Raw genomic sequence first — 56,982 nt, forward strand, 5'->3', positions numbered from 1 at the left:
GGGCAGCACCGACAACGTCTTCGACGCCCCGCAGCAGGACTACACCAAGGCACTGCTCAACGCGATTCCCGGAGCGAGCCTGATGCTGCCGCCCGCGGTGGCCTGACACTGGTCGTGTCCAACGGCAAGCGGGGCTTCTTTCGCCGACGATCCAGCCGCCAACGACCAGTCTTAACGGAGGTGCTGTAAAAAATCCAGGTGTTCATATTCTTGGTCCAGTAGAGAAATTCATTGTCCTCGCGATGCCCGCTCCGGCTGCCTGACACCGTCGCGGGCTGCGGTCTGCCCGATGCCTCATTCATGGCCAAACGACTCACGGACGCTGCTTCGAACGACCTGATCAAGGACGGTTAGCATGGTCGATGCCCGCGACCTAATGAGGGGCGGTCTCCGTTATCCGAAAACTGCGTTGTGGAATCTGGAGCAACCCCTAACGACCGGATCTATGTGTCGACAACGGGCCTGCGGACCCAAAACCTGCGCGCTACAACGGGGTGGGCCCTGGTAGCGGCCGTTCTTAGCGGCCCGTCGGTCAAAGGGTTCTGAACATGCACGGCAGCCCCACGGCTACCAGTCGCCGACTCCATCCGGTCCGCATCGGCTTCCCCGTTTAATGAATTAAGGATTGATTAAGCCCGTCGCGCGACCCTAGGTACGCAAGCCCAATACGCACAATTCGAAAGGAACATGGACATGTTGCAAATGAAGACTGGCCGAATGATCGCTGCAGGACTAGGTGTCGCGAGCCTCCTCATCGCGGCCCCGCCCGCCCACGCTGCATGTAATTTACAGGGCTGCACAGGTGACGGTTATGTCTCGACACCGCCTATGATCGGCACAGCGACGTCGGGAGTGCCAGGAGGTCCGATTACCGCGACCGCGACTTGGAGCGCCCACCCATATAACGGCGCTCACGTGACCGGCTACCGGGTACGCGCGGAACGTTTGGTGCCCCTTTTTGATACCTCCACCCAAACGACGAAGTGGATCATCGCGGAAACCTCAACGTCTGATGTGCAGCCAGCCGAGGCCCGGAACCTATCAATGACGCTCTCGCAGACCGGCACCTACTCATTCGCAGTCCAAGAGCGAGATGGCACGTACTGGACGTCGTACTCGGCTTCTTCCAACCTTGTTAAGGGGCAATAACCGGGTCCTTCAGCTCGTCTGTGCAACACCCGGCGCTCGGGACGACCCACGAGGCAGCCGGGTCGTTGCGCATTCGGAGAAGAACCACGTCAAGAATCGATGCGCGAAGTTAGGGAAGGGACATCTAAGGAGCCGGCAAGGCTGGGCCTGAAAAATCATATTGAGACGTTGTTCGCTCGCGTCACCATCCAGAAAGGCTAGAGGGGCATGAAACAGGCAGATGCGGCCCGTAAAAAGTTGACAGACCGCATAGAAGCACAAGAAACGTCTATCGGCGACTATCTAAAACGAGCGCGGCCACGCAGAAACAGGCTCATGAACCTGAGTGTATGGGGTAGCGTCCTGGCTGCAATCTTGACAGCTGGACCGGCCTTCGGCGGGACAAAATTCACGGCGGCCGTCCAAGGCGTCTTCTTCCTACCGGAGTCATCTGTCGTGTGGCAGATTCTCTGCCTGTCGGCGGTCCTCTCATCAGGCGTTGCCGCATTGGCCACAAATCTTGCCAGTTCCCACTCCGTTCAAGCAAAGGTCACTGCGGCCGAAACATCCAATGCACAACTGGAGTCGCTGAAGGTGGCCATCGAGCTTGGTTGCCTCGAGCTTGAGGATGCAGTGACGCTGTTTCAGCAGTATGTCGCCCAGGTCCCGTTCATTGAGTTCAAGTTTGGCGAGGCCCAACGAGACTATCGGTGAGAGCACGTGGACCCAGTCAGAGCAGCGGAGTCAGTGCCCAACTGAAGAGGAGTGGCGATGCCCCTCCCAAAATGACGTCACGACCAGAAGGGAAGAGCAGGATTTGGGTCGTCCTCATCAATGGGATCTGCCATAGTATTTGTTTCCCGTCGTTCTTTCGATTCGGCGCGGGTCACCTTCCTCGTTGATCAGTTCGGTGTCCCTGTGGCTTCGACGCGGCCCATTCCCCAGCCTGCCAGGTCGCCGGGGACAATCGCCTGTGTCCTTCCAGGATTCCGTCATGTCACCGAACGGCATCGCCCGGCGTGGATGACCGTTCCTGTCGTCGGTCATTCCCCTTCGCTCCCCTAATACGATGAAATGGTTGAAAGGAGGGACGACCGCGCCATGGCATCCATCGAATTTGACCAAGTTTCCTTGTGCTTCGATCGGCCTTCGGTCGCCGTTGGGATTTGGCCCGCTAGGGCGCGATCGTTGACACCTGGCCGTCGGGATCGGATTCAGCCCGGGCTGACAACGAACTGCCGCGCTTTCAAAGGCGCGACGGTCGTTCGCTTCGAGGAGCAGAGGGCAAAAAAGAGGGTGTGCACAGTAATGATGGAATTGGCTGTGTTGCGGTGTGGCTCCAAGTGTGCCTGACGCCCGTATGCAGGGTTTGTCCTGACAATGATCTGTCCACCCCAACACGGCTGCAGTAAACGCGGCGGCCAGGTGGGCATGACCTCATAGGAGCCTGTTCCGAAGAGTCCCATTACTGTCTTGTCTGCCCACCCGACCGGCGTGCCCCCTTCTCATCGGATTAACGCAAGGCAGGGCAGTTTTCATCATGGCAAAGGAACATCTGAAAGTCATCGCCGGGATCGATACCCACGCCGATACCCACCACGTCGCCGTCATCACCGGAACCGGCCAACACCTGGCAGACCGGGAATTCCCCGCCACGGGTTCCGGCTACCGGGGGATCATCGACTTCGTGACCGGCTTCGGTGCGGTCCTCGCCCTGGGGGTGGAAGGGACCGGCAGCTACGGCGCTGAACTCTCACGCGTGCTCACCCGTGAGGGCATGCACGTCGTGGAAGTGACGCGTCCGAACCGGCAGGCGCGCCGGCTGCAGGGAAAACCCGACCCGCTGGACGCATACCAGGCTGCTGATTCCGTACTCGCCGGCCGAGCCGGCGCCACCCCGAAATCCCGCGCCGGCGCGGTGGAATCCCCGCGCGTACTGCGCGCTGAACGTGCCACCGCGATGCGGGCCCGGGTCGCCGTGATGGCCCAGGCCAAGGCCATCCTGGTCACAGCCCCGGAGACCATCCGCGCCAGATACCGCGGTCTGAGAAGCCCGGCCTTGATGGCCGCCCTGGTCAACACACGGCCCGCCGGAGCGCCGTCCGAGCCGCTGACCAGCACCGCAACAGTGCTCAAACGCCTCGCTGTCCGCTACCGGCACCCGACCCTGGAGCTGGCCCTGATCGATGCCGAACTCGACGCCATCCTCACCCTCCACGCACCGATGCTGCGCGACCTTCCCGGCGTGGGCACCGAGGTGGCCAGTCAACTGCTGGTCACCGTGGGCGACAATCCCGAACGCGTCACCACCGAGGCGAAGTTCGCAGCCCTGGTCGGCGTCGCCCCGATACCCGCCTCGTCGGGAAAGACGACGCGGCACCGGCTCAGCCGGGCCGGGGACCGACAAGCGAACAAGGCCATCCACCATGTCGTGCTTGTGCGGATGAGATGGGACAGCAGGACAATGACCTATGTGGCCAGGCGACGCCAGGAGGGCAAAAGCACCAAGGAAATCATCCGTTGCCTCAAACGCTACGTCGCCCGGGAACTCTACGAACAGCTCCTTCACCCGCACCCCGCCCCGGACGCCGGACCACTGCGGACGGCGCGGGCAGCCAAGCACCTGACCCTTCAGCAAGCCGCCGACGCCCTGCACCTCTGGCCGACCACCCTGTCCCGTCTCGAACTCGGACTCAGCCACGACAACGACATCCACCACCGCTACGAAACCTGGCTCAACGCCCAATCCCCTCAAACCGCGAAGACCCGATACCCCGCGTCGGCCTAGCAGCGCGCACCATGGGGGTGGACTTGGCGCGCCCCGCGCCCCCTGCCTGCCAACCGGGACGGCACAGGCTCCGGGGTCAAGGGCGGCCCAAGGCCGTCGCCCAGCGATCGGCAGACCCTTGAGGCCGGACAGGCCGGCCCCGGTACCCTGTCCAGCGCGGAGCTCAAAGACCATTGACAACAATAGGAGCATCAATGTGCACACCCTTGCCGTCGGACTCGGCCCCCGGACTGGGCCGTACTCGGCATGTTTTGGGGAGTTCCCAGTGTTTCCGCGGCTTGGAACCCGGTTCGAGTCCCACCTCGGGCACAGTGTTTCCGCAGGTCAGGGCCCCTTTGGGGCCTCTGAGAGTGAACAAATCAGCTTTTTATTGGCCCCTTCGGGGCCATTTTTGTTTGGTGGCCGTGGTTGTGGCCGGGTGCCTCCTTCCTTCGGTTGGGCGAGGGTCCTGTGTTCTTGCTCTCTCATGGTGCGGTCGGGGCTCGGCTACATGACGTGGTTGTGGTCTGGGGTCGCCGCGGCTAGAGCATGACGACGGGGGGTGATTCTGCTCGTTTGTCGCGAACCAGCCGGAGGGGGGCCGGTACGGACCAGTTCTTCCGGATGTCCGAGCCCTTTCGATACTCGCGAGGCGACATCGCGCGACAATGTCGGAGTCATCCTGGTTGATGCCGCCGGACCGGCCTTCTGCATTGCCGGCGATCTGGTCGCCACGGCCATCGACTCCGGCGAGGCGGCGACGGCGTTCGCCGAACTCATCCACACGAGATCCGCTCTGCTGGCCTCGAAGATCCCGGTCGTCGCGGCGGAGCACGCGACGGCGGACTCTGCGTCGTCTTCGCCGGCGACTGCGCGGTGCTGGTAGAGGACGCACGCATCGGAAGTCGCTACGCGAACATGGGACTCATGCCGGATCTCTCGGTCACCGCGTGCTGGGTCGTGCGATCGGCGAGCGCAGGGCGATAGAGCTGGTACTGCGCGACAGGATGCGGACAGCGGGCGAGGCAGTCCAATGGGGCCTGGTCGCCGAAGGCGTGCTGGCAGGCGAGGTGGCGGCCCGAGCACGTGAAATCGCGGCAGCATGGCTGTCACTGTCGTCGGGCGCATCCGGACAGGCCAAGCGACTGGTGCGGCCAGCACGGCAGCGATCGCTGTTCGCCGGACGCCACCCCGCGCATCCAGGCGCTCAGCCGCATGTCGAAGGGGGCCTCCCCTCAAGAGGAGAGACCCCCTTCGCACCTAGCCGGATCAGACCAGGACGGGTGGGTTCACCACGATAGCGAAGGCACGCTCCGCCAGACTGGCCGAGCGGTTGATCGAGATGTACTTCTGCTCGGTGTATTCGTCGAGCGAGTCGGGGCCGCCCTCGCGCCCCAGGCCGCTCTGCTTGTAGCCGCCGAAGGGGTAGGCAGGGTGGATGACGTGCCAGTCGTTCACGTAGACCATGCCCGCTTCCAGCTGGCGTGCGACATCGAGGGTCCGTGCTTCGTCCTCGCCCCAGACCCCTGCGGACAGGCCATAGTTCGTGTCGTTCGCGATAGCGATCGCCTCGTCGACCGTATCGTAGGTGAGCACGACGAGCACCGGCCCGAAGACCTCGTCGCGGGCGATCGGGTCCAGATTGGTCACATCGGCGATGATGGTGGGTTCGACCCAATTGCCCTTGGTGAACTGTTCGCCGGAGGGGATGCCGCCGCCGAGAGCGATGCGCGCGCCGGCCGCCTTCGCGTCGGCGATGTAGCGGAGCACGCGCTGCTGCTGCTCCCTGGTGATAAGCGGCCCGACCGTGGTCGCGACGTCCGTCGGGTCGCCGACGACTAGCGTGCGGCCACGGTCGACGAGGCGTTCGATGATCTCCTCCTTGCGCGCCGCAGGGATGATCAGCCGGGTACCTGCCTCACAGGCCTCGCCGTTGTTGGCGTAGCAGGCGAAGAGCGCGCCGTCGACGGCGACGTCCAGATCGGCGTCGTCGAGGATGATGTTGGGGCCCTTGCCGCCGAGCTCCAGGGTGACGCGCTTGAGCGTGTCCGCCGAGGATCCGAGGATGCTCTTACCCACCACCGTCGATCCGGTGAAGGCGACTTTGCGCACATCCGGATGCGAGGCGAGGTGCGCGCCGACGGGCTCGCCGTCGCCCACGATGACGTTGAGGACGCCGGCTGGCAGCCCGGCCTCGTGGAGGGCTCTGGCCAGTTCCAGCGGAAGAAGCGGTGCATGCTCGTCGGGCTTGAGGACAACGGTGTTTCCGGCGGCCAGCGCCGGCGCGATTTTCCACACGGTCGTCAGCAGGGGGATGTTCCACGGCACAATCGCGGCCACGACGCCCAACGGCTCACGACGCAGCACACCGTCTGCCGGGATCGGCCCTATCTCGGGCCCGTCCGACTCGAACTCGTATTCGCGGGCGAGCTGCGCGACGTACTGCAGCTGCGCGATCCCTAGTCCGAGGTGCAGGGCGCTCGTGATGCGGAGCGTGGCGCCGTTCTCGCGGCTTTGCAGGAACGCGAGTTCGTCGGCGCGCGCCGCCAGGCTGGCCGCCGCGGCATCCAGTACCGCGGCCCGGTCGGCGGGCGAGGAATTGCGCCATGTCCCGGCGGCGTGAGCGGCCTTGGCCGCTGCCACAGCACGGTCGACGTCGGCGACGCCCGCCTTGGCGACGGTGGCGACGACCTCGTCTGTCGCAGGGGAGTGGATCGTATACGTCTCGCCGGTGTCGTGCCATTGGCCGTCGATGAGTTGCGAGTAGTGCGGAACAGCCATTGTTCTCTCCTGAGGTTTGTGCGGATGTGGTGGGTGGATCAGCTGACCTGGCGGGCGCGCCCGGCCCAGAACGGCTCACGGAGCGATTTCTTGTCGACCTTGCCGGCGGGGTTCACCGGGAGCGCGTCGATGACGTCGAGCGTCTTCGGGGCGGGGATGCTGCCGAGCTCGGCCTTGACGTAGTCAATGAGCTCTTGCTTGGATGCCTCGGCTCCCGCCTTGAAGACCACGAACGCGTGCACGGCCTCTCCCCACTTCTCGTGCGGTATGCCGATGACGGCGCTTTGCGCGATCGCGGGATGCGTGGCGAGGACGTCCTCGACCTGCCGCGGGAAGACATTGAAGCCGCCCGAGACGACCATGTCCTTCTTGCGGTCGATGATGTAGAGGAACCCGTCCTCGTCGAGACGGCCGATGTCGCCGGTGTGCACCCAACCGTCTCGGAGCGCCTCGCTGTTGCGCGCGGGATCCACGTAGGTCAGCATCTGGCCGAGCTGCCTGGTTGTGACCTCGCCCGACTCACCGACGGGCAGCACCCGGTCGAACTCATCCTGGATCGTGACCTGGACGAAGGGGAGAGGACGTCCCGCCGATGCCAGCCGTTCGATGGCTTTCGGACTGTCCATGCGGTGATCCGTCTTGCGCAGGGCTGAGACGTATCCCGGCTCGGTGCCGGCGTAGGTCTGGATGAAGATCGGTCCGAGGATCTCGAGAGCCTGCTTGAGGCGCTCCGGCACGATCGGCGCGCCGGCGTAGATCATCGTGTTCAACGTGGAGAGGTCGTAATCCTCACGATGGGGGTGGTCCAGCAACAGATACACGATCGTCGGCACGACCGCGGTCGCGGTGACCCCGTACTTCTGAATCGATGACAGCAGCACGTCGACGTCGAGTCCGGGCAGCATCACGTTGGTGCCTCCACGGATGAAGGTGGGCATGACAAAGATCTGCGTGTAATGGGTGAGCGGTGCGCCGTGCGCGAAGACCTCGCCCCACCGGATGTCTCCGATCTCCATTCCGGCAGTGATGCTGTAATGCGCCCAGGTGAAATGCGTGTTCAGCACACCCTTGGGCTCTCCCGTGCTCCCGGAGGTGAAGAGCACGTACGCCTCATCGGATTCCTCCAGCGCTACCTCCGGCCGGGACCCGGCGTCAGCACCTGTGATGAAGTCCTCGAACGCGAGTACGCTCTGCAGCGCCTCTGCCGCCGGAGCACCTTCACCGCCGATGCGTATGATGCGCACGAGCTCAGGGAGGTCAGGAGCAATCGCGGCCACGACGTCGTCGAACTGCGCCTGATAGATCAGAGTGGTCGCGTGCGTCTGAGTCAGCGTCGCTCGGAACTGATTCGCGGTCTGGCGCGTAGGCATCTGCACGAGCACACCGCCGGCGGCCCAGATGCCGTGCTGCACCGGGATGAACTCGAGGACGTTCGACAGCAGCAGGCCGACGCGTTCACCCTTGCGGAGTCCCGCGTCGACGAGCGCTCCCGCGATGCGGTTGCGCAGGGCACCGAGCTCGGCATAGGTGAGCCGGCGGTCGCCCTCGACGATGGCAAGGGAATTACGGTTCTCAAGAATCGTGCGGTCGAGAACATCAGGAAGGGTACCCCACATGTGTCGCTTCTCCTCGTTGAATAGCGGTGTCGGAACTGCGGGTTCAGCAGCGGTTCCTTCGGGTAGATCCGACGCTATGCGCTTTTCGCGGCGAAGACGACCCTCGAACGGGTGAATCGCCTCACCCGCTGGGGGGAGAGGGGTGCGCATCTGCCCCTCCCGGTGGCGTCGCCGACAGCCACCGAGCGCTGGACAGTCTCCCCCCGAGGACTCACCCGTTCGCGTTGTGGATTCCCCCCGAAGGGTGATTTCGGCGGCGCCGGCCCTTACTACCTTTGGGAAGACGAGTTCGCATGACACCGACGTCGTGCAGAAAGAGAGAGCGAACCATGAGCAATCAGTTCTATACGGCAGTCAAGTGGCTGAAGGCGTTCCGCTCCAGTCCAGAGGACGTCGTCGCGATGTACGCGGAACCTTTCGTGTTCACCGACCCGATCCTCGATCAGCACGCCATCACCTCGCGTGAAGATCTGCTGCGCGTGTTCGGGCCTTATGCGAACGTCGACACGACGAACGGGATCGGAATCAACAACTTCCGCATCGACGAGGTCATCGGCGATGAGCAGGCGGCGGTGTACCGCTGGACGTGGGAGGCGAGGAAGGCTCAGGCGTTCCTGGGCATCCCGACCCCGGACCGGACCCCTGGCTCGCGCGGTCTGACCCTGCACTTCTACGATCGGGAAGGCCGGATCACCCGTGACGAGAGCTACTGGGACGCGGTGAGCGCTCTCGCGCCGTTCGTGCCGCAGATCGATCGTGCCAACAAGTTCAAGCCCGTCTCCTAGCCGACCCGATACGACAAGGATCTGACATGACCATCACTACTGACACCCGGACCGCAATCGCAGACGTTCATGCAGCGAAGTGGGCCGCCGCGCTTACCGAGAGCATCGACGCGGCACTCGCGCTCTATGCCGACGAGTTTGTGTTCGACGACACCGCGGACGACGATCACGTGACCGACACCGCCATCACGAAGGACGAGCTGCGTCCGAAGCTGGCCCCCTTCTCGAACAAGGACCGCGCCAATGGTTCAGGCATCCATCGTTTCGAGATCCGCGAGGCCTTCGACCTGACCGGCGACGACGGCCTCCCCGCCGCCGCGATCCTCTGGACCTGGACGGGTAAGGACCTCGAGACGTACCACGGTCTGCCCGTCGGCGGGCGGACCCTCTCCACGATCGGCCTCACCTGGCAGCAGCTCGACGCCGACGGCCGGATCACCCGCGAGTCGACCTACTGGGTCGACACGCCCCTGCTCGGCGAGCTCGGTGTGCCGGTGCAGACGGTGCATTACTGGAAGGAGGGCTTCGGTGCGTGACTCCTCGCCCCAGCCCTCGCGGGCGGGGGCGACCGGGCCCCAGCCGGCAAGCAGGAAGGGATTGACATGAGCGTGAATGCCGTGAGAAACGGTGATGCAGCCCCCGCCGTGGGCGAACATCCACGGAGAATCGCCGGGGGCCTGACCCCGGACGAGTTCAAAGGAGCGTTCCGCAACCATCCGGCCGGTGTCGCCGTGGTCACCGCCGACGCGGGCGCCGGACCGGTGGGGCTGACGGCGACGTCCGTGTTCTCGGTCAGTACCGAGCCGCCGCTGCTGGTGTTCTCCGTGTCGGAGCTCTCCTCGAGCAGGCCGACCATCCTTATGGCAGACACGCTCGTCGTGCACCTGGTCGGTTCGACGCAGCTCCACCTTGCCCAGCTCTGCGCGACGAGCGGGATCGACCGCTTCGCCGACACGACGCTGTGGGGCCGTCTGGACAGCGGCGAGCCGTACTTCCCATCTGCCAGCGTCTGGATCCGCGGCCGCGTTGTCGACCGGCTGGACGCCGGCACCTCGACGCTGATCGTCGTGCACGCGTTGGAGACCCAAGCCCCGGTCGCGGGCAGCGACGCAGCCAGCGCCGCCGAAAGTCAACCGCTCGTCTATCACAACCGTGCCTGGCATGCACTGGGCGAGAACTCTCTTATACCCCCAACAGAAGGACATTGACTCATGGGCAAGCACGATAATGTACTGACCCCGTCCGAACGCGACGAGATCGTCGGGCGGGCAACGAAGCTAGCCGCCGATTTCGCTGCGGCCGGCGCCGCCGCGGACTCCAACAACAGGTTCCCGCTGGAGCTCGTTCCGCTCTACAAAGCGTCGGGGCTGCCGAAGATCGCGGTCCCCAAGCAATACGGCGGCGATGGCGCGGACATCTGGACGACCGCGCTCGTGTCCCGGGAGCTCGCGAAGGGCGATCCCGCTATCGCGCTCTCCTTCAACATGCATCAGACGATGATCGGAATCTTCCGGGGCCTGCTCGACGAGGACAGCAGGAAGCGCGTCTTCGGCAGGATTGTGGAGGAAAACCTGCTGGTCTCCGGGCCCTTCAGCGAGGACCGTGCGGGGCTGTCGGGTCTCGCCGACACGATCGCTGTCCCGGACGGCAGTGGCGGCTGGCGCGTCAGCGGCAAGAAGTCGTGGGCCACCCTCATCGAGGCGGCCGACCTCGTCGCCTTCAACGCGACGATCACCGACGAATCGGGGCACCTGCCGGACAGCTTCGTCGAGCACGCCTCGCGGGAGGCCGTCTTCGTCATTCCCGCAAGCAGCCCGGGTCTGAACGTCGTCCGCACCTGGGACACGCTCGGCATGCGGGCCACCGGCACACAGACGCTCGTTTTCGACGAAGTGAGCGTCCCTGCTGAGGCCTATGGCGGGAACTTCCGCGAGGGTCTGTTCGACCAGTTCGAGTGGGCGTCAATGAGCTTCGCCAGCGTGTATCAGGGACTCGCGGAGAAGGCGTATGAGGAGGCCAAGGCGATCCTTCGCAAGAAGACACTCGGCGCCACCCAGGAGGGCCAGGACGTCGCCCTGAAGAACGTAGGCTTCGTGCAGTACAACCTGGGCAAGCTTAAGACGGATGTCGAGGCCTCCGCCCGCGTCCTGGAGGCGACGGCGCAGATCCTCGTTGACGGGCGGGACGAGCAGTGGAACCCTGCATCGCGGGTCGCTTTCCTCGATGTGGGCAAGGTGACGGCGACCGAGACGGCCATCCGCGTTGCCGATGGCGCCCTACGCCTGGTCGGGGGCCAGGCGTTCCGGCGCGGTCACGTCCTGGAACGGTTGTACCGGGATGCCCGCGGCGGCCCCTTCCACCCGCTCACGACGGATGCGGCGTACGACCTCATCGGGCGCAGCGAGCTGGGCCTGTTCGACCCGCCTGCGGAATCGGCGTCGGTGGCCGAGGAGCCTGCGGAGGCCGTCGCTGTGTCGTAGCCTTCCGTCGTCGAACTGGGAAGCGAGACGCAACGTCCTGGACGGATGCTGCGTCTCGCCCTCGGCTCGCGACGCGCGCCTCGGCCGATGGCCGGGTGAGGGTGGCCCTCGCTCCGGCGCCGTCAGGCACTGAGATACCGAGCCACCGCCTGGGATCGATTGCTCGTGCCGAGCTTGCGGAGGATGTGCTTGACATGCGACTTGATCGTGTCCGGCGCGATGACGAGGCGGTCGGCGATCGCCGCATTCGTTAGCCCCTCAGCCATAAGCCGCAGCACCTCCGCCTCGCGTCTGGTGAGCTCGTCGAGCCCAGCTCGTTCGCCTATGACACGCACGGCGTCGAGTGGGGCGTGCGCAGCGTCGCCTGCGGCGCTCCGCTCGGTGAACGCCATGATGCTCTCCGCCGCGTCGATGAGGATGTCCCGCGTCTGCTGTCGCTGCTGCCGGAGCGCTTCCTGCAGGGCGGATCGCTCGCTGAGGAAGCCCACGCCGCTCGCGAACGCCCACAGCACGTCGCGGTCGGTCTCGGTCACCCGCGCGCCCGGCATGAGATGGTCCGCGTGCAGGAAACCGACGACCGCCCCCCTGGACACCAGCGGCGCGACGACGTACGAGCGCGAATGGCCGGAGTCCACGATGATCGGCCGATGAACGGCGGCTGCCTCGGTATCGAGCACGAGCACCGGCTGACGAGTCGTCAGCAGCTGGTGCTCGGGCGCGCGCACATCGATGGTGATGGCCGATCCCACCCAGCCGGGGAACCACTTCCCGAGCTCGTCGTTCGCCGTAGAGTCCGCGATCCAAGGCTTCCAGACGGCGCCGCTCACGCGGGAGAGCACCGCGCGGCCGAACCCGCACTGGCGGACGAGCTCGGCGCAGACCCTCTCGAGCGGGTCGCCGATTCCGTTACCGGCCCGCAGGGTGGCGAGTGCACGGGAGGCGCCGTTGAGACGGACCGATAGGACGTTCATGGCGTGCAACTGCAAGTCAAACGACACCCGCTGGAGCTCTCCGAGGATACGCGTCAGCCGACCGCGCGCATCCTCCGAGCTCTCCCCGGCCAGCCGCGACATGGTCCGATCGGTGAGCTCTGCGACGGCCTCGGCGGCGTCGAGGACGATGCCGCCGCGCAGATCCGGAAGCGTAATCGATGAGCCAGTCTCGCTCTCCCATGCGATGACGACCGCGCCGATCCGGGCGAGCAGGCCGGAGGTCTCGCCGCCCCGATCGGTCGATTCTCCTGAAGCGAGGCGAATCCCTTGCCTTCCTGTCACGATGCCCGCAGTTCCTGCCATCGAGTGTGACGCCATGCGTGCGCGATGGACTCCGATCGCGTGCTGGCTCCCTGCTTCCTGAAGATTTGCTTGACGTGGGACTTGACGGTGCTCTCCGAGACGAAGAGACGATCGGCGATGCCGCGGTTCGTCAGCCCTTCGGCCATCAGTGCGAGAACCTCGGCCTCGCGATCCGAGAGCCCCCACGGATGGGACGCCGGCTGGAGCGCGTGCGGTGCCGGCGTCGGGGCGTTCAGCACGACGCTCAGTGAGGGGGTGCCCTTCTGACTCAGGACGGACTCGGCGCGCGCCAGCGCCGAGCGGACTTGCTCCCGCTCCGCGGCGATCCGTGCATCGAGCGCGATGGACTCGAGCGCGAGTCCGAGCAGATCGGCGAAGTGCCGCACGATGTCGTGGTCGGCCTCGGAGACGGGGTGCCGATTCGCACCGTGATCGGCATGGATCAGCGCGACCGCCTCCTCACCGACGATGACGGGCGCCACGATGTACGAGCAAGTGCGGATCGCATCGACAAATGGTTGATGCATGCGTGAATCGGTCTGCGCGTGCTCCACGCGCTGCGAAGTCCTGCGACGCACGACCTGAGTCTCCACCATCGTGGAGCAAAGCGGCACGCGCAATGCGGCCAGCAGGGACTCCAGCCCGCGTTCCCGTTCGTGCTCCAGTTCGGAGGAGTGCCAGTGCCGGGGGACCCACAGTGATCCTTCGATGCGCGAAAGGAGGACCCTGGCGAAGTGACCAGCGGGTGCGAACGTCCTCGCCGCGGCCGCCAGGGCGTCGTCCACGCTGCCCAGATCGCGCAATTGGGAGATGGCATCGTGCACGTCGCCAAGACGAGCGGGACGGACCTCTGCCGGGTCCGCGTTGTATCGTCCAGGATCGCTGAGCGGATTCGGCGCGAGCCGACCGGTCCGCAGTTCATATTTTGTCGTTGACATCATTGTCTTCCGGAGCAAAGGGAAACGGAACCATCCACGATCTGTGGTTACGCTTGATTCACTTACCGGCAATTCTCACCCGAGGATCACGAAGTGTCAATGCTTTCGGGCCTTTCGGGATGCCCCGCAAGAAGCGGGTGCTTTGCCGCTCGAGTCGCGTCTTCTGAGACACGATCCTCCACGAAAGCAGTCCTTAGTTTTCCAGCACGCTGACGGCCAGGTCTACGATGTTGCGGACGACGCCGGGGTGGCTGCTGAGCCGGGTTGTGCGGACGGCGTCGTTCACGATGGCGAGGGCGGCGTGCACGCGGAAGCGCGTCACGGCTCGGTCCTGCTCCGGCCGGGCAGCCGCCTGCAGGGCGAACCACTCCGAGACGTACTCCCGCTGCGCGGCGCGAAGCCTGCGGCGGTCCGGCTCCGGGATGTTCGGCAGCTCGGTCACGAGCACTCCCAGCAGGTCGCGGTGACGCGTGGCGAAGGAGACGTATGCCGTCACGGTCGCGCGAAGAGCCTCACGCGGGGATGCCGCACCCGCCAGCGCATCGGCGAGTCCGACGTGCAGAGCTTCCGTCGCGCGCGTCATGATCGCGGTGAGGAGGTCGCCCTTGGTGGGGAAGTGACGGTAGAGACTCGCGCTCGTGGCGCCGACGGCGGCTCCGATGTCCTGCATGGTCACGGTCTGGTAGCCCCTGACGCTGAATAGGCGGGTCGCCGCAGCCATGATCGCACTGGGTCGCGATGACGACGTCACCCCATCCGGCTCGGGCTGGGGCCGGGCGCTGTCGTGGCCGGTGAGCGGCGTGGCCACCGCGATCATGCTCAACTCGATCAGCAGCGCGATCATGCGATCTGGCGGCAGGGTCGTCTGGTGGTAGGCGGGACTGGTGAGCACGGCGATGACGGCCATTGCCGTCAGCTCGGGGTCGCCGCCCGGCGTGCGCTCGCGGATGAGTCCTTCCAGCGTGCCGCGCACCTCGAAAAAGGGCCTGCGGATGCGCTGCTTAGCCGGATCGTCGAGATGGCGGGACTCCCTGCTCCACAGCAGACCCATCCGCGGCCGCCCGCCGAAGGCGCGGGCGAGCACTGCGATCGCCGAGTCAATGTCGCGCGGCGCGGCCTCAGCGAGCGCGGAGCTCACCGCCTGGAACTCGCTCGCCAAGGCCAACTCGAGCAGCTCGTGCTTGTTTCTGAAATGACGGTAGAGCGCGCTCGCGCCGATGCCGGCCGCGGCGGCGATGTCCTCGGTGTTGACGTTGTGGTAGCCGTGCGCGGCGAAAAGATCCGCGGCCGCGCGCAGGATCATCTCGCGACGATTGCGCGGCCGGGTGCGCGGCCGGGTGGGTGTAAGAGATGCCACGGGCAGTCCTCTCTCGGATCCAGGATCCGATTCTTGCTGGTTGGTTACTATAAATTCACTTAATCACAATTATGTTATATCGTAGCGATCGAAGACGGATACATCGAGCATCCGCGACAGCATCGACGACGATGAGGAGCACCTGTGAGTCTGCCACCGCCTTTGAAAGCGCGTCTCACGCTTCCCGTGATCGCCGCTCCAATGACCGCCGTCTCGGGATTCGAGCTTGTCGCCGCCTCATGCGAAGCCGGTGTGATCGGTTCGTTCCCTGTGCACAACGCACGGCGCGAAGGGACGTCCGGAAGTCTCGACGCCTGGCTCACCGCATTGGATCGCCGCCTCTCGGAGCGCGACGAGCCGGCGGCACCCTTCGCGCCGAACCTGATCATGCATCGATCCAACCACCATCGCGATGAGGAACTTGCGACTCTGGTCGCCCATCGGGTCCCGCTCGTGATCACCAGCGTCGGCTCGCCGGAAGCCGCCGTCGGGCCTCTGCACGACGCGGGCAGTCTGATCTTCGCCGACGTCGCCACACTCGCGCACGTCGATCGCTGTCTGGACGCAGGTGTCGACGGCCTGGTCCTGTTGACAGCCGGTGCCGGCGGGCAGACCGGATGGATGAATCCCTTCGCCTTCGTACGGGCGGTGCGCGCACGATTCGACGGGACAATCGTGTTGGCCGGCGGGATCGGAGACGGCGCCGCCGTCCTCGCGGCACAGGCGCTCGGGGCGGACCTCGCCTACCTCGGCACCCGCTTCATCGCTGCGCAGGAGAGCCTCGCCGACGACGCCTATCGGGCGGCGCTGGTCTCCGCATCCTTGGACGACGTCGTCCTCTCGACAGCGGTCGGCGGGTTGCCGGCGAATCTGCTGCGCGAATGGATCGGACGCAACGTCGCCGACGTTGCGGAGGGCGACTACCGGCAGGACCGACTTCTCGGATGGAACGACGTCTGGAGTGCGGGGCACAGTGTCTCCTCGGTGCAGGAAGTGCTGCCCGTGCGGGAGCTGGTGGACCAACTGCTTCATGAATACGACCAGGCCCGCTCTGCGTGGCAATCACAGGCCGATGGGGCCGGGAAGGAATGACGATGGCGGAGGCATACATCTACGAGGCGATCCGCACTCCGCGAGGTCGCGGAAAACGCGGGTCGCTGCACAGCACGAAGCCGATCGACCTGGTCGTGGGGCTCATCGACGAGCTGCGTCGGCGGCTGCCCGACCTGGACATGGCAGCCGTGGACGATCTGGTGCTGGGAGTGGTCTCCGCAGTGGGCGATCAAGGCGGGGACATCGCCAAGGCCGCGGCGATCGCGGCCGGGCTGCCGGACACGGTGGGTGGGACCCAGCTCAACCGTTTCTGCGGATCGGGACTGGAAGCTGTCAACATCGCCGCGCAGAAAGTGCGTTCCGGCTGGGAGCAGCTCGTGTTCGCCGGTGGCGTCGAGTCGATGTCCCGGGTACCCCTAGGAACAGACGCCGGTCCTCTCTTCAACGACCCGACCACCACCTATGACGCGTACTTCGCGCCGCAGGGGATCGGAGCCGACCTGATCGCGACGATAGAGGGCTTCACCCGCGACGATGTCGACGCCTACGCGGTCCGCTCCCAACAGCGCGCCGAGGCGGCTTGGCGTGAGGGCAGGTTCGACCGTTCGGTTGTGCCCGTCTGCGACATCACAGGGAAGGTCCTGCTCGACAAGGATGAGCACCGCCGCCCCGGCACGACAGCGGAGGCGCTGGCCGCCCTCAAGCCCGCGTTCGATGGGCTGGGACGAGCAGGTTTCGACGCAGCCGCGCTGCAGCGGTATGTGGATGTGGAGAGGATCACCCATGTGCACCACGGCGGGAATTCCTCGGGAATCGTCGACGGGGCGGCCCTCGTCGCGGTCGGCAGCGGGAGTGCGGGCGAGCGGTTCGGGCTGGCCCCGCGGGCACGGGTGGTCGCGACCGCTGTGAGCGGCGCAGACCCCACGATCATGCTGACCGGTCCCACGCCTGCCACACGCAAGGTGCTGGAGGTCGCCGGACTAACGTGCGATGACATTGACCTGTTCGAGATCAATGAGGCCTTCGCGGCAGTTGTCCTGAAGTGGGTCAAGGACCTCAAACTCCCCTGGGACAAGGTGAACGTCAACGGCGGCGCCATCGCGATGGGCCATCCGCTGGGTGCGACCGGAGCGATGCTCGTGGGCACGGTCCTGGACGAATTGGAACGCCGCGACGCGAAGCGCGGACTGATCACCCTGTGCATCGGCGGCGGCATGGCTGTCGCCACGATTATCGAGCGAGTCTGACGGCCGTGCCGGTCAGCGGACAGAGAGGACGAAAACCATGAGCGAGAGCAGCACCATCACCTGGCAGCAAGGGGACGACGGCATCGTCGTTCTCACGCTCGACGATCCGTCATCGTCGGCGAACACGATGAACGAGGCGTACGTGGCCTCGATGGAGGCGAGCCTCGACCGGCTCTCCGCGGAGATCGACCGTGTTACGGGCATCATCCTGGCATCGGCGAAGAAGACCTTCTTCGCCGGCGGGAACCTCGAGGACATCCTCTCCTACACAGCGGAGGACAACGAGCGGATAGCCCACGACTCCGACACGGTCAAGAGACAGCTGCGCCGGCTCGAGACGCTGGGGCGCCCCGTCGTCTCCGTGATCGCAGGTGCCGCCCTGGGCGGCGGGCTCGAGATCGCCCTCGCCACCCACCGTCGGATCGTCGCGGACGTGCGCGGCGCGGTGGTCGGTCTCCCCGAAGTGGGCCTAGGGCTGCTGCCGGGCGGCGGCGGCGTCGTTCGGACCGTGCGACTGCTCGGCGTCGTGCCGGCCGTGCGCGACGTGCTGCTGACCGGCAGGCGCTTCTCACCGCTGGAGGCGCTCGAGTTCGGTCTCGTCGACGAACTCGTGGCCGATTCTGAGGCGCTCCTTCCCGCAGCGCGCGCCTGGATCCTCGCAAACCCACACGCCGTGCAGCCTTGGGATGTCCCCGGCTACCGGGTGCCGGGCAGTGACCTTTTCTGGCCCGCTTCAGGAGGCGAACTGGGCATGCTCTCGGCGGCGCTGCGCAAGCAGACCAGGGGAGCACCGGCGCCCGCATCGCGGGCCATCGTCGCGGCGGCAGTCGAGGGCGCGCTGCTCGACATCGACACCGCGGGCGACATCGAGACGCGCTACTTCGTGAGCATCGCCAGCGGCCGGATCGCGAAGAACCTCATCCAGTCCACGTTCTTCGACCTGCAGGCAGTCAACGCGGGCCGGAGCCGCCCCGTGGGCATCCCGCAGCGGACAGCACAGCGCGTCGCGGTCCTCGGTGCCGGGATGATGGGAGCGGGCATCGCCTATGTCAGCGCGAAGGCGGGTATCGACGTCGTGCTCAAGGACATGACCCCTGAGGCGGCCGAGCGCGGCAAGCAGGTTGCTGAGAAGATCGTCGCAGGGCAAGTCGAGCGCGGACGCATCACCCGTGAGCGCGGCGATGAACTGCTCGCGCGGATCACGCCCACGGACGACGACGCAGACCTGGCCGGGGCGGACGTCGTCGTCGAGGCGGTGTTCGAGTCCGTCTCGGTAAAGCAGGGCGTGTTCCAGGCGGCTGAGGCAGTGGTGGCACCGGATGCCCTGCTCGCATCGAACACCTCGACACTGCCGATCACGTCTCTGGCTGAAGGCGTGTCGCGTCCGGCGGACTTCATCGGCATCCACTTCTTCTCGCCGGTGGACCGGATGCCCTTGGTGGAGATCATCGTGGGGGAGAAGACCGGGGACGAGGCGCTCGCCCGCGCCTTCGATTTCGCCCGCCAGCTCGGCAAGACCCCAATCGTGGTGAACGACAGCCGTGGCTTCTTCACGAGCCGGACGATCATCACATTTCTCAACGAGGCCGTTGCCGCCGTCGGCGAAGGCGTCGAGCCGCAGCGCGTCGAGCAGGCGGCGCTGCAGGCGGGCTATCCCGCCGGTCCGTTGCAGCTGATCGACGAGCTCACACTGACATTGCCGCAGAAGATCCGCAAGGAGGCGGAAGCAGCCGCCGCGCACGAGCGCGCAGCCACGGTCGAGCACGGCTCCGCAGCCGTCATCGACGAGCTCGTCGACGTGCTCGGCCGCCCCGGTCGTGCCGGTGGCGGCGGGTTCTACGACTACGACGCCGACGGCCGGCGGCTCGGGCTCTGGCCAGGTTTGCGAGAGGCGTTCGGTTCCGGACGCACGGACATCGCGTTCGCCGACCTGCAGGAACGGATGCTGTTCGCCGAGGCGCTCGAGGCCGTGCACTGTCTCGACGAGGGTGTGCTGCGCTCCGTGCGGGATGCGAACATCGGCTCGCTCCTCGGTATCGGCTTTCCGTCATGGACCGGTGGCGTACTGCAGTACATCAGCTCCTACGAGGGCGGGCCTGCCGGTTTCGTCGCCCGCGCCGACGAGCTCGCCGATCGCTATGGGGATCACCTGCGTCCGCCGACATCACTTCGTGAGCGTGCGGACCGTGGCGAAGCATACGCGGATGCGGACGTCGCATGAGCGTCATCGTCAGCCGCGTCGACACCGCGAGCGAAGAGTACCTCGCTAATCGTGAAGCGGGGCTCGCACTGATCGCCGACCTCGAAGCAGAGAACGCCAAGGTCGTGATGGGTGGGGGAGAGCGTTCCCTCGAACGCCATCGCGCTCGAGGTCGGCTCACCGTGCGCGAACGGATCGAGCTGCTGGTCGACGCGGACTCGGCCTTCCTCGAACTGTCCACGCTGGCCGGTTGGGGCACGGGGTTCACCGTCGGCGGCGTTATCGTCACCGGTGTCGGTGTCGTCTCAGGCGTCGAATGCATGATCATCGCCCACGAGCCGACGGTGCGCGGCGGGACCATGAATCCGTACACGCTGCGCAAGAACCTCCGGGCTCTCGAGATCGCGAGGGTCAACCGGCTTCCGGTGCTGTACCTCGTCGAGTCCGGCGGGGCGGACCTGCCCACCCAGGCTGATCTCTTCATCCCCGCCGGCCGGATCTTCCACGAGCTGACCGCACTGTCCGCCGCCGGCATCCCCTCGGTCTCGCTCGTGTTCGGCAACTCGACGGCGGGGGGCGCGTACGTCCCCGGGATGAGTGACTACGCAGTGCTCGTCGATAAACAGGCCCAGGTATTCCTCGGTGGCCCTCCCCTGGTGAAGATGGCCACCGGCGAGGATGCGGACGGCGAAGAGCTGGGCGGCGCAGCCATGCACTCACGCACTTCCGGTGTGAGCGACTACTTCGCTGTGGACGAGCGGGACGCGATCCGCATCGGACGGCAGATCGTCTCCCGTCTGAATTGGCGCAAACATGGTCCGGATGCCCGGACCGTGCCGCGTCCGCCGCGCTACAGCGCGGAAGAGCTTTTGGGCATCATCTCCCGCGACCAGCGTGTGCCGTTCGATCCGCGCGAGGTGCTCGCCCGCATCGTTGACGACTCCGACTTCGACGAGTACAAGGAGCTCTACGGCACGAGCCTCGTCACGGGCTGGGCAAGCCTGCACGGCTACCCGATCGGTGTGCTCGCCAATCATCGCGGCGTCCTCTTCGGCGACGAGGCGAAGAAGGCGGCGGAGTTCATCCTGCTCGCCAACCAGACTCATACCCCGCTGATCTTCCTGCAGAACACCACCGGGTATATGGTCGGAACGGCATATGAGCAGGCCGGGATCATCAAGGACGGTGCGAAGATGATCAACGCCGTCACCAACAGCACGGTCCCGCACATCACCGTGAACATGGCGGCTTCATTCGGCGCAGGCAACTACGGCATGAGCGGTCGGGCCTTCGACCCGCGATTCCTGTTCAGCTGGCCGAACATGCGCCAGGCCGTCATGGGCGCCACGCAGCTAGCAGGTGTGCTCTCCATCGTCGGTCGCGGCTCCGCGGAGCGGGCGGGCCGTGCATTCGACGAGGACGCCGACGCCCAGCAGCGAGCGCAGATCGAACAGCAGATCGAGGCCGAGTCGCAGTCGTACTTCATGTCCGGCCGTCTCTACGACGACGGCATCGTCGACCCCCGCCAGACGAGAGACGCACTCGGCATCGCGCTCTCCGCTACCCACTCCGCAACCGTGGCCGGTCGGCCCGGCTTCGGCGTCTTCCGAATGTGAGCACGAAATGACACTGACCGACACCACCGCCCGGCAGCGCATCAGGACCCTCCTCGTCGCCAACCGCGGCGAGATCGCCGTACGCGTCATCCGCAGCGCACGCGAGATGGGAATCGAGACCGTCGCGGTCTACTCGGACGCCGACGCCGATGCACTCTTCGTGCGAGAAGCGGATCGCGCGGTGCATCTGCCGGGAGTCGCACCCGCGGACACCTACCTTCGAGGGGATCTGATCCTCGACGCGGCGCGGAAGACCGGCGCCGATGCCATCCACCCCGGATATGGCTTCCTCTCTGAGAACGCCGAGTTTGCCGCGTCCGTCGGCGCCGCGGGAATCACCTTCGTCGGGCCGACCCCGGATGCGATGTCAGCCATGGGATCGAAGCTCCGGGCGAAGTCGCTGATGGCGGAATCTGGCGTCCCCGTCCTCCCCGGCGGAACGGTCACCAACGACTTCAACGACGAGGACCTGGCGTTGCTGGGCAAGCGGATCGGGTATCCGGTCCTCGTCAAGGCGTCGGCCGGGGGCGGGGGGCGTGGCATGCGAATCGTCGTGGACCCGTCGGCTCTCGGCGAGGCTGTCGCCTCGGCGCGTCGCGAGGCAGGCTCCGCGTTTGGCGATGACACCGTCTTCCTGGAGCGGTATGTCACTGCCCCCCGCCACATCGAAGTGCAGATCTTCGGCGATACCACGGGACGGGTGATCAGTCTCTTCGAGCGAGACTGCTCGATCCAGCGGCGCTACCAGAAGATCATCGAGGAGTCGCCATCGCCCGTGGTGACGCCGCAGCTGCGGGCCCGTCTCGGCGATGCAGCCATCGCCGCAGGCGAGGCCATCGGCTATGTCGGCGCCGGCACGGTCGAGTTCATCCTCGACCAGAGCGGCGACTTCTTCTTCCTCGAGGTGAACACGCGGCTCCAGGTGGAGCACCCGGTGACTGAATCGGTCACCGGGCTCGACCTAGTGCGGCTGCAGCTGCTGGTCGCCCAGGGCGAGGAGCTGCCGGAAGAGGCGCGGACGGCCTCAATGACCGGCCACGCCATCGAGGCGCGCCTTTACGCCGAAGACCCGGCCGCCGGATTCCTGCCCACCTCGGGAGTACTCCGCGAATTCTCGCTCGGGGCCGGCGTCCGTGCCGACACCGGCTTCGCCGCCGGAGATGCGGTGAGCATCCATTACGATCCGATGCTGGCGAAGCTCATTGCCCACGCACCGACCAGGGCCGAGGCCGCTCTCGCCCTCGCGAGAGCTCTGCACACTAGCCGTATCCACGGCGTTTGTACCAATAGAGAGGTGCTCGTCGGGATTCTACGCGAATCCGAGTTCCTCGCCGGAATCACCGACACGGCGTATCTGGAACGCCACTCGGTGGGCGAGCTCGCCGTCGTCCCGAGCGGCGCAGAGCGGGATCTCGCCGCGGCCGGCGCAGTGCTGGCTCTACGGGCGCATCGCCGTTCCGAGGCGAAGGTCCAGCGCGCAGTGACCCCTGGTTTTCGCAACCTCCCCTCACAGCTGGCGCTCGTCCGGTTCGGGGATGGCGGTGCGGAGCGGGACGTGCGATATCGGGTCACGGAGAAGATCGCGGAAATCTCGGTCGACGACCTGTCGCTCGGCCGGATCTCGTTTTCGGTCGAGGGCATCGGCCCGGATGTCTACTCGGTAAATCTTGTGGTGAACGGGGTGCGCGAGAGCCTGCAGGTCGCGATCCACGGAACCCGGATCGATATCGACGGGCGTTTCGGGGGAGTCGAGCTGACAGAGCTCGGCCTGCTACCCGAACCGGGCACGCAGGCGGCCGCCGGTTCGCTCGCGGCACCTATGCCCGGTTCCGTGGTGCGTCTCGAGGTGTCGGCAGGGGAGCGGGTCGCAGCCGGGCAGATCGTGCTCGTCCTGGAAGCAATGAAGATGGAGCACGTCGTTCGCGCTCCCGTCGACGGTACGGTCTCTGAGATCCTCGTCGAACAGGGCCAGCAGGTGGACCTGGGTCAAATCCTCGCCGTGGTCGACGATGCCGGGGAGGATGGCGATGAGTGACGAGGTGCTGTACGAGCGCCGTGGCGCCGCCGCCTGGGTGACGATCAACCGTCCGGAGGCGCGCAACGCGCTCAATCGCGCTGTGCGGGAGCGGCTGTTCGCGGCAACTCGACGGTTCAACGAGGATCAGGATGCGGCCGTCATGGTCCTCACGGGAGCCGGCGACGCGGCGTTCTGCGCCGGCGGCGATCTGAAGGAGATGGCGGAGACGGAGCTCACGGTTCCGCCGCCGGACTTCGTTCCGCAGTTTCAGCGCAACATCCAGGTCGACAAGCCAATCATCGCCGCAGTCAACGGCGTCGCGTTCGCCGGGGGCTTCCTGCTGGTGCAGAACGCGGACTTGGTCATCGCATCCGAGCAGGCGCGCTTCGCCGTGACCGAGGTGAAGGTGGGGCGAGGCTCGCCGTGGTCGGCGCCTCTGCCCTGGTGGATACCGCCGAAGGTGGCGCTGGAACTCGTGCTCACCGGCGACGCCATCTCGGCCCAGCGCGCATACGAGATCGGCTTCGTGAATCATGTCGTGCCGGCCGCGGACCTGCACGATCGCGCCCAGGCGCTCGCCGACCGGATCGCCGCAAACGCGCCGCTGTCGGTGCGGGCGGCGAAGGCAGTCGTCTACGCCTCGCGCGAGCGGCACCTGTCCGATGCGCTCGACGAATCCGAGCGCATCTTCGCGTCTGTCTATCTCTCGGATGATGCACAGGAGGGGCCGCGGGCATTCCGCGAGAAGCGAACTCCCGAATGGAAAGGTCGATGATGATGTCGGATCAGGCGGGCCGGCCTCTCAGAGCTGTTCGAATCGGAAACGTGTCCGGCTTCTACGGCGACCGCCTCCGCGCGGCGGCGGACATGGTCTCCGGGGGCGATGTCGACATCATCACCGGCGACTACCTGGCAGAGCTGACGATGTATATCCTTCACAAGGCACGTCAGCGCGATCCGGATGGCGGCTATGCGACCACGTTCCTCACGCAGATGGAGCAGGTGCTCGGCACATGCCTCGATCGTGGCATCCGGATCGTCGCCAACGCCGGAGGGCTGAACCCCGCGGGGTTGGCTACACGACTGGGCGCGCTATCCGAACGTCTCGGCCTGCATCCGCGAATCGCATTCGCGGACGGCGATGATGTGCTCGACATCCTTCCTGAGCTGCAGCGTGCGGGACACGAGATCCGTCATCTCGACAATGGACGGCCACTCGCCGATCTGGAGGTCGAGCCCATCACAGCGAACGCCTATCTCGGGGCGTGGCCGATCGCCCGGGCGCTCCAAGCGGGCAGCGACGTGGTCGTGACCGGCCGGGTGACGGATGCTTCGCTCGTCGTGGGGCCTGCGGCATGGTGGCATGGCTGGGGCGACGAGGACTGGGATCGTCTGGCCGGAGGGGTGATCGCGGGGCATCTCCTGGAATGCGGCACGCAGGTCACCGGGGGCAACTTCAGCTTTCTCGGTGACATCACCGACCGCCGCTATCCCGGATACCCGATCGCCGAGATCTCGGAAGATGGCTCGAGCGTGATCACCAAGCCGGGCGACACCGGCGGCCTCGTCTCCGTCGACACGGTGACCGCGCAACTGCTCTACGAGATCGGCGCCCCCGCATACGGAGGGCCGGATGTGACCACCTGGTTCGATACGGTCTCCGTCACACCTGTTGGGCCGAACCGTGTACGGGTCGCAGGCGCGCGAGGCACGGCGCCGACCGGCCAGGTCAAGGTCGCGATCAACTACTCGGGCGGATATCGCAACACCATGGCGCTCGCTCTGACCGCCCCCGACATCGAGCAGAAAGCGGCTCACGCCGAATCGCTGCTTTGGGAGAGGGTGGGCGGCAAGGAATCGTTCGACGCAGCGGAGGCGCTGCTCGTTCGCAGCGATCATCCCGATCCGGCGACGCAGGCGGACGCAACGTCGCACCTGGTGTTCACGGTCAAGGACACCGATCCCAAGAAGGTCGGCCGTTCCTTCTCCAACGCCGTGCTCGAGCTCGTCCTGGGCAGCTATGCAGGTGTCTACGCAACGACACCGCCCTCCTCGGAGTCCGCATACGGCGTGTATTGGCCCGCGCTCATCCCCGCACTGGCGGTGACGCCGCGGCTGGTGCTGGATGACGGGAGTGTGGAGTTGATGCCCCTTCCTCGAGGGGACGCGGCGGCTGCGGCGGCCCCACCCGTGCACCCAGCCGTGGTGCCGGCTCCGCCGGAAGCGGGCGAGGTCGTGATCGTGCCGCTGGGCGAGGTGGCGGGGACGCGCTCCGGAGACAAAGGCGGGAATGCCAACATCGGCGTGTGGACCCGCACGGACGCGGAATACGAGTGGCTGTACGGGTATCTGACCGCCGGGCGACTGCGCGAGCTACTGCCGGAGATCGCGCAGCTGGAGGTTCGCCGCTACGAACTGCCGAATGTGCGCGCGCTGAACTTCATCGTCGTGGGAATCCTCGGTGACGGGGTCGCATCCTCGACGAGACCGGATGCGCAGGCCAAGGGTCTCGGCGAGTTCCTTAGGTCACGACCCGTGCCGCTGCCGGCCGCCTTGTTGCGAGAGTCGACTGCGGCAGGAGATCATGGCGAATGACCTCCCCGACCGCATTCCTCCACACACTGACGGTCCGCGGGCGTGCACGACGGGAGCAGATCCTCGCGTCGGCGGCTGCGCTGATGGCAGAGCGGGGTTATCCCGCGGTGAGCCTCCCGGCCGGGCAGCTCGTCGAGCAACTCGCAGGCATGGGATCCGCCGCCATGCGCGAGGGTCTCGGCCTGGGCGCGGAACGATCGGGATGAGGACGGGCATGGGCGCGTTGTTTCTCTCGGTCGCGATCGTCTGCGAGGTCGCGGCGACAATGATTCTCAGGCTCACGACGGGCGAGACCCCGAGATGGTGGGCGCTGCCCATCGCCGTCGTCGGATACGTGCTCGCCTTTGCCGCTCTGCAGCGCTGCCTGGACGGCGGATTCCCGCTCGGCATCGCCTACGCCATCTGGGGCGGTGTAGGAGTGATCGCCGTAGCTGCGCTCAGCTTCCTGCTCTACCGGGAGTCGATGACGCCGGTCCAGATCATTGGAATCGCGCTGGTGATCGTCGGCATCCTGTGCCTGGAACTGGGGAAAGCACCCGACGCCCACGCCGCGGCCTCGCCCGCCGCCGCGGAACTCAGGGAGGGACTGGAACCGTCAGCCGGTCGTTGACGGCTGTCAGCGATCTGCGCGCAGCAGGACCCCCTCATGCGCTCGACGATGCGCTCCTGGTCCGCCCGGCTGCGCTCGCTCTTGGTTGGGGCTCCTGCCGAAGTACGGCCGGTTGCCGGCTCATTCGTCATAGCGGGAGTCTACGGCCGGCCCCGCGCGCCGCGGTTGAGTTGAGCGCGCGGCATCCAGCGCCCCCTGGGCCGCCTCTGCCGCGGCGTACTTAGCGACGTTCGAGGCCTCGCCTGCGGGTTGCCCGTTGTCGTGCAGCCAGGCGGCCCTGCGGGTCATGAGAGTGGCGGGCTCCGTCTGGATGTGAGCTTTGGCGAGCGGGCGGGAGAGATGCCCTGATGGGAGCCGGTGGGGGCGTCCCAGACCTGTCGTTCGTTCGCGTAACGCACCGCCTTTCCGAGGACGTGACGGGCGATGCCCAGGCACAGGGATGCTCCGGCCCCCCGCCGGTCTTCGCCACAACGAGCACGGTTGCGGCTTCGTCCGCGCCGGAGATGTAGTACTTTCCGCCCTACAGTACCCACCCGTCGTCGTCTCGTCGCGCCGTCGTGGTGATGCCCCGGGTGTTGGATCTCTTCGCAGACGATCTGGAGCTCGACCATTCCCGCACCGCCCCCGCCGTACTCCTCGGGGATATTCACCCCGATGAAGCCATACTGGCCGAGGGCGTCCCAAACCTCGACGCAGGGCTGGTTGGAGAACGCGTGCTCCACGTAACAGCCACCGCCGCAACCGGAAACGATGTCGGTGACGTGGCTGCGCAGCTCGCGCATCTCGTCGGTCGGAAAAATCCACGATACCTCCTAAGTGGTGATTGTGAATTCACTTGAGTGGCTCGGGCAAGAAGAGGCCCCATCGTGTTCTGTCCCAAAAACACCAAGTTCTGTAGCAAAAACGTTGACATCTCGACAAACCATGGCCACGATGGACGCATGAGTTATGATGAATCTTCATTCACATCTACCCGAGATGCGTTGAAGGTCGCGACCTATCGCTGGATGAGCGATGCGCCACGTGTCGTCGTGCAGATCGCGCACGGGGTCGCGGAGTACGCGACCCGCTACGACCGCCTTGCGAACGCCCTCACCGCAGCGGGCTTCGAAGTGTACGCGAACGACCACCGCGGTCACGGGTCCTCCGTCGGCGGCGACGTCTCCCTCGGCTCCTTCGGCGAGGCGGGGTGGAGTGCGCTGGTCGCCGACGTCGTCACCCTCGGCGAGTCCATCGCGGCACAGCATCCGGGCCTTCCAGTCTTCCTGCTCGGCCACTCGATGGGATCCTTCGCATCGCAGGAGCTGATCCTGGACCGCTCGGATCTGTACGCCGGGGTGGTGCTCACCGGATCGACGTCACTCGATGCCCTCGCGGCCGGCCTCGCAGAAGCAGGCGACCTCGGCAATGATTTGACCTTCCTCAACACGGGCTTCGAGGGCGACACCGGATACGAGTGGCTCTCCCGAGACGAGGCGGAGGTCGCGGCCTACGTCGCCGACCCGCGCTGCGGGTTCGACTTGGCGCCGGACACCATCCCGCAGCTCTTCGGCACGGCCCCGAGGCTGGCCGATCCGGAGCAGCTCGCCGGGATCCGGTCGGATCTGCCTGTGCTCATCGTGTCCGGAGACACAGACCCGCTCGGCAGCGGCGGTCAGCTCGTCGAGCTGCTGGGCGCGCGCTATCGGGACGCCGGAATCACCGACGTGACCGTTCGCCTGTTCCCTGAGGCGCGCCATGAGGTGTTCAACGAGACCAACCGTGACGAGATCACCGCCGACGTGGTCACCTGGCTGAAGCGGCACGTGTGACTTACGTCTCGCCGTTCGCACCGGATGCACTCGCCGGGCGGAGCATTCTCATCACGGGAGGCGGCTCCGGTCTCGGCCTCGGGATGGCCCGCGCATTCGTCGCACACGGCGCGCGTGTGCATCTCTGGGGTCGTCGCCCTGCAGTGCTGCAGGCGGCGGTCGACGAGCTCAACCGGGAACGTGCCGACGCGGCTCGCTTCGACGCCATCGACATCCGCGAGGACGTCGCTGTAGACGAGACGGTGGGGCGCATCTGGTCCGAGCATGGTCCGCTCACGAGTCTGGTCAACAATGCGGCAGGCAACTTCATCGCGCCGACCGAGTCGATCAGCATGAAGGCGTTCGACGCGGTGACCGGCACGGTCATGCGTGGCTCTTTCGCCACGAGTCTAGCTGTCGGGCGGAGGTGGATCGAGGAGGGCCGGGGTGGCGCGATACTTTCCACCCTGACGAGCTGGGTGTGGACGGGGTCGGCTTTCGTTGTGCCATCCGCCATGGCGAAGGCGGCCGTCAACGCCATGACCCTCTCCCTGGCGGTGGAGTGGGCAGGCCACGGCATCCGGGTCAACGCTCTGGCACCGGGTCCGATCCGGACGGACTTCGCCTGGGAGGCGCTCAGTCCGACCGCCGCCGCCTCTGTGGGCGCTACACAGGCAGATGGAGTGCCGCAAGGCAGGCTGGGCACTTCTGAGGAACTCGCCGCGCTCGCCGTCTTCCTGTTGTCCGATGCCTGCGACTACCTCACCGGTGAGACGATCGCCGTCGACGGTGGTCAGCGACTGGCGGGCCCAGCGACCTTCGCGGGCCTATCCAGACTGAGCGCAGAGGACTGGGCCGAGGCGAGGGAGCGGTCGCTTGCGGCCACCGCGGAGAGCAAGGCGCAGCGCGCGGAAGGGCTCGGATGAGCACGGACGCGTCCCCGGACGACGAACCCGTGCAGTCGCCGACACCGTCCTAGGCTTCCTGGACGGGCGATGGCCCGCAGGCAGTCAGCACTGACTTGATAATTCAGAGGTCGGCTCGACCGACCATCGTCTCGAAGAGGAGAACGAAATGTATCCCGGAGCCCACGCCGCCCTGACCCCGAACAAGCCCGCGTTCATCTTGGTCGAAAGCGGTGAGACACTCACCTACCAACAACTGGAGGATCGCTCCGCACGTCTGGCGCAGGTGCTCTTCGCCGCCGGCCTGCGGCCGGGCGATACGGTCGCCATGCTCGCGCACAACTCGCCGCTGTACTACGAGGTGTACTGGGCCGCGATGCGCAGCGGGCTCTACATGACGCCCGTCAACGCGCAGCTCTCCTCCACCGAGATCGCCTACATCGTGAACGATTGCGACGCGAAGGCATTCGTCGTGGCCGCGGACTTCGCCGCAGTCATCGCCGAGGTCCTTCCGCTGATCCAAGTACCGCTACTGCTCGCCTCCGGTGGCGCGATCGACGGTTTCGACGACTTCGAAGAGGCCCTCGCCGCAGCACCCGAAGGCCCGCTCGATCACGAGCCTCGTGGACGCGAGATGGTCTACTCCTCAGGCACGACCGGTCTTCCCAAGGGCGTGCAGGCGCCGCGGCCGCCGTATCTCGCCAGCGAAGGCTCCGACCCGCTGCTCGGCGTCTTCGGGCCGATGTTCGGCTGGGACTCGGATTCGATCTACCTCAACCCTGCGCCTCTGTATCACGGCGCACCGCTGCGTTTCGGAGGCATGATCCACTCCGTCGGCGGCACGGTCGTCTCGCTGCGCAAGTTCGACGCGGAGACGGCGTTGCAGACGATCGAGAGGTACGCCGTCACGCACAGCCAATGGGTGCCGACGATGTTCGTGCGACTTCTGAAGCTGCCGGCCGAGGTCCGTGCGAAGTACGATCTGTCCTCGCACCGGGTCGCGGTGCACGCCGCGGCGCCCTGCGCCGTGGAGGTCAAAGCAGGCATCATCGAGTGGTGGGGGCCGATCCTGTTCGAGTATTATTCCTCGACCGAGGCCATCGGCATCACCTTCACCGACTCCGCGACCTGGGCCGCTCATCCCGGCACCGTGGGCAAGGCCGGGCTGGGAATCCTGCACATCTGCGACGACGAGGGCAACGAGCTCGATGCCTTCGAGGACGGAATCGTCTACTTCGAACGCGACGTCATGCCCTTCGCCTATCACAACGCCCCGGACAAGACGCGAGCCGCGCAGCATCCGGCACACGAGAACTGGTCCACGGTCGGCGATATTGGCCATGTCGACGACGAAGGCTTCCTTTTCCTCACCGACAGGGTGTCCTTCATGATCATCGCGGGTGGCGTGAACATCTACCCGCAGGAGGTGGAGAACGCCCTCGCGCTGCACGACGCCGTATTCGACGTCGCCGTCATCGGGGTGCCGGATGCGGAGATGGGACAGCGCGTGCACGGCGTCGTGCAGCTGGAGCCTGACCATGCGGCATCTCCCGAGCTGGAGCGGGAACTGATCGAGTTCCTGCGCGCAAGAATCGCCCACTACAAAGTGCCCCAGAGAATCGATTTCTGGGACACGCTTCCTCGTAACGCCATGGGCAAGATGCTCAAACGGGAGGTCCTGGCCACCTACATCAAGCGCACGGTAGCTGAATGACATCCAACATCCATGCGGATGCGCGCGGCCGGCTCGGGGTCATCACCCTCGATCGCCCGCATGGGCCGAAGACCCTCAATCACAGCATGATCACGGCAACGGCCGACTCGTTCGCGGTCGGCCTGTCCGAGTCCCATGTGCCCAGCACGGCGCTGCCCGAACCCGCGGCGGCGCTGGAGAGCGAGCAGTCGGAGGTCGCGTTCGCCGCCGATACTGTGCCCGAGTTGCTCGCAGATATGGGTGCCGCGAATGCGGACGGCATAACCGACTCGATCGCGCAGAAGTCGCCCATCGCGGCGGGGGTCACCCTCGAATCGCGGCGCCGAGCCCGAGACCTGGCCGCTCCCGAACACGACCTCATCCAGGAGTACCTGACGTTCCCGGCGTCGACATGATCGATATATCCGAGCAGGACGGCGTTGCGACCGTCCGCATCAGCCACGGCAAGGTCAATGCGCTGGATCTCGAGCTGGCCCGAGGTCTGCGCGACGCGTTCGAGTCGTTCTCGTCGTATCGCGCCGTGGTCCTCACCGGCAACGGACGCGCCTTCTCCGCAGGCGCCGATCTGCGGCGTCTGCTCGACGAGGGCGAGCCGTATGCGGTTGAGTTCCTCACCGCGCTCGAAGAGCTGTACACCACCGCCTTCGCCTGTCCGATGCCTGTCGTCGCCGCCATCGAGGGGCATGCGATCGCCGGCGGTTGCGTGCTCGCAGCCACCGCCGACGTCCGCCTCATGTCGGGTGGAACGATCGGGCTGCCGGAGCTGGTCGTCGGGGTTCCGTTCCCGACCGTGACAGTGGAGATCATGAGGCATGTCCTCGGGCACCGGCTCGCCTCCGTCGTCTACGGCGCCAAAGCATACGCGCCGGACGACGCGCTGCGCGCAGGCCTCATTGACGAGGTGGTCGCTGCGGAGGTGCTTCTCGCCTCGGCGCGAGAACGCGCCGAGGCCCTCGCTGCATCGCCGCCATCGACGTTCACCCGTGTGAAGGGGAGCCTGCGCGCACCTGCCGCTGAACGTATCGGCGCCGCGCGCGGCGAGGGCGCGCTGATGGCGAGATTGTGGACTCTCCCCGAGGTCAGCGCGGCCCTGTCGCGCGTGCTGGCCCGCTGATCGCCAAGTGCTTGGATGCGGCCGTCTGTGGGAGATCTTGAAGCAACCATCATCAGACTGAGCCGTAGTAATCTGCCGTACTTCCGGGTGATCGGCAGAACCACTCGTCGACTGTCGGGAGCCTGATTTCCTGATTTATGACCCACGCGTGCGTAGTCCTTCGAGCAAATGTCACCTGCCACAATGGCCTGCCCTGCTGGGATCAGGCCACGAGACGCGTGTGGCACGCCAGTCACCGAGGCTGCAAGGACGCTTCGGGGCCTTGTCTGAGGTTGATGCAGGCGTGGGGGTTAGCGGGCGCCAGGGATTTGGAGGTTGAAAACGCCCGCATCGAAGTGGTTGTAGGCCTCGTAGTCCACGAGGTCGTATAGACGGGTGCGGGTAAGCATCGCCGGGACCCGGACCTCTTGGGTGCCCAACTTCTTGATGGTCTCGAGGGTTGATTCTGCTGCGCCCATAGCAATGCGGAGCAGGGTGACGGGGTAGATCACCATGTTCACGCCGACGCGCTGGAGCTGTTCGGTGGTGAAGAGATCGCTTTTGCCGAACTCGGTCATGTTGGCCAGGATCGGCACGTCCACGGCTTCGCGGATGGCTTGGAACTCGGACAGGTCCTTCATGGCTTCGGGGAAGATGGCGTCGGCGCCGGCGTCGACGAGTGCCCGGGCGCGTTCCTGGGCTGCCTGGATGCCGTCGACGGCGCGGATGTCGGTGCGGGCCATGATGAGGAAGTTCGCATCGCGCCGGGCGTCGGCTGCGGCGCGGATGCGTTTGGCTGCGGTGTCGGTGTCGACGACGTTCTTGCCGTCCAGGTGCCCGCAGCGCTTGGGGTTGAATTGGTCCTCGATGTGGCAGCCGGCGAGTCCGGCGTTTTCGAGTTCCTGGATGGTGCGGGCGACGTTCATGGGTTCGCCGAAGCCGGTGTCTGCGTCCACGAGGCAGGGGAGTTCGGTCATGCGGGCGATCTGCCCGGCCCGGGTCGCGACCTCCGTCAGCGTGGTGAGGCCGATGTCGGGCAGGCCGAGGTCGTTGGCGAGGACGGCGCCGGAGATGTAGACCCCGGGGAAGCCCTTCTCTTCGATGAGGCGTGCCGAGAGCGGGTTGAACGCGCCCGGGAAACTGGGCGATGGTCCCGGAGTTCAACAGTTCCCGGAGCTTCAGCCGTTTCTGCTCCGGGGTGGTGGTGGAGTAGAGCATCTAGAACAGCCCTTTCGGTGCGTTGCTGAGGTCGATGACGCCCGGGGCGGCGGCAATGTTCAGCTGGTCCAGCTCGCCCGGTCCCAGTTCGGGGAGGCGCTCGACGGCGGCGAGGTCGCCGGGGTGGGAGTAGTCCGCGGTCAGGCACGTGGCGTGGTAGTCGAGTTCGCGGACGGCGACGCCGTCGGCCCAGGCGGCCCACTCGGGGGAGCCCCTGCCGATGGTGGTCGGCACGCGGGTCAAGGACTGCGCCCGGGCAGTGATGATCGGGGTCCGGTTCAATGACGCGACAGCAACGGAGGCATTGTCGATCACGCGGTTGATGATCATCTCCGCAACCAGGGGAGTCACTTCGACGGGGTCGGCGGCGACCGTGGCAATCTTGTGCGCCAACTGCTCCTCACGGTCAAGGTTCTCTTCGCTCTTGTAGACGGGCGCCGTATGAATGGCCGTCATTTTGTATCCCCTTTCCGGAGACTTGAAAGGTTAGTCAGTGGTTCTTTTCTTGCAGCCACTGTTCGACTGGGGTATCGCAGGCTTTTGTTCAGGTGGACTGCATATCCGAAACTTTGTCAAAAGCTTGCATGGCACTGTAGATATCTGCGCTTCCATAGTTCCTCGCCAGATGCTGCGCGACCTGGTGAAGCGCCGAGAACAGGTGAATGCCTCCGAGAGCCGACCAACCGCGAGACCATCTCACTCGCTGTGCTACCTCCCACACCGAGGCCGTCGTGTTCGATGCTGCCGCCACCTCTCGTCCTCGACGCAGGTGGTGTGTGCGGATCGCTTCCGTCCGCTCTGGGAGATCGGCGATGGGCGGACCGTGTCCCGGCAGGCCAAGACGCACATTCTCAGCATCCAGCGCGCTGAGAGCGCGGAGATAATCGACCATGGGATTGCGCTCCGAGATGCCACCCAATCCGACGCCCGGGTTCTCTTCCGGCAGCACATGGTCGCCTACAAATGCGATGGAATGTTCACGGTCGATCACGCACATGTGGCCGGGCGTGTGCCCGGGGGTGGCGAGGGCGATGAGGGTCCGACCGGCGATTCCGAGATCTTCGCCGTCGCGGAGCGGCATGATGTCAACGGATGATCCCTGGGGGATCCGCGAGGAGCTCACAGAGATCAGCTCAGCGAGCCGGTCGGAGGGGACTCCCCAGCCGCGCAAGAGTCGCTCGGGGTCCTTGCCGCCGTAGCTACGGCCCAGTGTCATCAGCTTGAGATCGGCTTCGTGGACGCGGATCACCCCACCCGAGGCTCCGCTAATCCGAGCGGCCATGCCGGAGTGATCGAAGTGACCATGGGTGACAGTCACGCTGGCTACATTCGCGACGCCCGCACCACGGCGTGCCAGAGTCGACTCGAGCCGTGCCCAATTGGCGTCGGTGTCCGGTCCGCAGTCGATCAGGTGATATTCGTATCGACTGCCTTCGACGAGATACGCGTTCGACGTGCGATTGCTCAAGCCAGGGAAGCCCATCTTTATTACCTCAGCCGGAAAAGCGTCACTCGATGCAGAACTCATCAGGGTAATCTCCTCGTTCTGTCGCCCGTGCCACCCAGGCAACTCAGTTGTCCCGCTTCCGTGTGGAGATAACTCTACCGATAGTAGTTAGCTAGGTAAAGTAGTTGTATGATCTGAATCATCTCTCCTTATAATGACGAAAGGATTCTGTGATGACTCTCGACGATGTGATCGCACAGCAGGAAATTCGGAATGTGCTGCTCCGTTATTTTCGAGCCATGGACCGCGTGGACAATGAGATCGGTTACTCGATCTTTCACGATGACGGGGTTGGAGATTACGGGCCTGGTATCTTCTCGGGGCCTGGCCGCGAGCTCATCGAATGGCTGAATGTTTACAACCGCACACTTATTGCGAGCCATCATCAGATGTCGAACTCGATGATTGAGGTGAATGGCGACCGTGCTGCGAGTGAGACCTACGTCAACGCCACTCTCATTCGCCAGGAGGCCGGGGACTACATCGTGCGCATCGTCTATGGCCGCTACATCGACAAGCTTTCGAAGCGCGATCGTCGCTGGGCTATCGACAGTCGCTTCTACCGTCGCGACTTCTTCTACGAACAGAAGGTGGCTGACATCACTATCGGTGAGAGCAGCCCTCGTACCGCAGGCGATCCGTCGTATGCGGTATTCGCCGAGTTGCGGTCTTAGCTGGGGTGCAGTTTGCGGGGTCTCGCGGTCGGCGCGAGATCTTGCGCCCGAGCGAAGCCAGCCACCGCAGGGTGTCTGGCCGCAGTCCGACCCAGGCGGCAGCTATGACCACGATTGATCCCGCGAGGATCGCGAAGCCCCACCAACTCTGATCGTCGCGAACCGCCCACATGTGGTTGAAATTTGCGATCGCGCCCGTTGCAAACGCGAGCGTCACATGCACAACGATGAACGCGACGAAGAACACCATCACGGCGAAATGCAGGCGCCTGGCGACAGCAACGGGAAACCCCCGAAGAGGCCGCATTCGGGAAGATGTCCCACGACTGCGGAGTTGCGCGCTGCCACTGCCGCGTCGTAACCGGGCGTGGCAGCGCAATCTGCTGACTTCGCCTTACTTGCGTATCGCGGGTGGCACTGACGAGATTCAGCGCAACATCATTGCCGAACGGATTCTCGGGTTGCCCGCCGACAAGGGCGACAATCGCCGGCTGCCATTCAATCAGTTGGTGCGCGGATGATTGGCAATCTCACTCTGGAAGTATTAGTTAGCTATGTGTAGTATTTGTCTATCGCTCCACCGAGCGTGCGCTTTTCACAGGAGGAAGCAATGTCATCAAAGCCGATGCTGAAGCTTTATCACACCGGAATCATCGTCGACAGTCTGCAGAACGCGATGGACACGATGGGACCGGCACTCGATCTGATGTGGGCGCCGCCGCGCACGTCGACGGTCCCGATGCTCTGCCCTGATGGCGTGGTCGGGCGTGAGGTGCGGTTCACTTATTCGCTGCAGGGCCCGCATTACATCGAGCTTCTCGAGCAGATCGACGCGACGCCCTACCTCAATCTCACGGGTGGTCGGCGCGTTCACCACCTCGGCTATTTCACCGATGACCTGGTGGGTGCGGCAGCGGATCTCGAGCGCCGCGGATACCGTCGCGAGCTGTCGGGCGTCGACGAGAACGGCGGAATCGCCAGGGCGACATTCCACTACAACGCCGAAGCGCCCGGTATGTGGATCGAGCTCGTTTCCCACGAGATCGCCGCAGAGATCGGCGACTGGATCCGCGAGGCAGCCGAGGCGAACGGCGTTCCCTTCCAAGATCCGTTTGCGTTGCCCGCGAAGACGGCATGAGGTTCTGGCGATGACACCCAAGTCAGGGATGACTCCCAAGTCAGGTCTGCCGCTTCTAGAGCGAGTGCAGTTGCTCCTGGCCGGCGACTCCGAAATGCTCGCCGACCCCTTTCCCACCTGGAACCAACTTCGTGAGCAGCACCCGGTCTGGCGACTTCACGATGCGGTGGTCTTGAGTCGGTACAAGGATGTGCGTGAGCTGCTGGGTGACGACAACGTGCTCTACAGCAGGGCGGCGACCAAGCACTCGCGACGGTACGAAGAGGCTCGCGAGCGGTTTTCGCCAGAGGGGCGTGAAGCATTCGACTACGTGCTCGACCAGGAGTTCCAGCAGTTGGTACGACTCGACCCGCCCGATCATCCGCGCATCAAGTCGCTCGTTCAGCCTCCGTTTGCGATTCGTTCGCTGAAGGCTGAGATGGACGAGAAAGTAATGGCGCGTGTCACGCAGGGTCTCGACGAACTCGCTGTTGTCGATGGCGCCGTCGACTTCAAACGATTTGCGTATACGCTGCCCCTCACCGTGCTTGGCGACCTGCTGGGCATCCCGCTCGGCGATCTTGAGCAGATCCATGAGTGGGCGAAGCGGATCGCGGAGAACAAGTTCAACGCCGATTCGGAAGAGTCGGCGATCGAGGGGGCCCAGGCGTATGCCGGGCTGATGGATTACATCGAGTTACTGCTCGAACGCCAAAGGGAATCCGGGGCAACCACCGGTCTCATCGCGGCGCTGATCGATTCCGAGCGTTCGGGTCTGATGACCCACGACGAGTCGAAGGCGATGGTCGCGTTGATGATCTTCGCCGGCCACGAAACAACCAGCAATCTGCTGACAATCGGCATGCTCAGCCTGCTGACCCACCGCGACCAGTGGGATGGCCTCGTCGCAGAACCGGACCTGGCGGCGAAGGCAGTCGAAGAGCTCACCCGGTTCGTCACACCCGCCCACTTCCTGCCGTACGTTGCTGCGCAGTCGAGGGTCATCGACGGGGTGCAGATCGAGGTCGGCGATACGGTCATTGGAGTGCTCGCAGCAGCGAACCGCGATCCCTCTGTGTTCACTGACCCGGATTCGCTCGACATCCAGCGAAAAGAGAGCCGGATGCACATCGGGTTCGGTATGGGAACGCACTCTTGCCTTGGGGCGGGTCTGGCCCGCATGGAGGCCGTCGCATTGTTCCGCCAGATGGCGGAGCGGTTCCCAGAGGCGACGCTGGCCGAAGACTCGTTCGAATGGGGCGGTCGATCGCTGAGGACGCCGCTGACGCTGCCGCTGGTGCTGAACGCCAAATGAGGATTATGCGGGTCTTCGGACTTTGGCCTGGTCGGATGAATTTCGAGGACCCCGCCGTGGCGGGGATTTGAGGGAGGAGCCGGGGGTCTTCAGGATGAAAACGACATAGCATTACTTTCACCGAAAGCCTAGACATGTCGCATGTTCTTTGCGGCAGCAGCGTGAGTGCTTGCGCTGCTGCGTGTGCGTTGTTCAACCCGTCCCGCCCGGACTCCAGGTCGTGGCCATTGAAAGTGCCGATCCGGCCGTCCTGGTGCTGACCGTCGAAGCCGAACCGGAGGCGCCGGTTGCCAAGAGTGCAACCCGCCGCACCTGTCAGTGATGGTCGAAAACTGAGCCGTTTCGTGGGCCGGCACAATGGCTCAGTTTTCAACCGTCACCGACAACGCCGCCGAACAGGCAGTGGATGCCCTGGAGTTGGATGACACGACGGTTTCGGCCTGGACGCGCAGGCTCGGCGTGGACTGGCACGCAGCCTGGGCCGGCACCAAGGTTGAAGCCGGCAGCTGGGTCGCGGATTCGAAGCGCCTGGAGGAATCAGGACCTGGGAGTGGACGAGCACATCTTGAAGCCGTCGCGCATCCGCACACCGACCGTCCGTGACTTCCTAAAGATCACACCGGGCAGCGGGACCATGCCTAATTCCGAAGAGCCAGATATGCCGTCTTCGGGCTAATCGTCAGAGGAGGGCGGGGAACTCAGCTGAAGTGTCGTCAGTTTTTCCAGGGCAGGGAGAGCCTGGATGAGTTTGTCGACCTCGTCAGGCGTGAGTTGATTGATGTGTTCGGTGAGCCAGATCTCGCGCTTCTCGAGCAGCTCGATGCGTTTGGCTTCGCCCAGGGCTGCCAAGCGGATCGACTGCGCGCGGCGGTCGGCGGCCTGCTCCTCGCGTGAGATGAGGCCGAGTTCGAAGAGGCGATTGAGGGAGCGCGTGACGGCGGGTGGCGTGACACCTTCGCTTTCGGCGAGTTCTTTCGCCGTGACCGGTTCGAGGCGGTGAATGGTCATGATCAGCGAGATGAGGGCGTAGGGTAGCCCGTCGTTGTTCTGCTGGCGTAGCAGTCTGCCGAGACGCCCGAGGGCCATACGCAGGCGAATCAGGTTCGTCTGCGAGATGGGGTTAGCACTGGTCCGAGCGCTTGATGTCATTGGATCGCGCCATAGTTCATAGGGTGTTTTACTCACTGTTGTGCCCGCGTGGCCGCGCAGCTACGGCAACAATATACGAAGATGTCCATCGGCTGTCCAATCCCTAAAGGTCGAGCTTCAGCGGGCATCCCGCGATCGAACGCGACACACAGATGAACATCGATTTGTTGGCGGCCTTTTCGCTGTCGGTCAGAATCGAGTCGCGATGGTCTGGCAACCCGGCCAAAACAACGGTTTCGCAGGTGCCGCAGGTGCCTTCGCTGCACGACGAGATCACCGGCAGGTCATTCGCTTCGGCGATTTCCAGAATCGACTTTCCGGCGGGTATGGTCAGTTTCAGATGGCTGTCGGCGAATTCAACTTCGAAGTCGACGTCGTCTGACTCGTCGATGTTCTTGCTCACGAAGCGCTCGGTGTGCAGGCTATCGACCGGCCAGTGGGCTGTCGCGGCCTCAAGGTCTGTGAGAAGTGACTCAGGGCCGCAGGCATACACCAGGGTGTCTGGTTGCACCTCGGCGAAGTAGGCGGCGAAGTCCATCCGGCCGTCGGTGTCTCCAGTCACGACTTTTACTCGGTCGCCGTGGTGGGCGAGCTCTTCGACGAAGGCCATCGAGGAACGTGAACGGCCCGCGTAGACGAGGTTCCAGTCTAAGGCGTTCTGCTCGGCCGCTTCGATCATCGGAACGATCGGCGTGATGCCAATGCCGCCGGCGACGAAGACATAGTTCTTTGAGGGATGCAAGACGAAGTGGTTGCGCGGCAGGCTGACCGTCACCGGCGAGCCCACGGCGATGCGTTCGTGCACGGCGTGAGAACCCCCGCGTCCTTCAGCCTCCTTGAGGATGCTCACCCGCCACTTCTCGGTGTCGGCCGAACTCGACGAAAGCGAATACTGCCGAATCAAGTCGTCGCCGAGGTGCAGATCGATGTGCGACCCCGGCGTCCACGGCGGCAGGGCGCCCCCGTCGGGGTCGACGAGGGTGAGCGAGACGACGCCGTCTGCTTCGACCGTTCGGGCGGTTACGACGAGCGAGAGTCGGGCGTTGGGGTCGTTCGGGACCTCTCGCTCTGTGATGTGTTCTGCCAGAGTTGGCATCATTCCTACTTCCTATGTGACGGGATGCTTGTGGTGAGTTCAGCGCTGGGCGTAGACCACGGTGACCGGGTCCATCGCGCTGCCGCTTTCGTATTGCCGATTGAAGACGCCGATCGCCTCGACCGCCAGGGTCGAGGCGATGTCTACCCAGATGTTTGATCCGTCCTCCGTCTCGAGAGTCAAAGTGGCCAAGGCTATGCGCTTTCCTGATGCGGGATCGCGGTCGGGATCAGGAATGGTCAGGGCCGCGCCATCGAGACCGATTTCGATCCAAGGGTCGGTGATAGTGACGCTCATCATGCCGAAATGGCCTCTCGCGTGCGCGGTGCCGCTGAACTTGAGAACGCCAAATCCAGTTTTGGGATCGAGCTGTGAACCGGGCTGCGCGGGGAACGAAAAACGGCCTAGCCCGCAAACAGTGGCCGGCTCCGCGGCGGTGATCTCGCCGTCGTCGAGGCCCGAGACGTATTCGATGAACGTGCGCTTGATGCCCCAGTCCAGCGACGCCGGTGAAACGCCGCTCATGAGGTCAGCACCGTTCGACGCCCGAGTCGGTTTTCGAAGGCCATCAGGGCGGTGGCAATGTCGCTGAGCCTGAACACGGAGGGTTCGCCGAGGTTCAGGCTTCCGTCGGCCAGGTAGCCGAGAAGCGTGGCGAGGTTCGTGCCCGACTCCGGCACGATCACGGTCACGCCAATCGCCCCGTTCGCTCCGACGCTCTCGGGCAGTGTGCCGGGAACGCAGGTCACGTAGGTTCCGCCGGGCCGAAGGGCGTAGGCGGCGTCGATTCCGGCCGCATCGATAATCGCGCCGAATGAGGATGCCGGAGCTTCGCCTGTGTAGACCGCCGAAACCGGCCCGACCGAAGCGAGCGCGTCGCCCTGGGCATGGGTTCGAACCAGAGCATGAACCTCGACGCCGAGCCTCGCCAACAATTGAACGACACAACTGCCGACCGCTCCGGCCGCGCCGACGACGAGAACAGCCTGATCCGGTATGGGGCCGAGCTCGTCGACCGCCTTCAGCGCGGTGAGACCAGCCAAGGGCAGCTGAGCGAGCACGGTGGGCTCAATTCCTGCCGGTGCCAGGGCAAGTGAGGTCGCGGGCAGCGCGACGAGCTGCGACCATGTTCCCCGACCGGTCGAGGCCATCGTTGACATTCCGATAACCCGGTCGCCCACCCTGAATGTGTCGACGTCCGGCGCCACCTTGTCGACGATTCCCACCAGGTCCCAGCCCAGCGTGAACGGCGACGTTCCGGCACGGGGGGCGATGCGACCGCTGCTGATTTTCACATCAGCAGGGTTGATACTCGAGGCTTCGAAGCCAATCATCACTTCACCGGTGCCCAGGATCGGCTCAATGGCCTCTCTGTAGCTGAGCGTTTCACGCCCGCCCGGAAAATCGAATTGCACAGCGTACATCGCGTTCATCTCCCGGATCTGTCAGCGCTGAGTTGCAGCGGGGATGCGGCTGCCGCTCCGGTTGTCATCGTGCCGAGCCACTCGTCGAGAATCTCGTCGGAGTGCTGGCCAAGCAGGGGTGCCGGGCGGCTGGCGGGGGCCGACCATCCACTCATCGTGGCGGCCGAACGCGGCACCGGGTAGACGCCGATGTCGGGGTGGTCGACGTCATCGAAAAGAGCGCTTCGCCGCACGAGACCGTGTGGGGCTGTCGCCATCTGTTCCACCGAATGGTACTCGCTCCAGAGCACCGAGCTCGCCTCTAGTTGCGCGCGGGCCTCGTTGCTGTTCAGTCGGGCGAACCAAGGCGCAAAGAGCGCGGAGGCGAGGTCCCGGTATTCGTACCGCACAGCTTCCTCGGCGAAGTTGATGCCGAGACTCGATTCGATGCCGGCGATGGCATGCTGGGTTCCCGTCAGTGCAACGAGCGCCTTCCAGTGCCGCTCGGTTAGGGCGACGATCATGAATCGGCCGCCATCGTTCGCCGCGAAGTCGCAGCCGTAGGAGCCGTAGAGCGAATTCCCTTCGCGGAGCCGGTGGGCCCCGTTCACGACGACATCGGCCACATAGCCGAGTTGGGCGAGGGTGGATGCGGCGACGTCGGCGAGGTTTAGGTGCACCGATTGGCCTAGTCCAGTAGTGCGCCGCAGTCGCTCAGCGGTGAGAACTGCCAGAGCGGCATGCAGCCCGGCGAGGAGGTCCCAGGCGGGCAGAACGTGGTTGACCGGCTCTTTCGTGTTCACGGGGCCGGTGATGAACGGCAGGCCCGTTTCGGCGTTGATGGTGTAGTCGACTGCCGAGGAGCCATCGCTTCGGCCGGCGAGGTGAACGTGGATGAGATCAGGGCGAACCTGGCGGAGCTCCTCGTACGAGAGCCAGTTCTGCCCCACCGCGTTGGTGACGACGATGCCATGGCCCTGCCCGCCGACGCTCAGGAGCCGGCGCACCGTGGACTTGCCCTCTTCTGACCGTAGGTCGAGTTCGAGTGACCTCTTTCCCCGGTTGAGGCCAGCCCAGTAGAGACTGGTCCCGTTGGGCGCGAGCGGCATCCGGCGGGTGTCGGGAGCCCCTCCTCGGGGGTCGATGCGAATGACGTCGGCACCCAGTTGGGCCAGCGTCATCGTCGCGGAGGGACCCGCTACATAACTCGACAGATCGACGATGTGCAGGTCGGCGAGGGGGCCGTTCGAGGCCCGTTGGGGGGAGTCCACGAGAACCTCCGTGTGTCGCGATGAACTATTCGTAAACTAGGTTAACTGTACATCGATCGACGCGGTTGTCGACATGAATTTTTTCCGGATCAAACATCTAAGTTCATTCGCCAAGGCTATTGACTCCGGATTTTTTTGATGTACGTTTGCTCAAACACTTAACGACGCTAACTAGTTCTGTCGGAAGGCGTTTTGTACTTACAAAGGAGTGAGTGTCTATGGTCGTTTTTGTGATCGCTGTGCTGTCGGTTTCGGCGGTGCTGGTGCCCTTGGTGGCATCTGTGAGCCTTGTCTATCGGGTTGGTGGCGTCGTCAATTTCGGCGCGGGCTACGTCGCTGTTTTCGCCGCGGCGGCATGCGCGTCATGGACGTCGGCGAGCAGTTCGCTCGTCGGGGCTCTGATGACGCTTATTGCGGGCGCCGTTGTCGGAGCGGTTACCTACTATGTCGCCATCCGCCCGGCGCAGAAGCGCGGCGTCTCGCCGATCGGGTTGACGCTTGCGTCGCTCGGAGTGGGTCTCATTCTGAATTTCGTGACCCGCTCGATCTTCGGCGGAGCGCCGACGGTCGTACAACCGTGGATTTCGGGCACGATCGAGATCTTCGGGTACCGAACTGCTACCCAACGAATTCTCGTGATCATACTGGCAGTGCTGCTGTTGCTGGTGCTCTGGTTCGTTCTCGACCGTACGCTTGTCGGGCGTTCACTGACGGCCGTTTCGCACGACAACGAACTCGCGGCGATCTACGGCATTCACGGCGAGCGGTTTCAACTGCTCGCTTGGGTGGTTGCGGGCATCTGCCTCGCCGTCGGGGGAATGTTTCAGGCTAGCCTGGCCAGCGTCTCTGTCGAAGTAGCCCCGACCCTGTTGCTCTTCTCGCTGGTGGGCTCGGTGATCGGTGGACTCGGCTCATTGTTCAGCGCCGTCGGCGGGGCGGTGGTCGCGGGAGCCGCGGCCACCGCGATGGACACGTTCATCGGCCCCGGGCTGCAACTGACAGGCCTCTTCATCGTTCTCACCATCGTGCTCACGTTCAGACCCAATGGACTTTTCACCTTTAGAGGAACGGCGGAACGAGTATGACAAACGCAACGTTCACCAGTCGCTTGGCGGGGCCTACGACTCTGCGTATCGCCGCGCCGATTGTTCTCGCGCTGCTCGGCTTGAGCGTTTCGGGCAATGCCTATATGGTGCACATCGCGTCGGCGGGCCTGATCGCCTACATCCTGACCGTGTCCTTCAACCTGATCTATGGCTACGCCGGAATATTCAACATGGCTCTAGTCATGACATATGGCCTTGGCGCGTTCACCAGTGTGTTCCTCGAAGTCAAATTCGGGTTCAATTTCTGGATCGCGCTCCTCGCGGCGGTGGCGGTCACGACGATTCTGGCGGTGTTGGTCGCTTTGCCGACCCGGCGCCTCAGCGAAGTCTTTCTTGCCATTCAGACTCTTGCCTTCGCTCTCGCGCTGGCGGAGGTTGTTGTGAACTGGAAGGATTTCAGCGGCGGAACGATCGGCATCTTTCTCATTCCGCCGCCGGATTTCTTCGGGGTTCTGCTGATCGGCGGGCTGCCGGCGTATTACTGGCTGATCGCCGTCTTCGCCTGGTTGGTGTTCGAGCTGATGCTTCGCATCCAGCGCTCGGCAATGCGACGCAAGTTCACAGCCCTTCGGGAAGGGCCGCGCATCCTGTCAGCAGTCGGAATCTCATCGAGTTCGACCCGCCTTGTCGCATTCGCGATCTCCGGTGCACTCGCCGGACTTGCAGGAGTGCTTTTCGCCCACTTCCAGCTCGTGATGGATCTGGACACGTTCAGCTTCACCCGCCTCATCGCCTTGCTTCTGGCTGTCATTCTCGGCGGTGCCGGCTATTTCTGGGGGCCGCTCTTCGGCGTCGTAGCGCTGGTGGTGATGGATGAAGTGTCACTTGCGACGAGTTCTGCGCAAGACCTCGTGTACGGCATCGGCATCCTCGTTCTCGTGATCTTGACGCGTGGCGGCATCGCCGGTGCATTCAGCGATCAATGGGCGCGAATCAAGGGCAGGATCGGGTTGGTCGAACCTGTCGTGACAGCGTCGGATACGCCGGCGGGGTTGGCGACTGCGGCTGCTTCAGTCATCGAGCGGGTGGAACGCATGGTTCTCACCGAGCGAACGGGCACGGTTCGGCAACTGGCGCTGACAGACATCAGCGTCAAGTTCGGCGGCAACACTGCTGTCGATCATGCCAGTGTTCAAGTCTCGACCGGCGAGGTCGTTGGGCTCATCGGCCCGAACGGAGCGGGTAAGACCACGCTTCTCAATACCGTCACCGGTGATGTACCCACCTCGAGCGGTTCGATCGAACTCGACCTAATAGAACTGATTGGCAGACGCCAGCCGGAGATCGTTCGGCGTGGCATCGGGCGAACCTTCCAGAGTCCGAAATACATTCCCGACCTCTCTGTCGTTGAGAACGTGATGCTGGGTGGCGACGGGCGGGCGAAGGCGAGTGCGATCGGCCAGGCGGTCTATTCGCCGCAGGCGAGGCGCGATGACAAGAGAATCCAGTCGCGGGCGATGGAACTGCTTGCCGACTTCAACATCGCCGGCAGAGCCGAACATCCAGCAGGCGCGCAGCCGTACGGTGTTCTGCGCATGATCGAGATCGCACGCAACCTGATGCTCGAACCGTCGTTCCTGCTCCTTGACGAGCCAGGGGCAGGGCTCACTGAATTCGAACGAGACGAAGTTGCCGCCATTGTGAGGTTGCTTTCGGAACGAGAGATCGGTGTTCTGCTCGTCGATCACAATTTGCCGCTTATCACCGCAGCGTGCGACCGCATCTACGTCTTGCAGACGGGCAAGGTCATTGCTCACGGGGTGCCCGCCAAGGTCTTCGCGCAGGACGAAGTCATTTCTGCCTACCTAGGAGTGCCCAAGTGAACGCGCCGTTGCTTGACGTTCAGAACATCACCGTCGCGTACGGGCGGCACAGTCCTGTGCTCAAAGAAATTTCGCTGTCCGTCAATGCCGGCGATGTCGTCGGCCTGGTCGGGATGAACGGGGCAGGCAAATCGACGCTCATGTCGTCGATCAGCGGGGCACTGAAGCCGAGTTCGGGCCGGATCTTGTTTGAGGGGGCAGACATCGCGGGCAAGGGCACGGCGGCGCTCGCGCGCAAAGGCATCGTTGTTCTGCCAGAAGGGCACCGCGTCATCCGCCCACTGACGGTTGATGAGAATCTGCAGATTTCCACGATGTTGCTTCGTCCGGCCGAGGTGCGAAAGCGACTCTCCGAAGTGCGCGACCTCATCTATGAGTTGTTTCCCGTGCTGCTTGAGCGCAGGAACCAACTCGCCGGCCTTCTTTCCGGTGGAGAACAGCAGATGCTCTCGGTTTCGCGAGCAATCGTTCAGAACCCAAAACTCCTGTTGCTAGACGAGCCGTCACTGGGACTCGCGCCACTCATCATCGATCGCATTTACCAATCCCTCGGAGCGCTCCGGGAACGAGGCATGGCGATGCTGATCGTCGAGCAGAACAGCGAGCGGGTCGCCCGCGCCTGCTCGCGGTTGATCGTTCTGCGCGATGGCTGCATTTCGATTGAAGGAATCCCCGAAACCCTGACCGGCGCCGTGTTGAACAAAGCCTATTTCGGTTGATTCCCAGTACTTCACATCGCGCCACCACCGCACTGCACATTCAGAAAGAGAGAACATGAAGAAGTTATTCGTACCAGCAGCGATTGCAGTCGCTGCTGCGTTGATGCTCGTCGGCTGCGGCGGGGGAGGCTCTGCATCCAGCAAGCCTGTGGTCGTGGCGTTTCCCGTTCCGCTTACGAGCGGAAACAAGGCAACGGCACAGCAAATGGTCAACGCGGCCAACCTTGCGGTCTCCAAGATTAACGCCGGGGGCGGTGCTGGTGGTCGTGGGCTGCAGTTGAAGGTCTACGACGACCAGCTCACCGCCGACGCCTCAGCCCAGGTGGCCCAGCGTGCCCTCACTGTCGATGGCGCCGAAATCTTCGCGGGTGCGTACACGACGATCGAAGGACTGGCCATTCGGCAATTGACCGACGCACGCAAAATCGTCTTCATGTCGACTTCGACCATTTCGCCTGCGTTGACTGACGGATCGAAGTACGTCTTCCGCACGACGCACGTTCAGTCCGACTATCCGAACCAAATGGCTCAGGCGGCGTCAGACCTGAAGCTGAAGAACGTTCTGGTCGTACATGATGATTCACCGAGCGGGTCGTCCTTGTTCGATTCGGTCGACAAGGCTCTGACAGCAAAAGGCATCACCGCTGCGGCTCCTGTCGGCTACAAGCTGAACGCGACTGACCTGGCGTCGACGGTGGCGGCCATGCAGGCTGAAAAGCCCGATGGGGTGATCATCATCGGTTCGTCAGCCGCTGATGCCGGGCTGATGGTGAAGACGATGAATGAACAGGGACTCGTCGTGCCGCTCATCGGATTTTCATCGCCCGTTGCACCCGATGCGCTTCGAATCGGTGGTGGCGCGTACAACACTGTTCCCGTCTACAGCATCCAGAACAAGCAGCCCGATAAGCCGCTCTATGCCGACTTCGCCGCGAAGTACGCCGCTGCGTACGGCGGTACCGAAGCCCAGGCGGCCGGGGGTCTTTCCGAAGCCGCGGGTGAAACCTACGACGGATTCATTTCCCTGGCAAAGGCGCTCGATGTGACGAAGGGCGTCACTGACGGTGACGCCCTTCGTGCCGCGCTCAAGGGCCTCGCGCCGTTCGAAGGCGTCTCCGGAAAAGCGGCTGGCACCATGTCGTTCGCGAACAGTGCGCAAGCGTTCAAAGACGAGATGGTCACGCTGAAATACGACCCGTCGACTCAACTGCTGGTCGCGTTCAAGCCGTAACCAGCCCCACACGGAAGGCCCGCCTCCGCTTCGAACGCCGGGCGGGCTTTCCTTTACAAAAATAATGAACATGGTAAACTAAATTCCATTGAACAAGCGCATTCACTGTAAGGAGGCCTTGATGGCCGTCGCTGAACTAACCGCACGCCGAGCACTTGTCACGCCCGATCGCATTCGAGCGTTCCTCGAGCCTCGAAGCATCGCCATCGTCGGCGCTTCAAGCAGCTCCAGCTGGGCCATCAATCTGATGAACAGTCTCCGTCTCGGGGGCGGGGTGGAAAAGCTCGTTTTCGTGCATCCGAAATATCCTGAACTTTTTGGGCACCGCACAGTGCCGACGCTGCGCGATCTGACCGAACCGGTCGACATGGCGTTCATCATGGTGGGGCCGGGCCGGGTCATCGAGATTCTCGAAGACGCGGCGGTCGCGGGCATCCACAATGCCGTGGTTCTCGCGGCCGGGTATGGCGAAACCGGCGAAGAAGGCCGGTTGCGCCAGCTGGAACTGCAGCGCACGGCCGAAGAGCTCGACATCACCATCATGGGCCCGAACACCATCGGGTTCATCAACGGCACCCTCGGCATCGCGCCGTGGGCGGTGGCCTCGCATTATGCGCCCGTCGCGGGGCCGGTGAGCGCCGTATTCGAAAGCGGTTCCATCTCGCGGGCCACTTACGAGTTCGCTCAGGCGCATGCCGTCGGCATCAGCACGTGGGCTTCGCTCGGCAATTCCGCAGTCATGAACACCCTGGACGTTCTCGACTACCTCGTCGACGATGAATCGACGAAATCCATCGCGCTCTTTCTCGAGACCGTGCGCGACCCTGACCGTTTCATCGAGGTTTCTCACCGGGCCCTCGAGGCGGGTAAGCCGGTCGTGGTCTACAAGGCAGGACGAAGTGAGGAGGGGATGCGCTCGGCCATGGCACACACGGGCGCGATGGCGACGAATGATGCGGTCGTCGATGCTGCCTTCAAGCAGGCGGGAATCGTGCGTGTCGAGAGTCTCGAAGAGCTCGTCTCAACAGTCGGGCTGTTGGGTTACACCGACCGTCGGCCCAAGGGCAGGCGCATGGGCGTCGTCACGTCGTCCGGCGGCGGCTGCAACGTGATCGCTGACCTGGCGAGCAATCATGACCTGGTTCTGCCCGCATGGGGGAAAGAGACGATCAACGGACTGAGAGAAATGCTTCCGCCGTTCGCCTCGACCCTCAATCCGCTAGACACGACCGGTTTCGGGCATGCTCGCGAACGGCCGCGGCACACCAAGGCCGAAGACGATCTGATGGAGATCGCTGCCGAAGACCCCGGAATGGACTTCATTTTCACCATGATGACGCCTCTGCCGCAGGTGAAACCGAGTGATCCTGTCTCCATCGAGAGTCGCATGGAGATCATCGGACAGATCGCGAAGGCGTCGCCCGTACCGATCTTTTTCTCGTCGAACACCGCGCTCGATATTCACGAGTATCCGCGCGACTTGTTGCAGAAGAACGGAATCTACCTTCTGCCCGGAGTCGATCTGGCGATGTCGTCGATCGGCTACATGATGCGCTGGATCGACCAGAGCGCGCGCATCCTCGGGCGAGAGGCTTCGCACGGTGTTCCCGAACGCCCGCAGCAGGTCTTCCCGGTTGGCTCGTGGGACGAAGCAGCGGGGCGTGCCCTTCTCGAATCTGCCGGCGTGCCGATGGTGCCCGCGCGACTCGTGACGACCGCTGATGAGGCGGCGTCGGCCGCCGCGGAAATGACCGGTCCCGTCGCCATGAAGGTATGCTCAAGGGACATTCCGCACAAGTCTGACGTCGGCGGTGTCGCGCTTGGGGTTACAGATGTGGATGCCGCGCGTTCGGCTTTCGACCGCATCATCGAGTCGTCTTCAGCCAACGTACCGGGCGCGGACATTCGGGGTGTGCTGGTGTCGCCGATGCGCGAACCGGGTCCCGAACTGCTGGTCGGTATCACGGCAGATCCGACGTTCGGCCCGGTCCTCACGGTGGCTCTGGGCGGCATCTGGGTCGAGACACTGAAAGACAGCAGCATCCGGGTTCTCCCCGTGGTCGCGTCTGACATCGCCGAGATGCTCGACGAACTCAAGGGGTCTGCTCTGCTGAAGGGCGCTCGGGGAACGGCGCCGGTCGACCTTGAAGCGCTTAGCGAGGCCATTCTCGCGATCAGCCGCGCCGGCCTCTCCCTGGGCGACCAGCTCGAGGCGCTCGAAGTCAATCCCTTGCGCATCACCAGCCGCGGGGTGGAGGGCCTTGACGTGTTGGTTTCGACGATCGAGGCCGCGGAGGTCGACCATGTCCAGGCCTGAACAGATCGCCGAACGGGCGATTGAAGAAACGACGGTGGCCCCGAAAATCGCCTCGCTGCCTGCCGGGGCACTCGACGGCGTTCGGGTTCTCGACTTCACGCGCTTCATGCAAGGGCCGTATGCGACGCGCATCTTCGCAGACCTCGGTGCCGAAGTCGTGAAAGTGGAGCGCCCGGGTGGCGAGTGGGACAGGCGTCTTCGCCTTTCACCGGCCGGCTTCGGCGGGTTTTTCCACAGCCTGAACCGGGGCAAGCGCTCGATGGCGGTCGATATCACAACCGACGAAGGGCGCGAACTCATTCTGAAGTTGGCGGCAACGTGCGATGTCGTGATCGAGAATTTTCGCCCTGGTGTAATGGAGCGTCTCGGGCTCGGTTACGAGCAGGTGCGGGCCGTGAATCCGAAGGTCATTTTCGCCGCGGCATCGGGTTACGGTCCGCACGGGCCGAACGCAGCCGAGCCGATGTTTGACATGGTCGCACAGGCGGTTTCGGGCGTATCCGATTTCAACCGCGGGATCGAGGGCGAGCCCCGGCTCGCTACCAGGGGCCTTGCCGACACAGCCGGTGGCATGTTTCTCGCCATGGCGGTGCTCACCGCCTTGTTCGTTCGCGAACGAACGGGACAAGGCCAGCGAGTGGATGCGTCGCTCATGGGTGCGGCGATCGGCCTGCACACGGCTGAAGTGACGATTGCACTGGACCAGAACAAGGTTTTCAGGCTCGGCGGCAGCCGAGTCACCTCCACATCGGGCGCATTCAAGGCCGGCGACGGCAAATGGCTGGTGATCGCGGCGACCGACCAGAAGCTGTGGGTGCATCTCACCGCGGCGCTCGGCCGGCAAGACCTGTTCGAGGACGAAAGGTTTGCCAAGAGCCGGGCGCGTGAAAAGCAACGCGACATTCTCGAACCGATGATTGAGGAGACATTTCTGACCAAGGGTCGTGACGAGTGGGTCGGGATCTTGCGGGCAAACAACGTTCCCGTGGCTCTCGTGAACAGCTTTCTCGACCTTGCCGATGACCCGGATGCCCTGGCTAACGGGTACATCGTGGAGCAAGAAGACAGAAAATGGGGCTCCGTCAAAACGGTGGGACTGCCATTCCATCTCGAGCGAACGCCGGGCCGGCTGGGAACTGTGACGCCTGAACTCGGTGAAGACACGATCGAGGAACTCCTCATTGCTGGGCTGACCCGAGAGCAGATCACGGACCTTGCCGCCCGCGGCGTCGTCGAGATCTACACACACGACAACGAAACAGGAGAACGCAGATGACGCGCTACGGCACAAAAGAGAGCATTGCGGCCGCGCCGCAGCTTGTGCTCTACGAAGTCGACCGGCGAACCGGGGTGGCGACGATTACGCTCAACCGCCCCGAGAAGCACAACGCGATGAGTGTGCCCATGCGTGATCGAATCGTCGACCTGATGGCAGAGGCCGAAACCGATACCGACGTCAAGGTCATCATCTTTCGGGGCAACGGCCGGTCCTTCTGCAGTGGCAACGAGATCAACGAAGAGTGGGGCCAGCGCCGGCCGCACGAACGGCGTCGAACGCTGAATGTCGGCTACCGATACGGAGCAGACATGGCGTGGGGGCGTCTCGGTTTCAGCCAGGCGATATCGCGCTCGTCGAAGGTGACGATCGCCCAGATCCACGGCTATTGCGCCGCAGCCGCTTACTTCATGATCGCCTGCAAGTGCGACGTGGTGGTTGCGAGCGACGACGCGAAAATCGGTGCTCTCGAAGCCCGCTTTCTCGGCCCGGCCGGCGCGGTCGCAAGCGTGCACATCAACCGCATTCTGGGCACGAAGGCTGCCAGGCGCACGGGATTCACGGCCATGCCGATGTCCGGCATCGAAGCAAAAGACCTCGGCCTGGTGCACCAGACAGCCGCCGTGGCAGACCTCGGCTCCGCAGCGCAAAGCGTTGCCGAGGAGATCGCCCGGAACCCTCTGCAGAAGTTGCTCTATCTAAAGGCACGAATCAAAGCCGCCGAAGGAGTCATGGACACGAGCGTGCCATCGATTACGGGCCTACTGGTGTCGCACTTCCTGCAGACGGCACCCGACGAACTCGATTTCTGGAAAACGGCGAAGGAGGTCGGTGTGGGCGGCGCGCTCGACGCCGACAAGAAGCGGCAAGGGGCGGCCGACCCCCGGGTCACGCAGCCCGCACCGACCGCGTCCGCCACAACCACTGCAACAGAGAGGAGCTGAGCCGTGGACATCACGATCAAGAATTGGGTGGGCGTCATCGAAGTCGACGACTTCTCACCGCTCTCACGCGGCGACGCGGCTTTCGCGACCGAACTGCGCAATGCCGTGGTCGACCTCTCTGACGACGACTTCGTCAAGGTCATCGTTCTGCGCGCCCGCGGTGACTTCGCTCCGTTCCAGCCGGCCCCCGACCCTGGCGCCTCCGTGATCTTCACCGAGTGGAGCCGCAACTTCGCGGGTGCGGCCGCGCTATATCAGAGCATGACCTTCTCGAAGAAGGTGATTCTCACCGAGGTCGCGGGGGAATGCGCGGGGGCGGGCAGCTTGCTCGTGCTCTCGTCAGACCTCACAGTGGCAGCTAGCGACGCGCGGTTCGCCTCGCCGTTCGCAGATCATCCGGAAGCCAACTTCGTGCTGGCGGCGCTCACCATTCGGTTGAACAGGGCCAAAGCCTGGTTGATTCGCGACTATGGGATCGACGCGGCCCAAGCCGATGCGTTCGGGCTGGTCAATCGGGTCGTCGACCGCGATGACCTGAGCACAACAGCGCTCGACATGGCCGCCTCGGCGGCCCTGATGCCGCTCGACGGCGTGGTCATGACAAAAATGCTGCAACAGGCGGTGCTCGATGCATCAGGCGTAGGAAGGGAATTCGATATGGCGAGCTTCTATTCGGCGGGCCTGCTCGTGAGTCACGGAGAAACCAATGAGTGAATCACGCGTCACCCTCGACCTCGACCGGGAATCGCACATCGCGCGCATCACGCTGCGCCGGCCGGAGGCGGGCAACGCCATCGACGCGCAGATGGCGGCCGCAATCTGCGTGTACCTCGATGAGGTCGAGAGCGAAGACGACATCAAGGTCGTCGTCCTGAGCGGAGAAGGCGATCACCTGAGCACAGGATGGGATGCCGAAGAGGTCTGGCGGCAGTACCTCGACGCTCCCGGCGGCTCGATACGCAAACACCCCAGCCAGCGCGCCAGGCTCGTTGCGCTCGACGAGAACTGGTGGGGGCCCAAGGGGCTCTACTCCCGGCTGCTGAAGTGCCGCAAGGTCACCATCCTCGAGGCAAAGGGCGATTGCCTCGAGACCGGGTTGTACTTCGCCCTGTGCTGCGACCTGGTGGTCGCCTCACACGATGCGCGGTTCGGCAACCCGAGGTGGCGCAACATCGGTGCTGATGGCGACCTGTCGCTGTTGATCGCCCTGGTCGGGCTCAAGCGCGCCAAAGACCTCATGTTTCTCGGTCTTAACTGGTCCGCTCAGGATGCCCTGGCCTACGGTCTGATCGACTGGACAGGGTCGTCGGCCGACCGCGGTGCCAAGGTCGAAGAGCTTGCGATCATGTGCGCGTCGATCATGCGCGACGGCATCGTGAGTGAGAAGTACGCCGTTTTCGCCTCGCTGGCAAAGATGGGTATCGATCTCTCGTTCGCCGCCACGACTGTCGTCAGTGCCTCGCTGAGCAACATCCACTTCCAGCCAGGCGAGTACAACTTCTTGCGCGAACTGCGCTCCGAAGGAGTTGAATCGGCGCTGGAATCGTCCCGCGGGAATCGCGTCGAAATGCGATGAAACTTTGATCGAAAATGGCTTGATAGAAATTAGTTTACATCGTAATGTATTTACCGAAGCCAAGTTCTCTAAGGTGAGAATGTGGCCCCGCAAATCCGGTTCGAGAAACCACCTGGCTTCTCTCTAATGGAAGTGTTCAATGATGAAATTTGACGCAAGTCTGACCTATACGAGCTACGAACCGCACATGCACAAGGCGCAGAACGAACGGCAGCGCCGCCAGCTTGACGCCGTCGTTCTGCATGCGAAGGGTGAGGTCATCGCCGACTTGTCACTCGTCATCCCGTCGCTGTGCGCCGACCCCCAGTACCACGAGTACGGCGTGTACGCCAATGTGCTGGGGGACACCGGGCCCAAGGGTATGGAAGCGGTCGTGGCAAACTATGAGCACATGGTCGAGAGCGGGTCGTACGTGATCGAGTCGATCAAAGACCGGCTCATGATCTCCGACGACGAGATCATGTCCGACGGCGGTTACCGTCAGATTCTCACCTCGGCCGTGGCCAAAGAACTGGGCTTCATCGCAGAAGACGACGAGAGCAGCCGTCACTACATGCTGTCGGGTCGAACGGTTGTGTTCTGGAAGTTCGACGACGAAGGAAAGGCCCTTGGCGAGGACCGCTACGTGGTCGATCGTCAGATCGAACCACTCGCCGCCGAAGACCTTCCGGCGGACTACCCGGACCGTCTTCGCTGAATCGTCGCACCGCGGACCACCGCAAAGTACAAGGGAGTATGAGATGGGCAGCACGACTGTACAGAAGTCTCTCGAGCAGCGCCTCGATGAGCTCGAGAGCCGCACCGAACTGAGTGAATTGGTGGCGGCATACTGTGAGGGAGTCGACCGTCAGAACGTCGAGAAATTCATGACACTCTGGCACGATGACGCCTCGTACCTGATTCCGGGCGGCAGGGGTGACTTCTTCAACACGGACGGCATTCGCCAGTCGCTGGTCGTGATCGACGAGGCCTGGAAGAGCACGAACCATTGGACGACGAATCACGTGGTCCAATTCACGTCGGCTGACGCGGCGACCGGTCGCAGCGACTGTTTCGCGATCTGTGAGCACCACGATGGCAAGGTCAGCTTCGTGGCTGCAACGTACGACGACGAGTACGAGCGCCGTGCCGACGGCAAGTGGCGCTTTTTCAAGCGCCACGTCACGCGGTGGTTCGTCAGCTCGGGCGAAGACATCAAACTCCTCCCCGCATTTTGAATCGGGAGATCATGGCAATGAGTGCTTCGAACGTTCCACTGCTGCTTTCGCATGAGGGGTCGGCCGATCCGTATGCCGTGTACCGCGCGTTGCGGGCCGAGGACCCTGTGCACTATGACGAGAGCACCGAGTCGTACCTCATCACCCGGCATGCAGACGTCGCTGCTGCCTACCGAAATCCCATTTTCACTTCGCGAAACTACGAGTGGCAGCTTGAGCCCGTTTTCGGTCGCAGCCTGCTGCAGTTAGAGGGTCGCGAGCACGCGCGAAAGAGGGCCCTGGTGAGCCCCAACTTTCGTGGCGAAGGTCTCGAGAGCTGGATGCCCCTGATCAGGCAGAATGTCAGGCAGATCCTTGACGGTGGCGTTCAGAAGAGCGTCGACGGCCTGATCGAACCGCTCAAACCGGGCGACGAAGTCGATCTGCTCGAGGTCTTCGCGCATCACTTGCCCGTTTCGGTGATCACGGCGATGCTCGATCTGCCCAAGGAAGACGAGAGCCGGTTTCTCAACTGGTACGGGCACATGATCGCCTTCTTGGCGAACCTCACGAAAGATCCTGAGGTACACCGCAAGGGCATCAAGGCACGGGTCGAATTACGCGAATACCTCGATCCGATCATCCAGGAGAGGCGCGCGAATCCCGGCACCGATCTCATCTCGACTCTCGCCACCGCTGAGGTCGAGGGGGAAAGGCTCGAAGACGAGGAGGTCAAGACGCATGTGACGCAATTGCTCAACGCTGGCGCCGAGACCACCGACAAGACCTTCGGAAGCATCTTTCGACACCTTCTCACCGAGCGTTCGTTCTTCGAGGCGGTTCGGGATGACCGTTCCCTCGTGATTCCGGTCATCAGTGAGACGCTGCGGGTCACCCCGCCGTCGCAGATGAACGGCCGGGTCGTCTCTGAAGACGTCGAGGTGTCGGGAGTCCACATTCCCGCCGGCTCGCTGGTGCACCTCGTCATTGCATCGGCGAATCGTGACGAACGCCGTTTCGCGCACTCGGAGACCTTCGACCCCTACCGCACCGATTTCAAGCACGATAAGGCCTTCAGCGGCTCCGGGGAGCATTTCGCGTTCGGGTTCGGTGTGCACGCCTGCGTCGGTGCGATGCTGGCGAAAAACGAGCTCGAGATCGGTGTGAATGCGCTGCTCGACCGCTTTCCCGGCATGCGTCTCGCAGACGGGTTCGTTCCCGTCGAAGAAGGCGTGAAAATGCGTGCCCCCCTAGAGATGCGTGTCGTGCTCTAAATGCACTCGCGGGTTGTGACGCGCCACGCGGTGCTCGACGAAGGGCCGGCTGTTGCCCTTGGCGCGCTGCTCGGTGTTGAGCCGGGCGGTTTCGGCGACGGGTTGCCGCCGATGTGGCACGCGGTGTATTTGCTTGACTGGTGGCGCAGAGACGAGCTCGGGGTCGATGGACATCCGCTACACGGAATGCCCGAGCCGCCGCCTGGAGCTCATTCGCGGATGTTCGCCGGCGGCCGCACGCGGCACCTGCGGCCGTTGGCACTGGGCATCGAGACCACCAAGATGAGCCAGGTGGTCAGGACGGCCCAGAAGGTCGGCCGGTCGGGCCCGCTGACATTCGTGACCGTTCGGCACGACTTCGAGCAAAACGGCGAACGCGCGGTCAGTGAGGAGCACGACATCGTATACCGGCCGCTGACGTCGAAGCCGGTCGATTCAAAACCGGGGGACTCGGCGCCGGCCGCGTCGCCGCAGCTCAGGCGGCCAGCCCCATCCGCGCCGCCTGACGAACCGGTCACGCCCGAGCTGACCTTCGCCGCCGACCCGGTCGCCCTGTTCCTTTTCTCGATGTACACCTCGAACTCGCATCGCATCCACTACGACGAGGCGTTTGCGTTATCGGAGGGGCACGCAGGCCTGGTGATCCACGGTCCGTTGCAGATTCTGCTGATGGCGGAGGCCCTTCGTGCTCGCGGCACGAATGTATTCGGTGCTGAGTTCTCGTATCGGCTGCTGAAACCGGTGACGAATTCGCAGACGCTCACGATCGGCGAGCCCGCCGGC

The 56,982-nt window shown here is 64.2% G+C and carries 53 protein-coding genes and 2 pseudogenes (1 of these 55 only partly in view); 40 read left to right on the forward strand and 15 right to left on the reverse strand.

From position 1 onward, the window contains the following. Positions 1-1,356: 1,356 nt before the first annotated feature. The 4 genes from HNP00_RS21540 (at position 1,357) to HNP00_RS23865 (ending at position 5,196) form a co-directional block, all read left to right on the forward strand. Positions 1,357-1,842, forward strand: coding sequence for a hypothetical protein (locus HNP00_RS21540; RefSeq protein ID WP_184741759.1), 486 nt, complete (start codon positions 1,357-1,359; stop codon positions 1,840-1,842). An 826-nt stretch (positions 1,843-2,668) separates the two neighbouring features. Continuing rightward, complete coding sequence (locus HNP00_RS21545) at positions 2,669-3,916, forward strand: IS110 family transposase (protein WP_184741760.1); 1,248 nt, start codon at positions 2,669-2,671, stop codon at positions 3,914-3,916. Between the two features lie 541 nt (positions 3,917-4,457). Further along, positions 4,458-4,781, forward strand: a complete 324-nt coding sequence (locus HNP00_RS21550) for a hypothetical protein (protein ID WP_184741761.1) — start codon at positions 4,458-4,460, stop codon at positions 4,779-4,781. Beyond that, a complete protein-coding gene (locus tag HNP00_RS23865) occupies positions 4,765-5,196 on the forward strand; it encodes an enoyl-CoA hydratase-related protein (RefSeq protein WP_395893847.1) in 432 nt (143 codons plus the stop codon). Before HNP00_RS21550 ends, HNP00_RS23865 begins: the two co-directional genes overlap by 17 nt. On the opposite strand, the gene HNP00_RS21560 is transcribed toward HNP00_RS23865, so the two are convergent. Both HNP00_RS21560 and HNP00_RS21565 read right to left on the reverse strand, forming a co-directional pair. Next, complete coding sequence (locus HNP00_RS21560) at positions 5,165-6,676, reverse strand: aldehyde dehydrogenase (protein WP_184741763.1); 1,512 nt, start codon at positions 6,674-6,676, stop codon at positions 5,165-5,167. The genes HNP00_RS23865 and HNP00_RS21560 overlap by 32 nt on opposite strands. A gap of 38 nt (positions 6,677-6,714) precedes the next feature. Then, positions 6,715-8,292 (reverse strand): AMP-binding protein, encoded by a 1,578-nt coding sequence (locus HNP00_RS21565; protein WP_184741764.1) that lies wholly within the window; start codon positions 8,290-8,292, stop codon positions 6,715-6,717. A gap of 329 nt (positions 8,293-8,621) precedes the next feature. Here HNP00_RS21565 and HNP00_RS21570 point away from each other — a divergent pair, with 329 nt between their 5' ends. From HNP00_RS21570 to HNP00_RS21585, 4 genes are all read left to right on the forward strand, one after another. Further along, on the forward strand, positions 8,622-9,077 hold the full coding sequence (locus HNP00_RS21570) for a nuclear transport factor 2 family protein (protein WP_184741765.1): 456 nt from the start codon (positions 8,622-8,624) through the stop codon (positions 9,075-9,077). A gap of 26 nt (positions 9,078-9,103) precedes the next feature. Then, positions 9,104-9,613, forward strand: a complete 510-nt coding sequence (locus tag HNP00_RS21575; RefSeq protein WP_184741766.1) for a ketosteroid isomerase-related protein — start codon at positions 9,104-9,106, stop codon at positions 9,611-9,613. A gap of 66 nt (positions 9,614-9,679) precedes the next feature. Continuing rightward, entirely contained in the window at positions 9,680-10,285 is a 606-nt protein-coding gene (locus HNP00_RS21580; RefSeq protein WP_184741767.1) for a flavin reductase family protein, read from the forward strand. A gap of 3 nt (positions 10,286-10,288) precedes the next feature. Next, positions 10,289-11,557, forward strand: coding sequence for an acyl-CoA dehydrogenase family protein (locus HNP00_RS21585; protein WP_184741768.1), 1,269 nt, complete (start codon positions 10,289-10,291; stop codon positions 11,555-11,557). Between the two features lie 122 nt (positions 11,558-11,679). On the opposite strand, the gene HNP00_RS23545 is transcribed toward HNP00_RS21585, so the two are convergent. From HNP00_RS23545 to HNP00_RS21600, 3 genes are all read right to left on the reverse strand, one after another. Then, a complete protein-coding gene (locus tag HNP00_RS23545; RefSeq protein WP_184741769.1) occupies positions 11,680-12,852 on the reverse strand; it encodes a LuxR C-terminal-related transcriptional regulator in 1,173 nt (390 codons plus the stop codon). Continuing rightward, positions 12,828-13,790: a LuxR C-terminal-related transcriptional regulator gene (locus tag HNP00_RS21595; RefSeq protein WP_184741770.1), complete on the reverse strand. Its 963-nt coding sequence runs from the start codon at positions 13,788-13,790 to the stop codon at positions 12,828-12,830. Before HNP00_RS21595 ends, HNP00_RS23545 begins: the two co-directional genes overlap by 25 nt. Before the next feature lie 193 nt (positions 13,791-13,983). Then, positions 13,984-15,147, reverse strand: coding sequence for a TetR/AcrR family transcriptional regulator (locus tag HNP00_RS21600; protein WP_184741771.1), 1,164 nt, complete (start codon positions 15,145-15,147; stop codon positions 13,984-13,986). 144 nt (positions 15,148-15,291) lie between these two features. Here HNP00_RS21600 and HNP00_RS21605 point away from each other — a divergent pair, with 144 nt between their 5' ends. The 9 genes from HNP00_RS21605 to HNP00_RS21645 are packed head-to-tail and all read left to right on the forward strand — an operon-like array spanning position 15,292 to position 26,485. Further along, on the forward strand, positions 15,292-16,239 hold the full coding sequence (locus HNP00_RS21605; RefSeq protein ID WP_184741772.1) for a nitronate monooxygenase family protein: 948 nt from the start codon (positions 15,292-15,294) through the stop codon (positions 16,237-16,239). A gap of 2 nt (positions 16,240-16,241) precedes the next feature. Continuing rightward, positions 16,242-17,447 (forward strand): acetyl-CoA C-acetyltransferase, encoded by a 1,206-nt coding sequence (locus HNP00_RS21610; RefSeq protein WP_184741773.1) that lies wholly within the window; start codon positions 16,242-16,244, stop codon positions 17,445-17,447. Between the two features lie 37 nt (positions 17,448-17,484). Further along, positions 17,485-19,668, forward strand: a complete 2,184-nt coding sequence (locus HNP00_RS21615; RefSeq protein WP_184741774.1) for a 3-hydroxyacyl-CoA dehydrogenase NAD-binding domain-containing protein — start codon at positions 17,485-17,487, stop codon at positions 19,666-19,668. Continuing rightward, complete coding sequence (locus HNP00_RS21620) at positions 19,665-21,263, forward strand: acyl-CoA carboxylase subunit beta (protein WP_184741775.1); 1,599 nt, start codon at positions 19,665-19,667, stop codon at positions 21,261-21,263. Before HNP00_RS21615 ends, HNP00_RS21620 begins: the two co-directional genes overlap by 4 nt. 7 nt (positions 21,264-21,270) lie before the next feature. Beyond that, complete coding sequence (locus tag HNP00_RS21625; protein ID WP_184741776.1) at positions 21,271-23,298, forward strand: biotin carboxylase N-terminal domain-containing protein; 2,028 nt, start codon at positions 21,271-21,273, stop codon at positions 23,296-23,298. Continuing rightward, positions 23,291-24,055 carry an enoyl-CoA hydratase/isomerase family protein gene (locus tag HNP00_RS21630; RefSeq protein ID WP_184741777.1) on the forward strand — a complete coding sequence of 255 codons (765 nt, stop codon included), beginning with the start codon at positions 23,291-23,293 and terminating at the stop codon, positions 24,053-24,055. The genes HNP00_RS21625 and HNP00_RS21630 overlap by 8 nt, the downstream gene beginning before the upstream one ends. Positions 24,056-24,105: 50 nt before the next feature. Then, positions 24,106-25,875 carry an acyclic terpene utilization AtuA family protein gene (locus HNP00_RS21635; protein WP_221451727.1) on the forward strand — a complete coding sequence of 590 codons (1,770 nt, stop codon included), beginning with the start codon at positions 24,106-24,108 and terminating at the stop codon, positions 25,873-25,875. Next, the gene (locus tag HNP00_RS21640; RefSeq protein WP_184741778.1) at positions 25,872-26,081 is read left to right on the forward strand and encodes a hypothetical protein; all 210 of its coding nucleotides are present in this window, start codon (positions 25,872-25,874) and stop codon (positions 26,079-26,081) included. Before HNP00_RS21635 ends, HNP00_RS21640 begins: the two co-directional genes overlap by 4 nt. 8 nt (positions 26,082-26,089) lie before the next feature. Further along, positions 26,090-26,485 (forward strand): multidrug efflux SMR transporter, encoded by a 396-nt coding sequence (locus HNP00_RS21645; protein WP_184741779.1) that lies wholly within the window; start codon positions 26,090-26,092, stop codon positions 26,483-26,485. A gap of 120 nt (positions 26,486-26,605) precedes the next feature. Here HNP00_RS21645 and HNP00_RS23715 read toward each other — a convergent pair whose 3' ends face one another. Both HNP00_RS23715 and HNP00_RS23720 read right to left on the reverse strand, forming a co-directional pair. After that, positions 26,606-26,857, reverse strand: a complete 252-nt coding sequence (locus HNP00_RS23715) for an acyl-CoA dehydrogenase family protein (RefSeq protein WP_395893848.1) — start codon at positions 26,855-26,857, stop codon at positions 26,606-26,608. Continuing rightward, positions 26,770-27,267 (reverse strand): acyl-CoA dehydrogenase family protein, encoded by a 498-nt coding sequence (locus HNP00_RS23720; RefSeq protein ID WP_221451728.1) that lies wholly within the window; start codon positions 27,265-27,267, stop codon positions 26,770-26,772. The genes HNP00_RS23715 and HNP00_RS23720 overlap by 88 nt, the downstream gene beginning before the upstream one ends. Before the next feature lie 159 nt (positions 27,268-27,426). Here HNP00_RS23720 and HNP00_RS21655 point away from each other — a divergent pair, with 159 nt between their 5' ends. From HNP00_RS21655 to HNP00_RS21675, 5 genes are all read left to right on the forward strand, one after another. Then, a complete protein-coding gene (locus HNP00_RS21655; protein ID WP_184741780.1) occupies positions 27,427-28,296 on the forward strand; it encodes an alpha/beta fold hydrolase in 870 nt (289 codons plus the stop codon). After that, positions 28,293-29,201 carry an SDR family oxidoreductase gene (locus HNP00_RS21660; protein ID WP_184741781.1) on the forward strand — a complete coding sequence of 303 codons (909 nt, stop codon included), beginning with the start codon at positions 28,293-28,295 and terminating at the stop codon, positions 29,199-29,201. Before HNP00_RS21655 ends, HNP00_RS21660 begins: the two co-directional genes overlap by 4 nt. A 148-nt stretch (positions 29,202-29,349) precedes the next feature. Then, the gene (locus tag HNP00_RS21665; protein WP_184741782.1) at positions 29,350-30,894 is read left to right on the forward strand and encodes an acyl-CoA synthetase; all 1,545 of its coding nucleotides are present in this window, start codon (positions 29,350-29,352) and stop codon (positions 30,892-30,894) included. Then, positions 30,891-31,289 carry a hypothetical protein gene (locus HNP00_RS21670; protein WP_184741783.1) on the forward strand — a complete coding sequence of 133 codons (399 nt, stop codon included), beginning with the start codon at positions 30,891-30,893 and terminating at the stop codon, positions 31,287-31,289. Before HNP00_RS21665 ends, HNP00_RS21670 begins: the two co-directional genes overlap by 4 nt. Continuing rightward, a complete protein-coding gene (locus tag HNP00_RS21675) occupies positions 31,286-32,008 on the forward strand; it encodes an enoyl-CoA hydratase/isomerase family protein (protein WP_184741784.1) in 723 nt (240 codons plus the stop codon). Before HNP00_RS21670 ends, HNP00_RS21675 begins: the two co-directional genes overlap by 4 nt. Before the next feature lie 290 nt (positions 32,009-32,298). Here HNP00_RS21675 and prpB read toward each other — a convergent pair. The 3 genes and pseudogenes from prpB to HNP00_RS21690 all read right to left on the reverse strand — a co-directional run bounded on the left by prpB (position 32,299) and on the right by HNP00_RS21690 (position 34,733). Then, a pseudogene (gene prpB, locus HNP00_RS21680) lies at positions 32,299-33,205 on the reverse strand (methylisocitrate lyase). 114 nt (positions 33,206-33,319) lie between these two features. Then, positions 33,320-33,661: pseudogene (locus HNP00_RS21685) on the reverse strand (MmgE/PrpD family protein); the annotation flags it as partial. A gap of 88 nt (positions 33,662-33,749) precedes the next feature. Then, positions 33,750-34,733 carry an MBL fold metallo-hydrolase gene (locus tag HNP00_RS21690; RefSeq protein WP_184741786.1) on the reverse strand — a complete coding sequence of 328 codons (984 nt, stop codon included), beginning with the start codon at positions 34,731-34,733 and terminating at the stop codon, positions 33,750-33,752. Positions 34,734-34,885: 152 nt separating this feature from the next. Between HNP00_RS21690 and HNP00_RS21695 the strand changes: the two genes are divergently transcribed. The 5 genes from HNP00_RS21695 (at position 34,886) to HNP00_RS21715 (ending at position 38,421) form a co-directional block, all read left to right on the forward strand. Beyond that, positions 34,886-35,386: a nuclear transport factor 2 family protein gene (locus HNP00_RS21695; protein WP_184741787.1), complete on the forward strand. Its 501-nt coding sequence runs from the start codon at positions 34,886-34,888 to the stop codon at positions 35,384-35,386. 227 nt (positions 35,387-35,613) lie between these two features. After that, on the forward strand, positions 35,614-35,907 hold the full coding sequence (locus HNP00_RS23725; protein WP_311770648.1) for an acyl-CoA dehydrogenase family protein: 294 nt from the start codon (positions 35,614-35,616) through the stop codon (positions 35,905-35,907). 89 nt (positions 35,908-35,996) lie between these two features. Beyond that, on the forward strand, positions 35,997-36,524 hold the full coding sequence (locus tag HNP00_RS21705) for a VOC family protein (protein WP_184741789.1): 528 nt from the start codon (positions 35,997-35,999) through the stop codon (positions 36,522-36,524). 64 nt (positions 36,525-36,588) lie between these two features. Further along, a complete protein-coding gene (locus tag HNP00_RS21710; RefSeq protein ID WP_221451729.1) occupies positions 36,589-37,818 on the forward strand; it encodes a cytochrome P450 in 1,230 nt (409 codons plus the stop codon). Between the two features lie 357 nt (positions 37,819-38,175). Beyond that, positions 38,176-38,421: a hypothetical protein gene (locus tag HNP00_RS21715; protein WP_184741791.1), complete on the forward strand. Its 246-nt coding sequence runs from the start codon at positions 38,176-38,178 to the stop codon at positions 38,419-38,421. Positions 38,422-38,490: 69 nt separating this feature from the next. Here the strand turns inward: HNP00_RS21715 and HNP00_RS21720 are convergent, their stop codons facing one another. The 5 genes from HNP00_RS21720 to HNP00_RS21740 all read right to left on the reverse strand — a co-directional run bounded on the left by HNP00_RS21720 (position 38,491) and on the right by HNP00_RS21740 (position 42,737). After that, a complete protein-coding gene (locus HNP00_RS21720; RefSeq protein ID WP_184741792.1) occupies positions 38,491-38,967 on the reverse strand; it encodes a MarR family winged helix-turn-helix transcriptional regulator in 477 nt (158 codons plus the stop codon). A 103-nt stretch (positions 38,968-39,070) separates the two neighbouring features. Then, positions 39,071-40,066, reverse strand: a complete 996-nt coding sequence (locus HNP00_RS21725; protein ID WP_221451730.1) for a PDR/VanB family oxidoreductase — start codon at positions 40,064-40,066, stop codon at positions 39,071-39,073. A 36-nt stretch (positions 40,067-40,102) separates the two neighbouring features. Beyond that, positions 40,103-40,588 carry an HtaA domain-containing protein gene (locus HNP00_RS21730; protein WP_184741793.1) on the reverse strand — a complete coding sequence of 162 codons (486 nt, stop codon included), beginning with the start codon at positions 40,586-40,588 and terminating at the stop codon, positions 40,103-40,105. Further along, positions 40,585-41,496 (reverse strand): NADP-dependent oxidoreductase, encoded by a 912-nt coding sequence (locus tag HNP00_RS21735; RefSeq protein ID WP_184741794.1) that lies wholly within the window; start codon positions 41,494-41,496, stop codon positions 40,585-40,587. The genes HNP00_RS21730 and HNP00_RS21735 overlap by 4 nt, the downstream gene beginning before the upstream one ends. After that, positions 41,493-42,737, reverse strand: a complete 1,245-nt coding sequence (locus HNP00_RS21740) for a CoA transferase (protein ID WP_184741795.1) — start codon at positions 42,735-42,737, stop codon at positions 41,493-41,495. The genes HNP00_RS21735 and HNP00_RS21740 overlap by 4 nt, the downstream gene beginning before the upstream one ends. 218 nt (positions 42,738-42,955) lie before the next feature. Here HNP00_RS21740 and HNP00_RS21745 point away from each other — a divergent pair, with 218 nt between their 5' ends. From HNP00_RS21745 to HNP00_RS21805, 13 genes are all read left to right on the forward strand, one after another. After that, positions 42,956-43,822: a branched-chain amino acid ABC transporter permease gene (locus HNP00_RS21745; protein ID WP_184741796.1), complete on the forward strand. Its 867-nt coding sequence runs from the start codon at positions 42,956-42,958 to the stop codon at positions 43,820-43,822. Beyond that, positions 43,819-45,666: an ABC transporter permease subunit gene (locus HNP00_RS21750; RefSeq protein ID WP_184741797.1), complete on the forward strand. Its 1,848-nt coding sequence runs from the start codon at positions 43,819-43,821 to the stop codon at positions 45,664-45,666. Before HNP00_RS21745 ends, HNP00_RS21750 begins: the two co-directional genes overlap by 4 nt. Next, positions 45,663-46,385, forward strand: coding sequence for an ABC transporter ATP-binding protein (locus HNP00_RS21755; RefSeq protein WP_184741798.1), 723 nt, complete (start codon positions 45,663-45,665; stop codon positions 46,383-46,385). Before HNP00_RS21750 ends, HNP00_RS21755 begins: the two co-directional genes overlap by 4 nt. Positions 46,386-46,488: 103 nt before the next feature. Beyond that, positions 46,489-47,616, forward strand: a complete 1,128-nt coding sequence (locus HNP00_RS21760; protein WP_260405115.1) for an ABC transporter substrate-binding protein — start codon at positions 46,489-46,491, stop codon at positions 47,614-47,616. A gap of 121 nt (positions 47,617-47,737) precedes the next feature. Then, positions 47,738-49,933: an acetate--CoA ligase family protein gene (locus tag HNP00_RS21765; protein ID WP_184741800.1), complete on the forward strand. Its 2,196-nt coding sequence runs from the start codon at positions 47,738-47,740 to the stop codon at positions 49,931-49,933. Next, positions 49,920-51,209, forward strand: a complete 1,290-nt coding sequence (locus HNP00_RS21770) for a CaiB/BaiF CoA-transferase family protein (RefSeq protein WP_184741801.1) — start codon at positions 49,920-49,922, stop codon at positions 51,207-51,209. Before HNP00_RS21765 ends, HNP00_RS21770 begins: the two co-directional genes overlap by 14 nt. Beyond that, the gene (locus HNP00_RS21775; protein ID WP_184741802.1) at positions 51,206-52,153 is read left to right on the forward strand and encodes an enoyl-CoA hydratase/isomerase family protein; all 948 of its coding nucleotides are present in this window, start codon (positions 51,206-51,208) and stop codon (positions 52,151-52,153) included. Before HNP00_RS21770 ends, HNP00_RS21775 begins: the two co-directional genes overlap by 4 nt. 3 nt (positions 52,154-52,156) lie before the next feature. Continuing rightward, complete coding sequence (locus HNP00_RS21780; RefSeq protein ID WP_184741803.1) at positions 52,157-52,867, forward strand: enoyl-CoA hydratase/isomerase family protein; 711 nt, start codon at positions 52,157-52,159, stop codon at positions 52,865-52,867. Then, positions 52,860-53,729, forward strand: a complete 870-nt coding sequence (locus HNP00_RS21785; protein ID WP_184741804.1) for an enoyl-CoA hydratase/isomerase family protein — start codon at positions 52,860-52,862, stop codon at positions 53,727-53,729. Before HNP00_RS21780 ends, HNP00_RS21785 begins: the two co-directional genes overlap by 8 nt. 139 nt (positions 53,730-53,868) lie before the next feature. Continuing rightward, positions 53,869-54,426: a hypothetical protein gene (locus tag HNP00_RS21790; RefSeq protein WP_184741805.1), complete on the forward strand. Its 558-nt coding sequence runs from the start codon at positions 53,869-53,871 to the stop codon at positions 54,424-54,426. 43 nt (positions 54,427-54,469) lie between these two features. After that, positions 54,470-54,946 (forward strand): nuclear transport factor 2 family protein, encoded by a 477-nt coding sequence (locus HNP00_RS21795; protein WP_184741806.1) that lies wholly within the window; start codon positions 54,470-54,472, stop codon positions 54,944-54,946. A 17-nt stretch (positions 54,947-54,963) separates the two neighbouring features. Next, positions 54,964-56,199 carry a cytochrome P450 gene (locus tag HNP00_RS21800; RefSeq protein WP_184741815.1) on the forward strand — a complete coding sequence of 412 codons (1,236 nt, stop codon included), beginning with the start codon at positions 54,964-54,966 and terminating at the stop codon, positions 56,197-56,199. 15 nt (positions 56,200-56,214) lie between these two features. Then, a protein-coding gene (locus tag HNP00_RS21805) for a mesaconyl-C4 CoA hydratase (RefSeq protein ID WP_184741807.1) crosses the window boundary here: on the forward strand, positions 56,215-56,982 show its 5' portion. The gene runs 81 nt beyond the window's last position; 768 of the gene's 849 nt are visible here — the first part of the coding sequence; it begins with the start codon at positions 56,215-56,217; its stop codon lies beyond the right edge, outside the window.

It is taken from the genome of Arthrobacter sp. AZCC_0090, assembly GCF_014207375.1.
Lineage (GTDB): Bacteria > Actinomycetota > Actinomycetes > Actinomycetales > Micrococcaceae > Arthrobacter.

Bases quoted from the DNA above. Each gene is read 5' to 3' on its own strand.
- HNP00_RS21670 (WP_184741783.1), top strand. From the start codon at position 30,891: ATGACATCCAACATCCATGCGGATGCGCGCGGCCGGCTCGGGGTCATC.
- HNP00_RS23720 (WP_221451728.1), bottom strand. From the start codon at position 27,267: ATGCGCGAGCTGCGCAGCCACGTCACCGACATCGTTTCCGGTTGCGGC.
- HNP00_RS21770 (WP_184741801.1), top strand. From the start codon at position 49,920: ATGTCCAGGCCTGAACAGATCGCCGAACGGGCGATTGAAGAAACGACG.
- HNP00_RS21580 (WP_184741767.1), top strand. From the start codon at position 9,680: ATGAGCGTGAATGCCGTGAGAAACGGTGATGCAGCCCCCGCCGTGGGC.
- HNP00_RS21760 (WP_260405115.1), top strand. From the start codon at position 46,489: ATGCTCGTCGGCTGCGGCGGGGGAGGCTCTGCATCCAGCAAGCCTGTG.
- HNP00_RS21630 (WP_184741777.1), top strand. From the start codon at position 23,291: ATGAGTGACGAGGTGCTGTACGAGCGCCGTGGCGCCGCCGCCTGGGTG.
- HNP00_RS21560 (WP_184741763.1), bottom strand. From the start codon at position 6,676: ATGGCTGTTCCGCACTACTCGCAACTCATCGACGGCCAATGGCACGAC.
- HNP00_RS21640 (WP_184741778.1), top strand. From the start codon at position 25,872: ATGACCTCCCCGACCGCATTCCTCCACACACTGACGGTCCGCGGGCGT.
- HNP00_RS21785 (WP_184741804.1), top strand. From the start codon at position 52,860: ATGAGTGAATCACGCGTCACCCTCGACCTCGACCGGGAATCGCACATC.
- HNP00_RS21765 (WP_184741800.1), top strand. From the start codon at position 47,738: ATGGCCGTCGCTGAACTAACCGCACGCCGAGCACTTGTCACGCCCGAT.
- HNP00_RS21750 (WP_184741797.1), top strand. From the start codon at position 43,819: ATGACAAACGCAACGTTCACCAGTCGCTTGGCGGGGCCTACGACTCTG.
- HNP00_RS21585 (WP_184741768.1), top strand. From the start codon at position 10,289: ATGGGCAAGCACGATAATGTACTGACCCCGTCCGAACGCGACGAGATC.
- HNP00_RS21790 (WP_184741805.1), top strand. From the start codon at position 53,869: ATGATGAAATTTGACGCAAGTCTGACCTATACGAGCTACGAACCGCAC.
- HNP00_RS21675 (WP_184741784.1), top strand. From the start codon at position 31,286: ATGATCGATATATCCGAGCAGGACGGCGTTGCGACCGTCCGCATCAGC.
- HNP00_RS21545 (WP_184741760.1), top strand. From the start codon at position 2,669: ATGGCAAAGGAACATCTGAAAGTCATCGCCGGGATCGATACCCACGCC.
- HNP00_RS21795 (WP_184741806.1), top strand. From the start codon at position 54,470: ATGGGCAGCACGACTGTACAGAAGTCTCTCGAGCAGCGCCTCGATGAG.
- HNP00_RS21735 (WP_184741794.1), bottom strand. From the start codon at position 41,496: ATGAACGCGATGTACGCTGTGCAATTCGATTTTCCGGGCGGGCGTGAA.
- HNP00_RS23725 (WP_311770648.1), top strand. From the start codon at position 35,614: ATGAACGCGACGAAGAACACCATCACGGCGAAATGCAGGCGCCTGGCG.
- HNP00_RS21610 (WP_184741773.1), top strand. From the start codon at position 16,242: ATGGCGGAGGCATACATCTACGAGGCGATCCGCACTCCGCGAGGTCGC.
- HNP00_RS21705 (WP_184741789.1), top strand. From the start codon at position 35,997: ATGTCATCAAAGCCGATGCTGAAGCTTTATCACACCGGAATCATCGTC.
- HNP00_RS21620 (WP_184741775.1), top strand. From the start codon at position 19,665: ATGAGCGTCATCGTCAGCCGCGTCGACACCGCGAGCGAAGAGTACCTC.
- HNP00_RS21665 (WP_184741782.1), top strand. From the start codon at position 29,350: ATGTATCCCGGAGCCCACGCCGCCCTGACCCCGAACAAGCCCGCGTTC.
- HNP00_RS21570 (WP_184741765.1), top strand. From the start codon at position 8,622: ATGAGCAATCAGTTCTATACGGCAGTCAAGTGGCTGAAGGCGTTCCGC.
- HNP00_RS21720 (WP_184741792.1), bottom strand. From the start codon at position 38,967: ATGACATCAAGCGCTCGGACCAGTGCTAACCCCATCTCGCAGACGAAC.
- HNP00_RS21615 (WP_184741774.1), top strand. From the start codon at position 17,485: ATGAGCGAGAGCAGCACCATCACCTGGCAGCAAGGGGACGACGGCATC.
- HNP00_RS21730 (WP_184741793.1), bottom strand. From the start codon at position 40,588: ATGAGCGGCGTTTCACCGGCGTCGCTGGACTGGGGCATCAAGCGCACG.
- HNP00_RS21695 (WP_184741787.1), top strand. From the start codon at position 34,886: ATGACTCTCGACGATGTGATCGCACAGCAGGAAATTCGGAATGTGCTG.
- HNP00_RS21745 (WP_184741796.1), top strand. From the start codon at position 42,956: ATGGTCGTTTTTGTGATCGCTGTGCTGTCGGTTTCGGCGGTGCTGGTG.
- HNP00_RS21540 (WP_184741759.1), top strand. From the start codon at position 1,357: ATGAAACAGGCAGATGCGGCCCGTAAAAAGTTGACAGACCGCATAGAA.
- HNP00_RS21800 (WP_184741815.1), top strand. From the start codon at position 54,964: ATGAGTGCTTCGAACGTTCCACTGCTGCTTTCGCATGAGGGGTCGGCC.
- HNP00_RS21655 (WP_184741780.1), top strand. From the start codon at position 27,427: ATGAGTTATGATGAATCTTCATTCACATCTACCCGAGATGCGTTGAAG.
- HNP00_RS21690 (WP_184741786.1), bottom strand. From the start codon at position 34,733: ATGAGTTCTGCATCGAGTGACGCTTTTCCGGCTGAGGTAATAAAGATG.
- HNP00_RS23545 (WP_184741769.1), bottom strand. From the start codon at position 12,852: ATGGCAGGAACTGCGGGCATCGTGACAGGAAGGCAAGGGATTCGCCTC.
- HNP00_RS21565 (WP_184741764.1), bottom strand. From the start codon at position 8,292: ATGTGGGGTACCCTTCCTGATGTTCTCGACCGCACGATTCTTGAGAAC.
- HNP00_RS21715 (WP_184741791.1), top strand. From the start codon at position 38,176: ATGGCTCAGTTTTCAACCGTCACCGACAACGCCGCCGAACAGGCAGTG.
- HNP00_RS21645 (WP_184741779.1), top strand. From the start codon at position 26,090: ATGGGCGCGTTGTTTCTCTCGGTCGCGATCGTCTGCGAGGTCGCGGCG.
- HNP00_RS21575 (WP_184741766.1), top strand. From the start codon at position 9,104: ATGACCATCACTACTGACACCCGGACCGCAATCGCAGACGTTCATGCA.
- HNP00_RS21725 (WP_221451730.1), bottom strand. From the start codon at position 40,066: ATGATGCCAACTCTGGCAGAACACATCACAGAGCGAGAGGTCCCGAAC.
- HNP00_RS21595 (WP_184741770.1), bottom strand. From the start codon at position 13,790: ATGTCAACGACAAAATATGAACTGCGGACCGGTCGGCTCGCGCCGAAT.
- HNP00_RS21775 (WP_184741802.1), top strand. From the start codon at position 51,206: ATGACGCGCTACGGCACAAAAGAGAGCATTGCGGCCGCGCCGCAGCTT.
- HNP00_RS21625 (WP_184741776.1), top strand. From the start codon at position 21,271: ATGACACTGACCGACACCACCGCCCGGCAGCGCATCAGGACCCTCCTC.